At 60.5% G+C, this 57296-nt stretch carries 52 protein-coding genes and 1 other RNA gene (1 of these 53 running past the window's edge); 25 read left to right on the top strand and 28 right to left on the bottom strand.

All coding sequences use genetic code 11. The features are described from left to right. Together FDY93_RS10705 and rpiA are read right to left on the bottom strand one after the other, a co-directional pair. Positions 1–508, bottom strand: the 5' portion of a protein-coding gene (locus FDY93_RS10705) for a transglycosylase SLT domain-containing protein (RefSeq protein ID WP_138235727.1). Its footprint begins 119 nt before the window's first position; only the first 508 of its 627 coding nucleotides appear in the window; the start codon lies at positions 506–508; the stop codon falls past the left edge of the window. An 18-nt stretch (positions 509–526) separates the two neighbouring features. Beyond that, a complete protein-coding gene (gene rpiA, locus FDY93_RS10700) occupies positions 527–1204 on the bottom strand; it encodes a ribose-5-phosphate isomerase RpiA (RefSeq protein WP_138235726.1) in 678 nt (225 codons plus the stop codon). A 162-nt stretch (positions 1205–1366) separates the two neighbouring features. On the opposite strand from rpiA, the gene ilvA reads away from it, so the two are divergent. Both ilvA and FDY93_RS19465 read left to right on the top strand, forming a co-directional pair. Further along, positions 1367–2932, top strand: coding sequence for a threonine ammonia-lyase, biosynthetic (gene ilvA, locus FDY93_RS10695; RefSeq protein WP_138235725.1), 1566 nt, complete (start codon positions 1367–1369; stop codon positions 2930–2932). A gap of 363 nt (positions 2933–3295) precedes the next feature. Further along, a complete protein-coding gene (locus tag FDY93_RS19465) occupies positions 3296–3436 on the top strand; it encodes a hypothetical protein (RefSeq protein WP_166214653.1) in 141 nt (46 codons plus the stop codon). A gap of 95 nt (positions 3437–3531) precedes the next feature. On the opposite strand, the gene FDY93_RS10690 is transcribed toward FDY93_RS19465, so the two are convergent. The 4 genes from FDY93_RS10690 to FDY93_RS10675 all read right to left on the bottom strand — a co-directional run bounded on the left by FDY93_RS10690 (position 3532) and on the right by FDY93_RS10675 (position 5043). Continuing rightward, positions 3532–4122, bottom strand: coding sequence for a 5-formyltetrahydrofolate cyclo-ligase (locus tag FDY93_RS10690; protein WP_138235724.1), 591 nt, complete (start codon positions 4120–4122; stop codon positions 3532–3534). A gap of 68 nt (positions 4123–4190) precedes the next feature. Next, a non-coding RNA gene (gene ssrS / locus FDY93_RS10685) (6S RNA) lies at positions 4191–4370 on the bottom strand. A gap of 155 nt (positions 4371–4525) precedes the next feature. After that, positions 4526–4840, bottom strand: coding sequence for a cell division protein ZapA (locus FDY93_RS10680; protein ID WP_138235723.1), 315 nt, complete (start codon positions 4838–4840; stop codon positions 4526–4528). Continuing rightward, complete coding sequence (locus FDY93_RS10675) at positions 4837–5043, bottom strand: TIGR02449 family protein (protein WP_138235722.1); 207 nt, start codon at positions 5041–5043, stop codon at positions 4837–4839. The genes FDY93_RS10680 and FDY93_RS10675 overlap by 4 nt, the downstream gene beginning before the upstream one ends. 283 nt (positions 5044–5326) lie before the next feature. Here FDY93_RS10675 and FDY93_RS10670 point away from each other — a divergent pair, with 283 nt between their 5' ends. The 8 genes from FDY93_RS10670 (at position 5327) to FDY93_RS10635 (ending at position 13451) form a co-directional block, all read left to right on the top strand. Continuing rightward, entirely contained in the window at positions 5327–5899 is a 573-nt protein-coding gene (locus FDY93_RS10670) for a UPF0149 family protein (RefSeq protein ID WP_138235721.1), read from the top strand. Between the two features lie 13 nt (positions 5900–5912). Further along, positions 5913–7247, top strand: coding sequence for a Xaa-Pro aminopeptidase (pepP, locus tag FDY93_RS10665; RefSeq protein WP_138235720.1), 1335 nt, complete (start codon positions 5913–5915; stop codon positions 7245–7247). Between the two features lie 26 nt (positions 7248–7273). Continuing rightward, the gene (locus FDY93_RS10660; protein ID WP_138235719.1) at positions 7274–8515 is read left to right on the top strand and encodes an FAD-dependent monooxygenase; all 1242 of its coding nucleotides are present in this window, start codon (positions 7274–7276) and stop codon (positions 8513–8515) included. 98 nt (positions 8516–8613) lie between these two features. Beyond that, positions 8614–9849, top strand: coding sequence for a UbiH/UbiF/VisC/COQ6 family ubiquinone biosynthesis hydroxylase (locus tag FDY93_RS10655; RefSeq protein WP_240914048.1), 1236 nt, complete (start codon positions 8614–8616; stop codon positions 9847–9849). 130 nt (positions 9850–9979) lie between these two features. After that, a complete protein-coding gene (locus FDY93_RS10650) occupies positions 9980–11026 on the top strand; it encodes a rhomboid family intramembrane serine protease (protein WP_138235718.1) in 1047 nt (348 codons plus the stop codon). A gap of 6 nt (positions 11027–11032) precedes the next feature. Next, positions 11033–12253 carry a hemolysin family protein gene (locus FDY93_RS10645; RefSeq protein WP_138235717.1) on the top strand — a complete coding sequence of 407 codons (1221 nt, stop codon included), beginning with the start codon at positions 11033–11035 and terminating at the stop codon, positions 12251–12253. Between the two features lie 173 nt (positions 12254–12426). Beyond that, positions 12427–12714 carry a hypothetical protein gene (locus FDY93_RS10640; RefSeq protein WP_138235716.1) on the top strand — a complete coding sequence of 96 codons (288 nt, stop codon included), beginning with the start codon at positions 12427–12429 and terminating at the stop codon, positions 12712–12714. Positions 12715–12884: 170 nt separating this feature from the next. Next, positions 12885–13451 carry a CBS domain-containing protein gene (locus FDY93_RS10635; RefSeq protein WP_138235715.1) on the top strand — a complete coding sequence of 189 codons (567 nt, stop codon included), beginning with the start codon at positions 12885–12887 and terminating at the stop codon, positions 13449–13451. 204 nt (positions 13452–13655) lie between these two features. On the opposite strand, the gene FDY93_RS10630 is transcribed toward FDY93_RS10635, so the two are convergent. Both FDY93_RS10630 and FDY93_RS10625 read right to left on the bottom strand, forming a co-directional pair. Continuing rightward, positions 13656–14366 (bottom strand): 2OG-Fe(II) oxygenase, encoded by a 711-nt coding sequence (locus FDY93_RS10630; protein WP_246068545.1) that lies wholly within the window; start codon positions 14364–14366, stop codon positions 13656–13658. Between the two features lie 97 nt (positions 14367–14463). Then, positions 14464–16245 (bottom strand): SLC13 family permease, encoded by a 1782-nt coding sequence (locus FDY93_RS10625; RefSeq protein WP_138235714.1) that lies wholly within the window; start codon positions 16243–16245, stop codon positions 14464–14466. Between the two features lie 282 nt (positions 16246–16527). On the opposite strand from FDY93_RS10625, the gene gcvT reads away from it, so the two are divergent. Beyond that, positions 16528–17616, top strand: a complete 1089-nt coding sequence (gcvT, locus tag FDY93_RS10620; RefSeq protein WP_138235713.1) for a glycine cleavage system aminomethyltransferase GcvT — start codon at positions 16528–16530, stop codon at positions 17614–17616. A gap of 91 nt (positions 17617–17707) precedes the next feature. Then, on the top strand, positions 17708–18097 hold the full coding sequence (gene gcvH / locus FDY93_RS10615) for a glycine cleavage system protein GcvH (RefSeq protein ID WP_138235712.1): 390 nt from the start codon (positions 17708–17710) through the stop codon (positions 18095–18097). Positions 18098–18204: 107 nt separating this feature from the next. Here the strand turns inward: gcvH and ptsP are convergent, their stop codons facing one another. Further along, the gene (gene ptsP / locus FDY93_RS10610) at positions 18205–20484 is read right to left on the bottom strand and encodes a phosphoenolpyruvate--protein phosphotransferase (protein WP_138235711.1); all 2280 of its coding nucleotides are present in this window, start codon (positions 20482–20484) and stop codon (positions 18205–18207) included. A 102-nt stretch (positions 20485–20586) separates the two neighbouring features. Further along, positions 20587–21237: an RNA pyrophosphohydrolase gene (gene rppH, locus FDY93_RS10605; protein WP_138235710.1), complete on the bottom strand. Its 651-nt coding sequence runs from the start codon at positions 21235–21237 to the stop codon at positions 20587–20589. A gap of 254 nt (positions 21238–21491) precedes the next feature. On the opposite strand from rppH, the gene FDY93_RS10600 reads away from it, so the two are divergent. Beyond that, entirely contained in the window at positions 21492–22184 is a 693-nt protein-coding gene (locus FDY93_RS10600) for a histidinol-phosphatase (RefSeq protein ID WP_138235709.1), read from the top strand. Between the two features lie 77 nt (positions 22185–22261). Then, positions 22262–23476, top strand: a complete 1215-nt coding sequence (locus FDY93_RS10595) for an imelysin family protein (protein WP_240914050.1) — start codon at positions 22262–22264, stop codon at positions 23474–23476. Between the two features lie 73 nt (positions 23477–23549). Here the strand turns inward: FDY93_RS10595 and mepK are convergent, their stop codons facing one another. The 5 genes from mepK to FDY93_RS10570 all read right to left on the bottom strand — a co-directional run bounded on the left by mepK (position 23550) and on the right by FDY93_RS10570 (position 30684). Beyond that, entirely contained in the window at positions 23550–24083 is a 534-nt protein-coding gene (gene mepK, locus FDY93_RS10590) for a peptidoglycan L,D-endopeptidase MepK (protein ID WP_138235707.1), read from the bottom strand. 470 nt (positions 24084–24553) lie between these two features. Further along, entirely contained in the window at positions 24554–26035 is a 1482-nt protein-coding gene (locus FDY93_RS10585; protein WP_246068544.1) for a L,D-transpeptidase family protein, read from the bottom strand. Positions 26036–26049: 14 nt separating this feature from the next. Next, positions 26050–27372, bottom strand: a complete 1323-nt coding sequence (locus FDY93_RS10580) for a L,D-transpeptidase family protein (protein WP_138235706.1) — start codon at positions 27370–27372, stop codon at positions 26050–26052. A 227-nt stretch (positions 27373–27599) separates the two neighbouring features. Continuing rightward, complete coding sequence (locus FDY93_RS10575) at positions 27600–29564, bottom strand: L,D-transpeptidase family protein (RefSeq protein WP_138235705.1); 1965 nt, start codon at positions 29562–29564, stop codon at positions 27600–27602. A gap of 271 nt (positions 29565–29835) precedes the next feature. Then, positions 29836–30684 (bottom strand): NRDE family protein, encoded by an 849-nt coding sequence (locus FDY93_RS10570; protein WP_246068543.1) that lies wholly within the window; start codon positions 30682–30684, stop codon positions 29836–29838. A 55-nt stretch (positions 30685–30739) separates the two neighbouring features. Here FDY93_RS10570 and lgt point away from each other — a divergent pair, with 55 nt between their 5' ends. The 10 genes from lgt (at position 30740) to FDY93_RS10520 (ending at position 39404) form a co-directional block, all read left to right on the top strand. After that, a complete protein-coding gene (gene lgt / locus FDY93_RS10565) occupies positions 30740–31594 on the top strand; it encodes a prolipoprotein diacylglyceryl transferase (RefSeq protein WP_138235704.1) in 855 nt (284 codons plus the stop codon). Positions 31595–31619: 25 nt separating this feature from the next. Then, on the top strand, positions 31620–32453 hold the full coding sequence (locus tag FDY93_RS10560) for a thymidylate synthase (protein WP_138235703.1): 834 nt from the start codon (positions 31620–31622) through the stop codon (positions 32451–32453). Then, positions 32453–32986 carry a dihydrofolate reductase gene (locus FDY93_RS10555; RefSeq protein ID WP_138235702.1) on the top strand — a complete coding sequence of 178 codons (534 nt, stop codon included), beginning with the start codon at positions 32453–32455 and terminating at the stop codon, positions 32984–32986. Before FDY93_RS10560 ends, FDY93_RS10555 begins: the two co-directional genes overlap by 1 nt. A 257-nt stretch (positions 32987–33243) precedes the next feature. Then, the gene (locus tag FDY93_RS10550) at positions 33244–34026 is read left to right on the top strand and encodes a DUF3450 domain-containing protein (protein WP_138235701.1); all 783 of its coding nucleotides are present in this window, start codon (positions 33244–33246) and stop codon (positions 34024–34026) included. Further along, positions 34023–35393, top strand: a complete 1371-nt coding sequence (locus tag FDY93_RS10545; protein WP_138235700.1) for a MotA/TolQ/ExbB proton channel family protein — start codon at positions 34023–34025, stop codon at positions 35391–35393. The genes FDY93_RS10550 and FDY93_RS10545 overlap by 4 nt, the downstream gene beginning before the upstream one ends. 14 nt (positions 35394–35407) lie before the next feature. Further along, positions 35408–35935: a MotA/TolQ/ExbB proton channel family protein gene (locus tag FDY93_RS10540; protein WP_138235699.1), complete on the top strand. Its 528-nt coding sequence runs from the start codon at positions 35408–35410 to the stop codon at positions 35933–35935. Between the two features lie 156 nt (positions 35936–36091). After that, positions 36092–36493: an ExbD/TolR family protein gene (locus FDY93_RS10535; RefSeq protein WP_138235698.1), complete on the top strand. Its 402-nt coding sequence runs from the start codon at positions 36092–36094 to the stop codon at positions 36491–36493. Between the two features lie 5 nt (positions 36494–36498). Next, positions 36499–37122 (top strand): energy transducer TonB, encoded by a 624-nt coding sequence (locus FDY93_RS10530; protein WP_138235697.1) that lies wholly within the window; start codon positions 36499–36501, stop codon positions 37120–37122. A 12-nt stretch (positions 37123–37134) separates the two neighbouring features. Next, entirely contained in the window at positions 37135–38469 is a 1335-nt protein-coding gene (locus FDY93_RS10525; RefSeq protein WP_138235696.1) for a tetratricopeptide repeat protein, read from the top strand. Between the two features lie 245 nt (positions 38470–38714). Then, positions 38715–39404: an energy transducer TonB gene (locus FDY93_RS10520; RefSeq protein WP_138235695.1), complete on the top strand. Its 690-nt coding sequence runs from the start codon at positions 38715–38717 to the stop codon at positions 39402–39404. A gap of 50 nt (positions 39405–39454) precedes the next feature. On the opposite strand, the gene ilvD is transcribed toward FDY93_RS10520, so the two are convergent. The 10 genes from ilvD to FDY93_RS10470 form a co-directional block, all read right to left on the bottom strand. Further along, positions 39455–41290 carry a dihydroxy-acid dehydratase gene (gene ilvD, locus FDY93_RS10515; RefSeq protein WP_138235694.1) on the bottom strand — a complete coding sequence of 612 codons (1836 nt, stop codon included), beginning with the start codon at positions 41288–41290 and terminating at the stop codon, positions 39455–39457. Positions 41291–41451: 161 nt separating this feature from the next. After that, entirely contained in the window at positions 41452–42765 is a 1314-nt protein-coding gene (gene argA, locus FDY93_RS10510; RefSeq protein ID WP_138235693.1) for an amino-acid N-acetyltransferase, read from the bottom strand. A 186-nt stretch (positions 42766–42951) separates the two neighbouring features. Further along, the gene (gene argE / locus FDY93_RS10505) at positions 42952–44106 is read right to left on the bottom strand and encodes an acetylornithine deacetylase (protein ID WP_138235692.1); all 1155 of its coding nucleotides are present in this window, start codon (positions 44104–44106) and stop codon (positions 42952–42954) included. 121 nt (positions 44107–44227) lie between these two features. Continuing rightward, positions 44228–44674, bottom strand: a complete 447-nt coding sequence (locus FDY93_RS10500) for an ion channel (protein ID WP_138235691.1) — start codon at positions 44672–44674, stop codon at positions 44228–44230. Further along, positions 44674–45753 (bottom strand): calcium/proton exchanger, encoded by a 1080-nt coding sequence (cax, locus tag FDY93_RS10495; protein WP_138235690.1) that lies wholly within the window; start codon positions 45751–45753, stop codon positions 44674–44676. The genes FDY93_RS10500 and cax overlap by 1 nt, the downstream gene beginning before the upstream one ends. 43 nt (positions 45754–45796) lie before the next feature. Then, positions 45797–46819 carry a DUF2955 domain-containing protein gene (locus FDY93_RS10490; RefSeq protein ID WP_138235689.1) on the bottom strand — a complete coding sequence of 341 codons (1023 nt, stop codon included), beginning with the start codon at positions 46817–46819 and terminating at the stop codon, positions 45797–45799. Between the two features lie 60 nt (positions 46820–46879). Beyond that, positions 46880–48166, bottom strand: a complete 1287-nt coding sequence (locus FDY93_RS10485; protein WP_138235688.1) for an MFS transporter — start codon at positions 48164–48166, stop codon at positions 46880–46882. 13 nt (positions 48167–48179) lie between these two features. Next, complete coding sequence (locus FDY93_RS10480; RefSeq protein WP_138235687.1) at positions 48180–49466, bottom strand: MFS transporter; 1287 nt, start codon at positions 49464–49466, stop codon at positions 48180–48182. A 35-nt stretch (positions 49467–49501) separates the two neighbouring features. Beyond that, complete coding sequence (gene guaD / locus FDY93_RS10475) at positions 49502–50839, bottom strand: guanine deaminase (protein ID WP_138235686.1); 1338 nt, start codon at positions 50837–50839, stop codon at positions 49502–49504. 58 nt (positions 50840–50897) lie between these two features. Beyond that, positions 50898–51785 (bottom strand): outer membrane protein OmpK, encoded by an 888-nt coding sequence (locus tag FDY93_RS10470; protein WP_138235685.1) that lies wholly within the window; start codon positions 51783–51785, stop codon positions 50898–50900. A gap of 151 nt (positions 51786–51936) precedes the next feature. Between FDY93_RS10470 and FDY93_RS10465 the strand changes: the two genes are divergently transcribed. Next, positions 51937–52428, top strand: coding sequence for a hypothetical protein (locus tag FDY93_RS10465; protein WP_246068542.1), 492 nt, complete (start codon positions 51937–51939; stop codon positions 52426–52428). On the opposite strand, the gene FDY93_RS10460 is transcribed toward FDY93_RS10465, so the two are convergent. The 3 genes from FDY93_RS10460 to FDY93_RS10450 all read right to left on the bottom strand — a co-directional run bounded on the left by FDY93_RS10460 (position 52378) and on the right by FDY93_RS10450 (position 57082). Next, the gene (locus tag FDY93_RS10460) at positions 52378–52998 is read right to left on the bottom strand and encodes an RBBP9/YdeN family alpha/beta hydrolase (RefSeq protein WP_138235684.1); all 621 of its coding nucleotides are present in this window, start codon (positions 52996–52998) and stop codon (positions 52378–52380) included. The two genes, FDY93_RS10465 and FDY93_RS10460, sit on opposite strands and share 51 nt — an antisense overlap. After that, positions 52995–54641: a long-chain fatty acid--CoA ligase gene (locus tag FDY93_RS10455; protein ID WP_138235683.1), complete on the bottom strand. Its 1647-nt coding sequence runs from the start codon at positions 54639–54641 to the stop codon at positions 52995–52997. Before FDY93_RS10455 ends, FDY93_RS10460 begins: the two co-directional genes overlap by 4 nt. Before the next feature lie 92 nt (positions 54642–54733). Next, positions 54734–57082, bottom strand: coding sequence for a TonB-dependent receptor (locus FDY93_RS10450; protein WP_138235682.1), 2349 nt, complete (start codon positions 57080–57082; stop codon positions 54734–54736). Between the last annotated feature and the right edge of the window lie 214 nt (positions 57083–57296).

The raw sequence follows: 57296 nt of genomic DNA, 5'->3' as shown, positions 1-57296 counted from the left end.
TGTTGCGGTAGGTGCGGCGGTTAAAACCGCCCTGACCCTCGTGATAGGCGAGATACAGGTGGTAGGTGTCGTTGGGCTTGATTTTGCACTGGCGTTGACTGGTGTTGTGGTACCAGCCAACAAAATCGATGGCATCGGCGAAATCGTCGCGGTCAGCGCCATAGCTGCCGGTGGCGCGCTGGTAGCCTCTCCAGGTGGTGCCGAGTGCCTGGGAGTAGCCGTAGGCATCGGACGGACGCGGGCCGGGAATGATCCACAGGATCTTGGTGCGCGGTGGCTTGGCATCGTGCACAAAGCGGGATTCCTGGTGCAGCGTGGCCATCATGGTGGCGATGGGGGTATTCCACTTGCGCGAGGATTTGGCGGCATCGTGATACCAGTCGTCCTTTTCGCGAAAAATTTCGCACAGGTCGTCGGTATTACTGGGCGGTGTGGTGGCGCAGCCCGCCGCCAGAAGCACTGGCAGGGCGAGAAGCGCCAAGGTTAATTTTTTATATTTATCAATCATCAGATCACAGGCAGGTCATTAAATTTTTGATTTGATGGTCTTCACGCCGTCGGCGGTGCCGAGCAGCAGGATATCCGCCGGGCGCGCGGCAAACAGGCCGTTGGTGACGACGCCGGTGATGTTGTTGATGGCCTCTTCCAGCGCCAGCGGTTTGGCGATCTGCATATTGTGCACGTCGAGGATGACATTGCCATTGTCGGTGGTCACTCCTTCGCGGTACACCGGGTCACCGCCCAGCTTGACGATTTCGCGGGCCACGTAAGAGCGCGCCATGGGAACTACCTCCACCGGCAGCGGGAAGTTGCCCAGTACTTCCACCCACTTGCTTTCATCGGCAATGCAGACAAACTCATCAGAGCAGGCCGCGACGATTTTTTCCCGCGTGAGTGCCGCGCCGCCGCCCTTGATCAGTTGCAGCAGCGGGTTGGTTTCATCGGCGCCGTCCACGTAAACGCGCACGCTGTCGACGGCATTGAGGTCGTAGACCGGGATGCCGTGGGACTTGAGCCGCTCGGCGGAGGCCTCGGAGCTGGCCACGGCGCCATCAAACAGGCCCTTCTTCTCCGCCAGGAAGTCGATGAAGTAGTTGGCGGTGGACCCGGTGCCAACACCGACAATGGTGTCCGCGTCCAGCATGGGGGTGATGTATTCCACCGCGGCGCGCGCGACGGCCTGCTTGAGTTGATCCTGATTCATGGGCTTCCTGGGTCCTTATTTACGGGGTTAGCGCAATATTTGTCATTAAAATACCCGCTTGCGAATATTTTTTCGCGCAAAAATGGCTTAAAAGTGGCTTTGCTGCTGTATAGCGATTAGACTGGCGGGCTCGTTAACATTCATCGGCTGCCGATTTCTGCCATGCCCAAGTCCTATATAAAGCGCATTCTAGACGCGCGTATTTACGATGTCGCCATAGAAACCCCGCTGGAGCCCATGCGCCAGCTGTCCTACCGCTTTGGCAACCGCATTCTGCTGAAGCGCGAAGACCTGCAGCCGGTGTTTTCCTTCAAGATTCGCGGTGCCTACAACAAGCTGCTCAAGCTTGCGCCGGAGCAGCGCGCCAGGGGGGTGATCTGCGCCTCCGCCGGCAACCACGCGCAAGGCCTGGCACTGGGAGCCCAGCAGCTGGGTGTGCGCGCCACCATTGTGATGCCTTCCACCACACCGGCGATCAAGGTAAACGCGGTGCGCATGCGCGGCGCGGAGGTTGTCCTGCATGGCGACACCTTCGATGAGGCGGCGGCGCGCGCGCGGGAACTGGTGGAAGAACGCGGGCTGGTATTTATTCACCCCTATGACGATCCGGATGTCATCGCGGGGCAGGGCACGGTGGCCATGGAGCTGCTGCGGCAGCACCCGGGCAACCTGGATGCGGTATTCATTCCCGTGGGTGGCGGCGGCCTCGCCGCGGGCATGGCCGCCTACATCAAGTATGTGCGTCCGGAGATCAAGGTTTTCGCGGTAGAGCCGGAAGACGCGGCCTGTCTCAAGCTGGCGATGGACGAGGGCAATCGCGATGGGCGGCTGCCCCAGGTGGGGCTGTTCGCCGACGGTGTGGCGGTGGCGCAGATTGGCGAGGAAACCTACCGCGTGCTGCGCGAGACCATCGACGGTGTTCTCACCGTGACCACCGATGAGATCTGCGCGGCGATCAAAGACATCTTTGAAGACACCCGCTCCATTGCCGAGCCCGCCGGTGCGGTGGGGCTCGCGGGGCTGAAGAAATACGCGGAGCAGCAGGGGGAGCAGAACCTGACCCTCGCCACCGTGTGCAGCGGCGCCAATACCAACTTCGACCGCCTGCGCTACATCAGTGAGCGCACCGAGATTGGCGAGAAGCGCGAGGCGGTGCTGGCCGTGACCATTCCGGAGCAACCCGGCAGTTACCTGCAATTCTGCCGCGACCTGGGCGACCGCTCCATCACCGAGTTTAACTATCGTTTTGCTGGCGGCGCCGGGCGTTTTGCTGGCGGCGCCGGGCGATCCGGCAACAGCGGGGAAGCGCATATCTTCGTCGGTATGCAGGTCGCGACGGATACGGACCGCGCGCAGCTGGTAGCGCAGTTGCAGGACAAGGGCTATCAGGTCGCGGATCTCACCGACAACGAGATGGCCAAGCTGCATATCCGCCATCTGGTCGGCGGGCGCGCACCGGGGATAAACGACGAGGTGGTGTACCGCTTCGAGTTTCCCGAGCGCCCGGGAGCGCTGCGCAAGTTCCTTGAGCAGCTGGCGGGGCGCTGGAACATCACCCTGTTCCACTACCGCAACCACGGCGCGGCCTATGGGCGGGTACTGGTGGGCTTGGCGGTGGCGGAGGACGAGCGTCCGGCACTGAAAGCGCTCCTCGACCAGCTGCAGTATCCCTTCTGGGAAGAGACCGATAACCCGGCCTATCGCCTGTTCCTGTCCCAGTGTGAGTGAATTCTGATGCTGTCGGCAGATTCAACGGTGAGCGGTTCACCTGTTTTTGCGGTGAGTAGTTCACACTCCCGGATCTGTCGAACTTGTATTTTTGAAAACGTGACATTTCTCTCAAAAAAAAGTGCTTGACGGGTTACTATTTGGCCACCGATCGAGTATCTTTTGAGCACTGTTCAGCCCTTGAGCATCAGGTGAAAGCGGCGGGCTGCCGCGGGTATTTTTTACCGCCTGCGGTGGAACTTCCCTCCTGTCTCAGGTCTAACAGCGCACCGGCGGCGTAGATCGCCGGGCAAAAAGAACTCGGTTTAGAAGTTCGATAACGATTCAAAAAACAAGAATTCGATACCTTACAGGATGGTCCCCATGAAACCCGATGCATTGACACTCGCGGTAGTTGTCTTTGTTGCGGGCGTGTTGCTGAGCAGCAGCGGTTTGACCGAGGTGTTCTCTTCCGATCAGGAAGAAGCGCCTTCAGCCCTGCAGCAGGGCGTGGTCACTCGCTGATCGCTTCCGGCCGCACGCCACAAAAAAGCCGAACCCCAGACTCTGTGGTTCGGCTTTTTTGTGCCTGTAGGAAATGTGGGGGGAGGTGGCTGCGGTCAGCCGCAGCGGTACAGGCGCTCGTCGGTGGCCACCAGCACCAGCGGGATGTCCCAGCTTTCCAACGGCAGCTGCGCCACGCACTGCAGCTGATGTGCGATACCCACGAGCACCGGACCCTCGCCGGGATTTCTTCGCTTGAAGGCGAAGCTGCGGTCGTAGTAGCCGCCCCCCATGCCGAGGCGTGCACCTTTCGGGTCGAAGGCCACCAGCGGCAGCAGTACCAGATCCAGCTGCGCCGGCGTGCGCTGCTCGCTGCGACCGGCAATCGGCTCGGGAATACCGTAGCGGTTGCGAAAGCGCAGGCGGGCACCCGGCGGCCAGTGCCGGAAGGTCATGGTGTTGCGGGAGGCACGCGGCAGCACGGGAAGATAAAAGCGCTTGTGTGGGAAGCGCTGCAGCAGCGGGCGCGGATCGATTTCACCGTCCATCGGCCAGTAAATGCCAATGTGCTGCGCGCGCTTCAGCTCCGGGCTCAACGCCAGGCGCGCGCACAGTCGCTGGCTGGCCAGGCGCTGCTGGTAGAGGCCAAGCGCACGGCGCGCGGCGCGGATCTGCTGGCGCAACTGTTGCTTGGAGGGCGCGGGCATAGGTGTCTGGCAATCTGGGTGCGGATATCCGGTTGCCTGGCGGAGCCAGTACCGGGGAAGGAAGAATCAGGAGCCCCGAAATGCGGCTGAAGACGTAGCCTTGAACCGTAAGGCTCAAGGTGGGGGCTCCCGGAATGCATTAGGCTTTCCGCTACAAGGCGGACTTGCGCACCAACATCCGCTGGAAGCCTCCAGGGTAGAATTATCGGCTCGAGGACATAGTCAACTGGCCAACACTTCAGGGCGAGTGGGAAGTATACCTCTTCGAGCCGGTATTGGCTAAACGCACTTTCGCGCCAAATTGTGCTTTTTCGCGATAGTCAAGTTTGCCTGCAGCCGGGAAACGCTAAAGGTTTCCCGCAGCGAGGAGGACGTGTAAAAAATTGGGGAAAACGGTTGTGGATCAGGCTTTGTCGATTTTCGCCAGCGCGGCCTGAACTTTTTCGTGCAGGCGGTCGAGCATTTGCTCCTCCACCGGCTGACGCGCCAGCTCGGCCTTGGCCTGGATTAATTCGTGAGCGATATTCAGTGCCGCCATTACCGCAATGCGCTCGGCACCGATCACGGAACCACTGAGACGAATTTTTGCCATGCGCTCGTTGAGCAGCTTTGCGGATGCCTGCAGCCCGGCCTGTTCTTCTTCCGAGCAGGCAACGCGATACTCTTTGTCGAGGATCGTTACGGCTACGGCGGAAGAATTGTATTTTTTGCTGCTCATGAGGTTTCTTGGCTCAGGCCTTTGAGCCGGCTGATCATGGTCTCAACCCGGCTGCGGGCCACTTCATTGTTTTTGATCAACCGTTGGCGTTCGCGCTGCCACTCGCTTTCCTGCTCGCGCAGCATGCGATTGTCCGCCGCCAACTGCTGGCACTGTTGTATCAGGGAGTCCAGCTGGTGTTCCAACGCCTGTAGTTTGTCCATAATTCCTGCGTATTCGATGCGCCGCCTGCTCCTGTGACCTGCGCAAGCTGGGGGATTCCGCTACTATATTGCCGGCGTATTTGGGGGTCAATTCTCCCGTACGGCCAAAAAATCAGTTCGCACATTCGTTTTCCACCTCCGTATTGTCCGGCAGTGCCGGCGCCATTTCCCGGGTACCGTTCAAATTTCGGGCGGAAAAATGGCGTAACTAATGTGTGTGTTCATTGAACAGCCATAAGCGTATGGCGTTCGAGTCTGCCCGCTACTGCGTCAGGAGTCGTTTATGTCCGCACCCCAATTATCCTTCGACGATCTCGCCAATCAGATATTGGCGGCCGGGGGCGGCATTGGCCCGAGCGAACTGCACGGTTTCATCTGCGGGTTGCTTGCGGCCGGGGCGCGCCCGGACAAGTCCCGATGGCACAGAGAACTGGCGGAGTTTCTCGACCTGGATGCGATCCCCGCGGATCTTGCGCGCAACGCCCTGGCGCTGGCGGAGCAAAGCGAGCGGGATCTCGGCGACCGGAATTTTTCCTTCCAGCCACTGCTGAGTGGCAGTGAGGAACTGGCCGAGCGCGGACAGACCCTGTGTCTCTGGTGCGAGGGGTTCCTGCACGGCTTTGGCATCGGCAAATATACCGGCGAGTTGCTGCCCACCAGCAGCGAAGCGCTGCGGGATCTGGCGGAAATCGCCCAGTTGGATGCGGCTTCCATGGAAAACGGTGCGGAGCAGGAGCGCGAGCTGTTCGAAGTCCAGGAGTATGTGCGCATGGCGGCACTGAATATATTTATCGAGTGCAGCCCATCTCCCGCGAACGGGAGCGACGGCTCCGTCTCCGGCCCCACCCTGCACTGACTGGCTGCCGCCGATGAGTATCAGCAAGGCCGAATACGCCCGCCGCCGGCAGCGCCTGGTCGAAGGGCTGCCGCCGAACAGTCTTGCCATTGTTCCCGCGGGGCGCGAGCAGCTGCGCTCGCGCGACACCTATTTCCCCTTCCGCCAGGACAGCGACTTTCTCTATCTCACCGGTTTCGGTGAACCGGAATCCCTGCTGGTGCTGGTGCCTGGGCGCGGTGCCGGTGAAACGCTGTTGTTCTGTCGCGAGCGCGATGTGGAAAAGGAAATGTGGGACGGTCCACGCCTCGGTCCTGAGCGTGCCGCCGAGGCCTGTGGTCTGTGCGACGCATTTCCCATCGGCGATCTCGACGATATCCTGCCGGGGCTGATGGACGGGCGGGATTTCATTTACTACACCATGGGGCGCTACCCGCAGCTGGACCGGCGCCTGCAAGGTTATCTGAAAGCGATTGAGCAGGCTCCCGGGAGCTGTCTGCCGCCGGAAATGGTCAGTCTTGATCCTCTGCTGCACGATCTGCGCCTGTTCAAGAGCGCCGCAGAAATCCGCCTGATGGCCCGCGCCGCCGAGATCAGTGCCGCGGGCCACCGCCGCGCTATGCAACGCTGTCGCCCGGGGATGTACGAATACCAGTTGGAGGCGGAGCTGCTGCACACTTTTGCGACTCTGGGGGCCCGCGAGCCCGCCTACCCGAGTATTGTCGGCGGCGGGCGCAATGCATTGGTGATGCACTACATCGCCAACAGCGCACCACTCAAAAATGGCGATCTGGTATTGATCGACGCCGGCTGTGAATACCGCGGTTACGCGTCGGATATCACTCGCACCTTCCCGGTCAACGGGCGCTTCAGCGGTCCGCAGAAGGCGGTGTATGAAGTCGTACTCGCCGGCCAGCAGGCGGCCATCGATAGCATCGCGCCCGGCAGCGACTGGGACCGCCCCCATCTCGCCAGCGTCGAGGTGATCGTACGCGGTCTGAAAGACCTGGGGCTGCTGAACGGCGACGTTGATGGTCTGATCGAGTCCGGCGCCTATCGCCGTTTCTATATGCATCGCGTGGGCCACTGGCTGGGAATGGATGTGCACGATGTGGGCGATTACAAGGTGCACGGCCAGTGGCGCCAGTTGGAGGTCGGTATGGTGATGACGGTGGAGCCGGGGATTTATATCGGTACGGAGGACGGCGCGGTGCCGGAGAAATTCCGCGGTATCGGCATTCGCATCGAAGATGATGTGGCACTCCTGAAAGACGGCGCGCAGGTACTCTCCGCGGGCGCGCCGAAAACGGTGGCGGATATTGAATACCTGATGCGCGAAGGCGACCTGATCCAGGAGGCGCTGCTGTGACCGATCCGCGAACCCAGACAAGTTCAATGCCTATAACACATACCGATGTCGCGATTGTCGGCGGCGGCATGGCGGGCGCCTGTCTCGCGCTGCTGTTTGCGCACCACTGCCCGCAACTGCGTGTCACCCTCCTGGAGCGACAGCCGCTGCCAGACAGCAGTGCGGCACTGAACCTGCCGAGTTTTGATACCCGCGCTACCGCCATCGCTGCCGGCAGCCTGCGAATTTTTGACGAACTGGGGTTGTGGCCGCAGTTGCGCGAATTCGCGGCGCCGATCACGCGAGTCCAGGTATCCGACCGCGGCCACAGTCTCGGTGCCAGCCTGGATGCGGGGCGGGAAACGGGGGCGAGCTTCGGCGGAATGCTCGGCGCGGTGATCGAAAACGCCGCCCTCGGGCCGCTGCTCTATCGCGCACTGGGAAACACGTCGACAGAAATTTTGGCGCCAGCGGATGTCTCTTCGGCAACCATGACCGCCGCAGGTGCCACACTCACGCTGGCGAACCGCGGTGAGCAGTTGCATACCCGGTTGCTGGTGGTGGCGGACGGTGTCGGCTCCCCCCTGTGCCGCCAGTTGGGGATTGCCAGCGACGAAGTGGACTATCAGCAGGAGGCCCTGGTCACCACCGTCGGCCTGCAGCAAGACCACGCCGGTGTGGCTTTCGAGCGCTTCACCGACAGCGGCCCCATGGCGCTGCTGCCCCTGCCGCGGCGCGACGGTATACACCGCGCGGCGCTGGTGTGGACCTGCGAGCGGGCCGACCGCGCGCGTCTCGAGGCGCTGCCGGAAGCGGAATTCATCCAGCACCTGCAGCGCGCCTTTGGCTGGCGTGCGGGCCGATTCCTGCGCGCGGGGCGGATACAGGGCTACCCGCTTAAACTGTCGCTGGCGCGCGAGCAGGTGCGCCGCGGACTCGCGCTGGTGGGCAACTGCGCCCACTTCCTGCACCCGGTGGCGGGACAGGGCTTCAACCTGACCCTGAGGGATTGCGAGGCGCTGGCCCGCACGATTGCGCGAACGATGGCGCCGCAAGCCCCGGAATCCGGGCAAGCCGACCCCGGCGAGCTAGACTTACTTGAGGCTTATTGGCGCGAACGTCAACATGACCAGCGGCTCACCATCGGCTTCAGCGACCGGATTCCGCCGCTGTTCGCCTCCCGCAGCCTGCTGACGGCTGGCCTGCGACAGGCGGGACTGCTTGGTCTCGCGCTTGTTCCGACGCTGCGAACGGCATTTGCCCGTCAGGCGGCTGGGCTTGCGCCATAAGCACACTATAACGGTGCAGATCGCAGTTGCGGATTGGGGATGATTCGAGTCCGGCACGCGACCTTCTACAAAAAAACCATCCCGGAGAAATTCTGCCTATGAACAGACAGCGAATGGACGTGACCATCGTCGGTGGCGGTATGGTGGGTATGGCGCAGGCGGCACTGCTGGCCGTGCGCCACCCGCAGCTGCGGATTTCGCTGCTGGAGTCCTCCACGATGGAGCCGCAGGTCAGCGCGGACGCATACGACGCGCGCGTAGTGGCTCTCACTGAGGCGTCGCGGGCACTGTTGGAAGAAGTCGGCGCCTGGCAGTTGATTGCCGGCCAGCGCGAGTGCCCCTATACGCAGATGCGGGTGTGGGACGCGGAAGGCACCGGCTCGGTGTACTTCGACTGCCGCGACGTCAAACTGCCGAACCTCGGGCATATTGTCGAGAACAATGTGATCCTCGCCGCCCTGCGCACACGCATCGGCGAGCTCAGCAATGTGGACATGGTGACGGGCTTCAAATTGGAGAGCTGGTGGCGCGACTGCGGCCTGTGGCATCTGCAATCCCGCAGCCCGGATCGGGATGCGGTGGAGGGGCTCGACACCCAATCGCCGGTGTTCACCACCCGCCTGCTCATCGGTGCCGACGGCGCCCGCTCGCGGGTGCGCGACCTGCTGCGCATCCGCACCCGGGACGTGGAATACCGGCAGACCGCGCTGGTGTGCGTGGCAAAGTGCGAACAGTCACACCAGTTCACCGCCTGGCAGCGCTTTCTGGATACTGGCCCGCTGGCGTTTCTGCCGCTGTCCGGTCTCGGCGACGACCGCCACTGCGCGGTGGTGTGGTCTGCGGATGACAGTCTCGCGCGCGAGCTCGTCATGCTCGACGACAAGGCGTTTGCACTGAATCTGGAGAAAGCGTTTGAAAGCCGCCTGGGCGCCATCGAATCCGTCAGCGAGCGTTTTTCCTTCGCGCTACGCGCGCGCCACGCGGAATCCTACTTTGGCCCCGGCGCGGCGCTGATCGGCGACGCCGCCCACAGTATTCACCCGCTTGCGGGGCAGGGCGTCAATCTGGGGTTGATGGACGCACTGGTGCTGGCGGAGGAGATCGGCCGCGCGCTCAAGCGCGACATCTCTCCCGCCCACGCGTCGGTGTTGTCGCGCTACCAGCGCCGCCGCCGCGGCGAAAATGCGGCCACGCTCAAGGCCATGAGCACGTTCAAGTCCCTGTTCGGTGCCGGCGACCTGCACTGGCGCTGGCTGCGCAATACCGGCCTTAGCGTGGTGGACGCGAGCCCGCTGCTGAAAAAACGCATTATCATGCGCGCCATGTCGGTGTGATGGCGCAGCCGGAGATAGACAAAACGCGGCCCCCGCCGCGTTTTTCATATCTGGTCGATTAGTTTGGTACAGTCCCCCGTCCGATATTTTTCCGATACCCGATTTTGCATTCTGTTGAAAGGACCCGGATTTGAGTAACTGGATTACCGTGTGCGAATTTCCGCTGCAGCAGGATCTGTCTGCACTGGCGGCGTTCATCCAGCGCCACCAATTGCCTTTGCGTATCAGCGAGGAGAACAATCGCCAGTGCGTGGCGAGTCTGGCGCCACAGCTGGTGCAGCCGATGCAGCAGTTGCTGGAGCGCTGGCAGGCGGGGCAGGTGGACCTGTCGCAGTTGACTGTGCATGTATACGACGAAAATCCGGCAGCGTCGGCCCAGGAAACGGCGACTTCCGCAGCGGAAAGCCGCGTCGGGGAACATCAACCACAAGGCCGCGATACCGCCGACGATGTCGCGGATTCTGCCGATGCCGGCCGGGGCCCCGTCGCCGCATTTACCGTGATTCCCCAGTGGCCGCTGCGGCAGACGCCGGTCTGCCTGGTGCTTATCGCCCTGTGTTTTATTGGCTGGCTGCTGCTGCGCCAGGGCTGGATTGAGGCTCTGGTCATTTTCCCGCAGCGCGACGGCGGTTTCGATATGTCCGGTTCATCACTGGCGTGGCATCTTTCCCGGGGGGAATTCTGGCGCTTGTGGACACCGGCCATCATTCATTTTTCGCTGCCGCACGCGCTGTTCAACAGTCTCGGGATATGGATTGTCGGCCGTTCTCTCGAGGCCCGTGCCGGCAGCGGGTGGTTTGCGCTGCTGGTGCTGCTCAGTGCGCCGGTGTCGAATCTCGCACAGTACCTGTGGTCGCCGCAGACGTTGTTCGGCGGTATGTCCGGCGTGGTGTACGCACTGGTTGGCGCCGCCCTGGTAATACAGCGCTGGCAGCCCCAATGGCGCGATGTGCCGGCCTCTCTCATTTGGCTGGCGGTGGTATGGCTGCTGGTGTGTATGTTGGGAGTGGTGGACTATTTCATCGCCGGCGGCATCGCCAATGCTGCGCATATCGGCGGTTTTGCCGCGGGGTTGATACTCGGCCTGTTGTTCTGCGTTGCTGGTGGTGGGCGGCGCTATTTTTCCGGAAACGTCGCCGAGGCGGTGGGCTCCGGACCTACACACAAGACATTCTGATTCATCATGTTGCTACTGATTACTTATGTGCTCGTCGCATTGGGGTTTTCCTTTCTCTGCTCTATCGCCGAGTCGGTCATCCTGAGCGTGACCCGACCCTACATCACTCTGCTGGAGCGGGAGGGGCACAAATCCGGGCGCCTGCTGCGCCGGTTGAAAGATGATATCAATGCGCCGCTTGCCGCCATTCTCACCCTCAACACCGTGGCCCATACCGTGGGTGCCGCCGGTGCCGGCGCCCAGGCCGCGACGGTATTTGGCAATGAGTATCTGGGCATTGCCTCGGCGATCCTGACGCTGTTGATCCTGGTGTTTTCCGAGATCATTCCCAAAACTCTCGGTGCTATGTACTGGCGGAAGCTGGCCCCGGCTACCGGTTATTGCCTGCGTTATATGGTGCTGGTGCTGAAACCCTTTGTTTGGTTGTCGGAATGGCTCACCCGGGGGTTGTCGTCGGGGCACACACTGACCGGTTTCAGCCGCGAGGAATTTGCCGTGATGGCGGAATTGGGCGAGGCGGAGGGACAGCTCGATCGCCAGGAGTCCAGTATTCTGCGCAACCTGTTTTTCACCCTGCGGGATCATACGGTGCGCGAAGTGATGACGCCGCGCACTGTGGTGTTTTCCCTGTCTCAGGACATCACGGTTGCTGATGCCTATGAGGCGGTGGAAAACAGCCGCTTTTCCCGAATCCCCGTCTACGAACACGACGACCCGGATCTGGTGGTGGGGTTTGTACTGAAGCAAGACCTGTTGCAGGCCTTTTGCCGCGGCGAACGGGATGGTCAATTGCGCGAGTTGCGCCGGGACCTGCTGATGCTGCCGGAGACGGCCGCGATCTACCAGGCATTCCACAAGATGCTCGCGCGACGGGTACAAATCGCCGCCGTGGTGGACGAATACGGTGGCCTAGAGGGGCTGTTGGCTCTCGAAGACATACTCGAGACCTTGCTGGGGGAAGAAATTGTGGACGAGGCGGATAAAACCCCCGACCGCCAGGAACTGGCCAAACGCCTGTGGCGTCTGCGCGCCAAGCGCCATGGACTGCGGGTCGACGAAGCGGCCCAGCGCGAGCAGGAAGGCCCCGAGCCGCAGGAAAAACTGCAGGAAGAAATGCGCCGGCATGTACAGCAGGCCGACAAACTGTACGGGGAACAGAATTCCTCACAGCAGGGAGCAGACGCATCCCCATCAAAAAAGTCTGCGAACAAAGCGGAAAAAAGTTAGAACCTTGGTGCTGATATCGGGTCTCAGTTGCCGTGGCAGTTGTGCGCTGCCCACGGCGTTCATCTTGCGCTGAAGTGAAAAAAACAACGGTTCACCGCAAGCCCCTTGAAAAAACACGTCTGCGGGCGGATAACAAACAACCTGTCACAACGAATTTTTAGTGAGCATGTAACGTGCGCTTTGGAATCCTGCTGATACTGCTGCAATCCATGCTGCTCTGCGCCGAAGGTCGCGCGGAGTCGCAGTCTGTGCAGCTGGATTCCGCCGACAAGGTCGTGCGTGTTTTGCTGCACAGTGGCAACCAGCAACAGCAGGAGGAGACCGACTCCGCCGCGCTGGCTCCGCCACAACCCCGTGTCTTCCCGGGCGCGCTGGCCGCGCCCATTGCCAGTCTCGTCGCTTTTCCGTCTTCCTCGGCTCGCGCCGCCCACACCATCCGCGGTCCACCCGCCCGCCAATAATTTTCTTTCTTACACATGTTATCGAACGGCGTCGGCAGCGTATTTGTTCGCTGAAGGCTCTCCGCTTTGCCGCCGGCGCCGACAGACTCATTGGGTCGCATACGCGTGGGGTTTCCGCTTTCTCCCCTCAGCGGCAGTTTGCGCCCGAAAAACCGAAGAGAATTGTTGTCATGAAAAAACTGGATCTGATTCCGCTGGAAGATGCGGACAAAGTGGTTTTCCCGGAAGAATTTCACGAGCTCACGCTGGACTCCCCGGCGCTCAAGTTCGTTACCGATTTCAAGAAACATCACCCGGCGGTGCTGACCGCTTCCATGTCTGCTCTGGACGCCGCGCAAGTACTGCGCACCGGGCATCTTTCCTGGGTGCTGGTGATGGATCACCGCGGGGATTTTATCGGCCTGCTCACCGCCGATGATGTTTCCTACCAGCGCGTCATGCAGTGTGTGGCGGCGGGGCACAATCGCGGCGATTTGACCGTGGGCGACCTGATGCGCCGTCGCAATCGCCTGCAGCAGCTGAGCTACCAGCAGCTGCGCAGCGCGTCGATCCGCGATGTGCTGGAAACCATGCGCCGCAGTGGTTTACACCACTGTCTGGTGGTGGACGTGGACAATCACCATGTGCGTGGCGTAATCAGCTCGGAAGATGTGGCCGCGCGCTTGCAGTTGGAGTACCCCATTGACCGGCCGGAGAATTTCGCCGAACTGCTGCGCGCGGTGGCGGCGGTTCATTAAATGAAGTGAATTTTGGTTTCGAAAAAGAAAACGTTGTAGAAAGTTAGGTGGCGGTACTGATGCCGGGTGCAACCTTGTGAGACACGCCGTGTACCCATCCCTGGGGGCTCTGCACCGCCATCCATGGCGGTGAAGGTCTCACAAGGTTGCACCCGGCATCAGTACCTTCGCGGGAACATCCGTGTTCTTATCTTCCTCGAGCAATCATCGCGCCGGATCGATGGTCTCGCCGAGGCTGTTGTTCACCCGGAACCACCCGGTAACGCTGTAGCGGGGCCGGTTGCTGGTCAGTACCTCGTGGGGGAATTCTTCCGAGAGGAAGATCACCATCTGCCCGAACCTCGGTGCCACCTTCTCGATCACCGTATCGCTCTCCGGGGCATAGATCTGCAACTCGCCGCCATCCTGCGGCTGCCAGTTCGGCGTCAGGTACAGCACCGTGCTGACGATGCGATTGGTGCCGCCCTTGAAGGCATCCATATGCTTTTTGTAGTAGCTGCCGCGGTCGTAGCGCGCGTAGTGGCACTCGTAATCAAACAGACCGAGGAACAGCCGGCGGTTCAGGCCCAGACGCAATGTCTCCGCCCAGTTCAGGTAGGCCGCTACCGCCGGGTTGGACTTATCCAGCCAGAAAATTTCATCGGTGCGCACAAACTGATTGAGCTGGTGCTCCTGATCGCGGCCGATACCGGCGCTTTGAAAGCGCGCGCGGTCGATGGAGCGGAAATGCCGCAGCAGCGAACCGAGTAGCGCCGGGGGAAGAGGCGCGGGCAGAACGATATACCCGGTTTCACGCAAGGCGCTGGCGATGCGATCCAGTGGATCTTCGTCATCAGGTCCGCGGCGCCAGGTTTCGTCCACTGGTGACAGGGCTGCGTCGGCAATGGCAGAAGGTACAGAGGGTACGGCGTTCAAACGGGTATTCCGGGGTGCGCCAGGGCGGCGGGTTGAATCGGTCGCTATTTATACAGCCGGTTCCCCCGCCGCGCCAGCAAAAATACCCGGGCTCGGATTATTTCGCCGCGGTCAGATCCCAGCCGGTGAGCAGGATGGTGATGGTCACCACGCCTACCAGCAGGTTCATGGGCAGGCCCACTTTGAGATAGTCCGAGAACTGGTAGCCGCCGGGGCCGTACACCATCAGGTTGGTCTGGTAACCCAGCGGTGTGGCGAAGCTTGCGGACGCACCCATCATGATCGCGAACATAAAGGGCTCCGGATTCAGTCCGGCACTGCCGGTCATCTGCAGCACAATGGGCACCATGATGATGGCGGCAGCGTTGTTGGTGACCATTTCTGTCAATGTGGAAACACACAGGTACACCAGAATCAGCATCAGCCACGGATAGCCGTGGGACAGGGAAATGACCGTTTCCGCGATCGCGCCGGCGACACCGGTTTTCTGCAGTGCGACACCCAGCGCAAAAGAGGCGGCAATGGTAATCAGTACTGGCAGGTCGAGGCTTTTCTGCGCCTGGTTCACCGAGCAGCAGCGGGCAATCAGCATGGCGCCGGCGCCGAGCAGCGAGGCGTTCAGCATGCTGATCACACCCGTACCGGCGGCGAGCACGATGGCAATGAGAATCAGCCAGGCGGTGAGGCCTTTCTCGTGACGCGGGCTCTCAGCTTCCAGATCGTTGATCAGCAGGAAGTCCTTGCTGTAGCGCTGGCGCAACACGAAACCCGGGCGGGCTTCCAGCAGCAGTGAGTCGCCCGCCTTCAACTTTATGCTGCCGAGGTTGCCGGGCACACGCCGGCCTTCCCGCGCCACCGCCAGGACCGCGGCGCCGTAGCGCTTGCGGAACTGGGCGTCGCGGATACTGCTGCCGATAACATCGCAATGGGGCGAGACGACCACTTCCACCAGGCGGCGCTCTTCCGTGGATGCTTTGAGCGTGGCCTCGCCATCGTCGTGATCCGAGGGCACGATACCGCGCATGCGCAGCAGATCGGAAATGGCCTCGGTATCGCCGGCGAAGACCAGGCGATCGCCACCGCGCAGCTTTTCGTCCGAGCGGACCGGTGCAATCGCGCGATCACCGCGCTCGATTTCCACCAGGTAGACCCGGCGCAGGCCCCGCAGGCCCGCGTCTTCCACTGTCTGGCCGACCAGGGGGCCGCTGCTGTCCACCGCTACTTCCAGGGTGAACTCCCGCAGATTGCCGAAGGGCTTTTTCTCGCGTCGGTCCGGCAGCCAGCGGGGGAAAAAAACCAGCATGAACGCCACGCCGATCAGCGCCGCCGGCAAACCCACCGCGGCGATGGAGAACAGCGAGAACCCCTCATTGCCGGTGATGGCCTGGTACTGGCCGTTGACCACGAGATTGGTGCTGGTGCCGATCAGGGTAAGGGTGCCGCCGAGAATCGCGCCGTAGCTGAGCGGGATCATCAGTTTGGAGGGGGCAATGTCGATGCGCTTGGCCCAGGCGTTCAGCGCCGGGATCATGGTGGCTACCACCGGGGTGTTGTTGAGATAGCCGGACAGCGCCACCACCGGCGCAAACACGCGCAGCATGGCGCCGCGGATGGTTTTGGGCCGCCCCAGCAGATGTCTGACCAGCATGTCGATGCCGCCGGACGCGTGAATGCCGGTGGCGACCACAAACATCGCGGCAACGGTAATCAGCCCGCTGTTGCCGAAACCGGAAAGGGCCTCCTCCGGAGTGAGAATGCCGCTGACGCTCAGCAGGGTGAGCGCGGCCATCATCACCAGATAGGCCTGGATACGGGTGAAAATCAGCGTGGCCAGCACGGCGAAGACGAGAAACAGGGAAAACCAGCCAGACCAGTCCATAGCAGCGTGTATTTGTTCGAAACGATTGACGGCTAAAGCTACTGCAATCGCCTTAGTACCAAAAGTTCTTTTTTCGCATATTTATATAGCGTGACGCCTGCTGAGGGGCAGGCTGCGCTGCGAGCCGGGGACTGTGGGTAATATTTTTCACTGCGGCTGCTAGTCTTTGCAGAGGTTTGGCGTCTGGCTTCCGTGGTTGTGCGGCCGGTAGAATACGCCGCTTTGCCGGTGGGCCGGACCCAGGCCGCCACTTTGATTTCACCACACGGGATTCAGCACAGAATGGGAAATAAAACCGCGCTTTACGATACCCACGTCGCCATGGGCGGCAAAATGGTGGATTTCGGCGGCTGGGACATGCCGCTGCACTACGGTTCACAACTGGAAGAGCACCACAAGGTGCGCAAAGATGCGGGCATGTTCGACGTTTCCCACATGACCGTGGTCGATGTGGATGGCGCCGGTGCGCGCGACTACTTGCGCACCCTGGTGGCGAACGATGTCGCCAAGCTCGACGGCAATCCGGGCAAGGCGTTGTATACCGGCATGCTAAATGAAAACGGCGGCGTGGTGGACGACCTGATTGTGTACCTGCGCGATCCCGGATACCGGGTGGTGGTGAACTGTGCCACCCGCGAGAAAGACCTTGCGTGGATGAACGCGCAGGCGAGTAATTTTGACGTCACCCTCACCGAGCGCCCGCATCTCGCAATGGTTGCTATTCAGGGGCCGCAGGCCATCGACAAGGTCAAGCAGGTGCTCGGCATCGATTGGACCGCTGCCATCGACGGGCTGAAAGTCTTCAGCAGTGTCGCCCGCGGCGACTGGTTTGTGGCGCGCACCGGCTACACCGGTGAAGACGGCCTTGAAATCATGCTCAACAACGAAGATGCCCCCGGTTTCTGGCAGGCACTGGCGGATGTGGGTGTGGCTCCCTGCGGCCTCGGCGCGCGCGACACCCTGCGTCTGGAAGCGGGCATGAATCTGTACGGTCACGAGATGGACGACGACACCTCGCCGCTGGAGGCGAATATGGCGTGGACCATTGCCTGGGAGCCGGCGGAGCGCAAGTTCATCGGTCGCGAAGCGCTGGAGCAGGAAAAAGCGGCGGGTGTCGCCAACAAGCTGGTCGGTCTGGTGCTGGAAGACCGCGGTGTTCTGCGCGCCGGACAGCAGGTAGTGGTAGACGGCGCTGAAAGCCGCGGTATCATCACCAGCGGCACATTCTCCCCCACCCTGGGTTACTCCATTGCCATGGCCCGGGTGCCGGTGAGTGTTGGCGACACGGCGCAGGTGGAAATCCGCAACAAACTGGTTCCGGTGCGGGTGGTGAAGCCGAGCTTTGTACGCAACGGCAAATCGCTGGTGTGAGTCTGGTGAGCGGCGCGGCCGCTCGTCGCAATGAATACCGAATACACTGTTTAGCAGCTTAATTTTTAAGCCAATTTTGAGGGAAGAGCCCATGAGCGAGATTCGCAGCGAACTGAAATACGCCTCCAGCCACGAGTGGGCGCGTCTGGAAGAAGATGGCACCGTCACCGTCGGTATCAGCGACCACGCCCAGGATGCGCTGGGCGATGTGGTGTACGTGGAAACTCCGGAAGTGGGTCAGGTCCTGTCTGCCGGTGAAGAGGCCGGTGTGGTGGAATCCGTAAAAGCCGCCAGCGATATCTACTCACCGATTTCCGGTGAAGTGATTGCGGTGAACGAGGAACTGGCCGATGCGCCGGAAACCGTGAATTCCAGCCCCTACGACGACGGCTGGTTCTTCCGCATCAAGCCGAGCGATGAAAGCGAGCTGGACAAGCTGCTGGACGCTGACGCGTATAAAGCGGAGAGCGAAGAGGACTGATTTTCCTCTGAGCAGATGCAAAAACGCCGGGCACTGCCCGGCGTTTTTGTTGGTGTGAACTATGCGGAGTTTGAATTCAGTGGCGGACAAGCCCAGTGGTTTGAACGCTATGATCCGGAACTGACCTCTGTCTGTTGCGGTTGCACAAGCCCGCCGATCCCCAGATCCTGCAGATAGCCCCGCAATTTCTCCTCGATCTGCTCCGGCGACTCCATCAGCAGCACCTGCTGCAGCAACCGGTCCAGTTCCGATTTGTTCACTTCCCGCAATGCAGCTTTTACCCGCGGCAGGTTGGTGGCGTTCATGGAGAGCACGTCGTAGCCCATCGCCACCAGCAGCAGGGCTCCGCCCGGGTCGCCCGCGAGTTCGCCGCAGATGCCCACCTTGGTACTGGTCTCGTGACCCGCGGTCACCACCTGCAGCAGCGCTTGTAGCACCGCCGGGTGGAAACTGTGATAAATACTGGCAACACGGCTGTTATTGCGGTCCACCGCCAGCAGATACTGGGTCAGGTCGTTGCTGCCCACCGACATGAAGTCCACGCGCTTAGCCAGTTCCCGCGCCTGGTACACCGCCGACGGCACTTCCACCATGATGCCGAGCGGTGGCCGCTGGATCTGGTAACCCTCGTCCAGCAGTTCGTCGTAGGCGCGGTCCACCAGCTTGCGTGCGGCTTCCAGTTCGCCCACACCGCTGATCATCGGCAACATGATGCGCAGGTTGTCGAGGCCGACGCTGGCTTTCATCATCGCGCGCACCTGCCCCAGAAAAATTTCCGGGTGATCCAGCGTTACACGGATACCGCGCCAACCGAGGAACGGATTGGTTTCCTCGATGGGGAAGTAAGCCAGCGCCTTGTCGCCGCCGATATCCAGGGTGCGCATGGTGACCGGGCGCGGAGCGAAGGCCTGCAACTGTTCGCGGTAGATCTCGCGCTGCTCCTCTTCGGAGGGGAAGCGGTCGCGCAACAGGAAGGGGACTTCGGTGCGGTAGAGGCCAACGCCTTCGGCGCCGCGTTCGAGCGAACGCACCACATCCGCCATCAGTCCGGTGTTCACCCACAGGCGCACGCGGTGGCCGTCGGCGGTCTCGCCGGGGAGCTTGGCCAGGTGGTCCAGATTGCGCGCGAGTTCGCGCTCCTCCTCGACAATGGCGTCGTAGCGGCGCTTCAGCTCCGGCCCCGGGTGTAGGTACAGCTCGCCGCGGTAGCCGTCCAACACCAGGTCCACCCCATCCACCTGCTCCCAGGGCAACTCCTGGGCGCCCATTACCGCGGGCACGCCCATGGCGCGGGCGATAATCGCCACGTGACTGTTGGCGGAACCCTTGACCGAGATCAGCCCGGCGAGCTTTTCCCGCGGCACTTCGGCCAGCACCGAAGCGGTTAATTCCTCGCCGATCAGGATGGTGTTTTCCGGGTAGTCGCGCTGGCTCTGTTGTTGCTGGCGCAGGTGCATCAGCACCCGCGCGCCGAGATCGCGCACATCGGCAGCGCGGTCGCGGAAGTAGGAGTCAGACATGGCCTCGAAGCGGCGCACATGCTCCAGCATCACTTCCGCCCAGGCGCGGCTGGCGGTGAGTTGCTGGCGGATGCGCTCGCACACTTCGACGGCGATGGAGCTGTCGTCGAGCATGCTGATGTAGGCATCGAACAGCGCGCGCTCTTCCTTGTTCAAGTCGTTTTTGAGGCGCTCGCCCACATCTCGGATTTCGCTGCGCGCCGCGCCCAGGGCCTGGTGGAACAATGCCAGTTCGGCATCGATATCCATGGTGCAGGCGTAGGGTACGGTGGCCAGGTTTGCCTGCGGGGCGATGATGTGAGCGCGGCCGATGGCGACGCCAGGGGAGGCGGCGAGGCCGCTGAATTTGGTTTCGTTGCGCTGCTGGCCCATGGTGGCCAGGGCACCGGTGGCCTCGGCGTGGGCGATAACCCCGGCGAGTTGGGCGGAGAGGGTGACGAGAAAGGCCTCTTCGCCTTCGTCGAAGCGGCGCCGCTCCGCCTGCTGTACCACAAGTACGCCGAGCACCACGCGGTGGTGAATGATGGGGGTGCCGAGAAAGGAGGAAAAGCGCTCTTCGCCGGTGGCGGGGAAATACTGGTAGGCGGGGTGGGCTTCGGCCTGTTCGAGGTTGATCGGCTCCTCGCGGGTGGCGACGTTACCGACAAGGCCTTCGCCAGGGGCCAGGTGCACCTGGCCCACCGCGTCCTGGTTGAGGCCCTCGGTAGCCATCAGCACATAGTTGCCGGATTGCTTGTCGCGCAGGTACACCGAGCACACTTTGGTGTGCATGACCTCCCGCACCCGCCGGACAATGATGTCCAGCACCGACGGCAGGTCCCGTGCGGTGTTGACTTCCTGAACGATACTGCGCAGTGATCCAAGCAAAGTGGCTTTCCTCGCCGTCGTTATCCGACTCCGCGCCGTGTGCGGAGCCCCGCTGGGCCGATGCCCGCCTGTGATACCCGGCGCCGGCCGGGTGTCACGAGGTTACTGGGTGCGATTCAGCCAGCGTCTTTCCAATTGTATTTGCGTGGGCGCCAGCTCGGTGAGCGCGCGCCGGTAGACCTCCCGCTTGAAGGTCACCACCTTGGTCAACGGGTGCCAGTAACTCACCCATCGCCAGTGATCAAATTCCGGTTTGTAACCATTATTGAAACTGATGTTGCTTTCATCGGCGGCCAGCTGCAGCAGAAACCACTTCTGCTTCTGGCCGATGCACAGTGGCTCTGAGCGCTTGCGCACCAGCCGCTGCGGAAGCCGGTAGCGCAACCAGCCGCGGGTACTGCCGAGCAACGTGACCTGGCTGCGGGTCAGCCCGATTTCCTCGTACAGTTCGCGATACAGCGCCTGTTCCGCTGTCTCACCGGGATTGATGCCCCCCTGGGGGAATTGCCATGCGTCTTTGCCGCCGACCCTGCGCGCCCAGAGAGCCTGTCCGCGCTCGTTCAGAACAATGATGCCGACATTGGGACGAAAGCCCTCGCTGTCGATATTGTTGCTGCTGTCTGAATTGGTACCAGCGGTCTCCGCGCCCGGCCTGCGGGCTGGTTTGCCGCCGGAATTGTCCTGTTGCGCGGAGGCTCTGGCGGGTCTGCGGCGGTTCTTTCGCCCGGCGGATGTCTGCTTGCCGTCGCCCAAAATGCCGTCCTCAAATTTTCGTGGTGCGGATTGCCAAGGCTTTGGTTGCCCCGCACACCATAATGTTCTGCATTGTTCCACAGGGACTGAATTACGGCAATTCAGTGACGCCAGTCGGTGTAAGCCCGGCGGCGTCGGGGTAAAATCTCCCGCCTTGGGCACTTTTCCGCGCCAGCCGGTCACACCGCGCGGAAATGGCAAGATCGGGCGTCAGAAATGCCCTGTGTGCCCTATAGTCAACTAAGGAGATTTTTGTGCAGCTGGCGATTTTTGATCTGGACAACACCCTGATCGGTGGCGATAGCGACCACGCCTGGGGGGAGTTCCTGGTGGCCCGCGACTGCGTGGACGGCGAGCGTTTCCGCAGTGAGAACGACCGCTTCTTCCGCGACTACCAGAGCGGTGATCTGGATATTTTCGCCTATCTGACATTTGCTCTGGAGCCGCTGGCGCAGTTGTCTCGCGGTCAGCTGCAGAGCCTGCAGCGGGAATTCATGCAGGAGGTGATCAGCGAGATCTGGCTTCCCCACGCCGAGACCCTGATCCAGCGCCACCGCGACGCCGGTCACCACATCATGGTCATTACCGCCACCAACCGTTTCGTGGTGGAACCCATCGTCGCGCGGCTCGGCGTCGACACCCTGCTCGCCACGGAGCCCGAGGAAGTGGACGGCCGCTTCACCGGCCAGGTGGCGGGGCATCCCTGTTTCCAGGAGGGCAAGGTGGTGCGCTTGCAGCAGTGGCTGGAGCAGAACCCGCAGTACGCCCGCGGTGAAAAATGGTTTTACAGCGACTCCATCAATGACCTGCCACTGTTGTCTCAGGTGGAACACCCGGTAGCGGTGGACCCGGACGCGCGGCTGCGCGATGAAGCCTTGAGTCGCGGCTGGCAGGTGATCAGCCTGCGCGGCGATATCGACGCTTTCGTCAGCGCATTGGATCTTTGAGCGGGCGGTCGCTTACAGGGCAATTGCCGGACGCTTTGAAGCACAGTCATTCAATGTTCAGGAATTCGGGACAACACGTGAAAAGCGCAGTACACAAGCATCATTTTTTCCACGCTGTCTTATTTCCCCGCACCGCACTGGCACTGGCCGTGTGTGGGTTGTTGTTCGCCGCGGGTTGCGAGCGCCAGAAGGTCGAAACCGGCGCGGAGCAGAGTGCGCCGGCAGCGCCCGCCGCGGTGATTGATCAAGCCGCGGCCGAGGGTTTTTCCACCGAGTACTGGAGCGCCGGGCAGGCGCAGGTGATCGACGCCGAGGCGGCGGCCCAGGCGCTCACGCGCGCGGTGACCCAGCTGTTGGCGTCGCCGACGGAGGATCACCTGGAGGCGGCGAAGCTGGCGTGGCTTGACGCCCACCGCGAGTTGGCCGCGGCACTGCCGTTTATCAAGGTGGCTTTTTCCCCGGCGGACCTGCAGCACGAGGGCAGCGAATTGCTGCTGGCCCTGAATAGTTGGCCCGTGCAGGCCGGGTATCTGGATACCGTGCCGGGCTATTCCAACAGTGGGATCGTCAATGACACGGCGATCGAGCTGACGCTGGCCAACCTGCGCAAGCAGCACCGCCTCACTGCACACGAGGAGGCCAGTACCGGGTTCCACGCGTTGGAGGTCATGCTCTGGGGGCCCACCAGTGAGCGCAGTGCGGAGCAGTTTGTGGCTGCCAGCGGCGGTGAACAGCCGGAGGCCCAGGCCGCCAACCGCCGCCGCGAGCTCACTCGTCTTATCGCCGAGGGAATCAGCGAGGACCTCGCCGCGCTCGCCGCCCGCTGGCCGCTGACGGCCAACGACCTGTCGCAGCGCTACCTGGCGCAGGTGCCGGTGGCGCGGGTGCAGTGGATTCGCTCGGCGCATCTGGACATGCTGCGCAATGAGGTGTTGCCGCGAATTCCGGAAAGCTCCGAAAGCGATGTAGAAAGCCCGCTCGCCGCGGATTCCAAACAGGCGCTGCTGGCGATGCTGCGCAACCTGCAGGCCTGTTGGCTGCCGGAGAGTGGCAGTGGTCTCGCGGAATTGCTGCTGGACCAGCGCCAGACCGCCGCCCTGGCACAGACCTTTGGCGAGCTTGAAGAGCGGCTGCTGAAAATGGAGGACCCGATCGAACTTGCCGCTCCTGCGGAATTGCAGCGCAGCCGTCAGCAGATAGACGTTCTGATTGGGCTGATCTCCGGTGATACCCGGGTACCGGCACGGGAAGAGGACATCACTCCGGTTAGCCTGCAGGCGCCAGCGGAGTAACGCGGCACCCCACGCCGGCATAAAAAAACCCAGGGGGAACCTGGGTTTTTTCGTTTCTAGCGGTTGTCGCTGATTACCAGCGGCGAACCGGGCCAGTGTCTACGTGCACAAAGTTGCTCTTCGGGTAGTAGCCGACACCACCTGCCTTGAGGTCCAGTGCCGCCTGGCGCAGCTTGGCCAGCGAGACACCCGGCATGCGGATGTCGAGCGCCATACCGCGAGTGTGGTAGCTGCGGCGCGCCACGCCGCGGCCCGCTGCGCGCAGCTTGGCGTTGGTCTTCGGCGAACGGTAGCCGGAGATGATTTCGATCTCACCGTTGAAGTTCAACTTTTCTTTCAGTTTGTACACAATGTCGAACAGCTTCGGGTCCATGCGCGTCACTTCGTTTGCGCGGTGGTCCCGCAGCAGCCGGTTGAACTGCTTGAGGCCGCTGCTGTCGTAGTCGCCCCCCGCCCAGTAGGCGGCATTCAGGCGTTCACCTGTATGCAGATTGCGCATTTTGAGGTTGCGCGACGTGCCAACTTTTGCCAGCGCGGGGCCGGCCGAAACCGCCGCCGCGGTAGCTGCAGAAACTGCCAAAAACCTGCGTCTGGAAAGTTCTTTCATACCCTGTTACCGCCTTTGGTCTGTAGTGAGTGTGTCTTTCAATCCTCTGGATCGTGAGTTGCTTCCTGTGCCAACTCGGTATGACAGCACTGTACAAAAAATAATCTTTGGTTACAAACCAGGCAGAGCTAATGACGTATTGATCGAAAAACAGCCTTGATATTTTTTTCTAGCACGCTAACGGCCGTGAATTTTTTTTGCCTGTTCTGGTGGGAAATCACCCGGAAACCTGGTGACAACGTTGTCATAATTGAAACTTTATTTTTTTGCGACCGAAGATTCAGCTTTTCTGGAGGGTGGGATATCTGCCTGGGGAACGGCTTCGGAGCCTTGGATTCCCTGGCTTTGGTGGCGCTAGCTAAGTGCTGCAGGTAGCGCAGCCGGTTTGCATGCCGGGGTGGACAATGTACTCAAATCGGTGAGATCCGGATGCTGCCGCTGGCGTTCCACTACGGAAACCGGCGCGATGGTCACTGGTCCCGATGGTAGATGTCGGGTCGGAACTGCACGCGCCCCAGCGCATCCACCCAGGCGGTCAGGTAGGTGATAAACAGTCTCGGCGGATTTTCTACCTTGATAGTGAGGGATTCATCCCCGGTGGCGGCCTGGGCGACCTGGGTGCGGTCCCAACCCTGTGCGGTCAGCAGCGCGTAGGCCAGTTCCTCCGGTTGCTGCAGGCGGATGCAGCCGTGGCTGAAGGCGCGGTGACGGTGCTCGAACAGGCTCTGCGCCTGGGTATCGTGCAGGAAAATCGCCTGTTTGTTGGGAATCACAAACTTTACCCGCCCGAGGGTGTTACCGGGACCCGAGATCTGGCGCAGGGTGGCCTTGCCGCTGGCGGCGCTTTCGATACTCTCCTCGCTGATCGGGGTGGTGGTATTGGTGCCGTATTTCACCACCCGGTAGCCCCGTTTGTGCATGGCCTCGGGGTTGTTGCGCGCTTTGGGTAAAAGGTCCGTGAGCAGGATGCTGCGGGGTACGGTCCAGGTGGGGTTGAATACCACCGATACCACCCGGGTGGTCATCTCCGGGGTGCGCTTGCTGCTTTTTCCCACCACGGTTTTCATGCTCAGCACCACCTTGCGGCGGTCGACCAGTTGCAGCTGGTAGTCGGGCACATTTACCAGAATGTAGCGGTTACCGGGGGCGGCCGGCAGCTGGTCCCAGCGCTCGGCGTTCAACTCCAGCAGGCGCGCCAGCTCCTGTGGCGGCTTTGCCAGCTCTTTCAGTGTGGATCTGTCCACCCGGCCGGTGACTTCCATACCGTGCCGGCGCTGGTAGGACTCAACCGCCAGCTGCAGGCCGGCGTCGAAACGCTGGCGGTCGACACCACCTGCGGTCAGAGGGCCGGGTTGTCCGGTGTAGTCGCCATATTGCTGCAGCAGTCTGCGCAACTGTGCGACTCGCGGGCCGCGATCGCCGGGTTTCAGCGGTGCGCCGGGGGTTATGGCCTGCCAGTGGCTGGTCAGTGCGCGGTAGCGCGCGGCCTGTGCGCGCAGGGCATTGCCCGCAGTGGCAAAGTCAATGGCGCTGTCTTTGTCCGGGTGCCGGTCCAGAGGCTGGCCGTTGTTCGTCGCGGCGGGTGTGCGCTCGCCGGACGGGGCGGTTTCCCCGGGGGGCGTGTCCCGGCGGTCGCTGTCATTTTCACGCTCTTCGGATTCCTGGCCGCTGCTGGAGGATTCCGTGCGGTCGACGTCAATTTCCGCATTTACCGCAATATCCGGGTCGTTCACGATCTCACTGGCATGGGCCGCGAGGCCCGCCTCTCTGCCGGCTCCGGTGGGGCCGGTTTCTGGGGCCGCGCTGGTGGTGGCCTCGGTCGGCAGTGTCTCGCCCCGGGCTATCTCCGCCATGGGCAGCAGCGCGCAGCAACCGAGCGCGACCATCAGGGAGAAATGGCGGGCACGGATGTGCAGAGGGATGGGCTCTGTGGTGCAGTTTTTATGGCGCATGGGACCCCCGTTTCTCACTCATCGGCGGCGCGTGGATCTTCGCCGTCAGCGCGTACAGCGGCACTGTCTTCTTCCGCGGCCTCATCTTCCACTCGGTCGCGACCATAGATGTCCGGGCGGAAATTCAGCATTCCCTCTTGATCCACCCACGCGGTCCAGTAGGCGATATGCACGGGGATGGGCTGCTCGAGGGTAACCGCGCGGGTGCGGGTGCCACTGGTATAGCGGGTCAGGCGTTCGCCGTTCCACTTGTCCGGCTTGGCGGTATGGCTGGCGAGAATGATCTGTGCCAATTCCTGGGGTTTTTCCAGACGCACGCAGCCGTGGCTGAAAGCGCGCTGGCTGCGCCCGAACAGTTCCTTTTTCTGGGTGTCGTGCAGGAAGATGGCCTGCTGGTTGGGGATGACGAACTTGAAGCGCCCGAGTGCATTGCCCTCGCCCCCGCGCTGTTGCAGCGCCACGCTGCCGAGGCGCAGGGCGCGCAGGTTGCCGCCGCTGAAGGGCACCGATTTGCCGCGGTTGTTGACCAGCCGGTAGCCGCCGGCACTGAGATTGGCGGTGCCCTTCGGCAACAGCTCGCGCACGGCGATATTGCGCGGCACGGTCCAGGTGGGGTTGAACACCACCTGGGTCATGCGGGTGCTGAGTTGTGGCGTCGGGTGCTTGGCTTTGCCCACCACCACACGCATGCGGTACTGCTCCCGCTCGCCATCCACCAGGCGCAGCGTGTACTCGGGGATGTTCACCAGAATGTAGCGGGAGCCGAGATCTTTGGGCATTTTCTGCCAGCGCTGCAGATTCGCGGCAAGTGTGGCGAGTCGATGCGCCGGCGGTGTGTTCAGGTGCTCGCGGGTCGCGCGGTCGACGATGCCATCGGCGCGCAGTCCGTGGCGGCGCTGGAAGCGTTCCACTGCCTGGCGCACGCTGTGATCGTAGAGCTCTGCGGGGGCGTTGTCCCTTTGACTACCAGGCGTGTGCGCGGCATCCGCCATGTCTCCGTTCAGAGGGAGGTCGCCGTACTGCATCAGCAGCCCGCGCAGTACTTTGACGCGGGCGTCGCGCACACCGGGGGCGAGGGTCTGCCCGTCGGGCAGTGGTTGCCACTGGTCCCCTTGGCTGAGGGCGCGATAGCGGGCCAACTCTTCCCGCATCAGTGCATACTGCCGTCCATAGGGCGTAAAGGGGCTGTAAGCATTGTCGGGAGTGTCAGCGCTGCTGGCGGTCGGCGGCGATGTGGTGGCCTCTGCGCCGGATGACTGGTTGGCCAGTGTTTCCGCGGTGAACGTCAGTATCACGGCGGCGCTGAAACCCAGCGGAAGACCCAACTTGTTTCCCATCTCTGACCCCTGAACTACCAATTGCTCGAACCGAAATACACAGAAACCGAGATTCACAGCGCGCGCTGGGCGGAAACTGTGTTCCTAATTGGTAACTTGTGACCGGATTGGCGCCAAATACGATTGGGGTATTCGCAGAGGGGACTTCGGGTACTTTCGGAATAACTGCCGGGTGTTTCCTCTACCCGGCAGTGTGGTGGGCAGTGAGAGAAGTGGGGTTGAGGGGATCAGTTGAACTGGTTGGCGGCGAGCCCGTCCTTGCCGTAGATGTCCGGGCGGAAGTGCATCCGGCCCTGGCCATCGACCCAGGCGGTCCAGTAGGTGATGTAGACCTTCACGTTCTGGCTCATTTTCACCTCGGTGGTCTCGTCGCCGGTGGTCAGTTGCTCAATGCGGTAGCGGCTCCAGTCGCCCGGTTCGTCCCGCAGCAGTATTTCGGCCAGCTGGCGCGGTTTGGCCAGGCGCACACAGCCGTGGCTGTAGTCGCGATCGGTGAGTCCGAACAGGCTCTTGGCGCGGGTGTCGTGCAGATAGATGTCATCCGAGTTCGGGATCTCAAACTTGACCCGGCCGAGGATGTTCTGCTCGCCGCCCTTCTGGCGCATCAGGAAACCGCCGGCCGCCGCAGACTTGAGGTTCTGGGAGGTGAGCGGCAGATAGTCGCCGCTGCCATTCACCACCCGGTAACCCATGTTTTCCATGCCGTGGGGATTGGCGCGGGCCTTGGGCAGTATTTCGTTCACGAGGATACTGCGGGGCACGGTCCAGGTGGGGTTGAACACCACGCGTGCGACGCGGGTGTTGATCTCCGGGGTCTGGTGCACCTTCTTGCCCACCACCACGTTCATCGACAGCTTGATCCGGTCATGTTCCACGTAGTTGAGGGTGTAGCCGGGCACATTCACCTGAATGAAGCGGCTGCCGAGGTCCGCCGGCAGTTTCTCGCGGCGGCGGATATTGGTCTCGATGATGTGGGCGCGCGCGGAGGGCGACATGTTCATGCGCTCCCGGGTCTGCTTGCCCACGATCCCGTCGGGTTTGAGACCGTGGCGGATCTGGAAGCGCACCACCGCCTCGTGCAGCCGCTGGTCGAACTTGTTGCTGCTGAAGTCGGCGCCGTAGCCGTAACTCGGATAGTCGCCATACAGGGCCAGCATGTTGCGCAGGTGCACGACATTGGCGTGTTTGGCACCGAGGGTCATCGCCGGCCCCGCGGGCAGAGGCCGCCACTGGCCGGTTGCGGCCATATCGCGATAGCGCGCCAACTGTTCGCGCAGGGCCTGGGCGTCGCTGCCAAAGGGGGTGTTCTCCTCGATCAGCATGCCCTCGCCGTGGGCGGGAGCGAGACCTGCGCCCTCATCCTGCAGGTTGCGGAATCTCGGCATCACCCGCGGATAGCTCTGCGGATAGGCGCGTGTGGAATAGCGCGGAGCATAGCTGCCGCCGCCGTAACTGGAGCTGTAGCTGGAACCGCGGCTGTAACTGCCGCCCTGGGTGACGTAGCGGGAGCGGTCGATGGTCTGTGCGCTGCGGTTTTCGCGGTTATAGCCGCGGAAATACTGGCGCCCGGTGTCGTTGGCGGCGTAAAGCATTTCCTCCGCGGCATCACTGCGGGCGCTGGCCATCTGGAAGCCGCCGTCGGTGAGGTTCACCGGAGTGATGTCGCGGCCGCGCAGTCGCGGCTGGTTTTTTCGCCCATCCGGTCTGAGCTTGTCCAGCTGGGTATCCTGAGCATAGGAAATGAACGCATCGGTGAGCAGCACATCCAGCACCGCGGCCATCTGCAGGCGCTGCGGCGTATCGCGCAGGGTGCGGTCGAAATAGCCCAGGTGGTAGCGATAGTCCACCATGCTGCTCGGGTTGCCGGAGCTGGATGCCGTGAGCTGCTTGAGCAGGTCGTTGGCGGTATCGCTCAGGTTGTAGTTGTCGAACCACAGCAGCCGGTAGTCGGTGCGACGGTAGATGCGGCGCACTGCCACCGGGTTGAAGATCGGGTCCTGGGCGGGCCATGCATCCGGATTGTCTTCCAGCCAGTTCACCAGATGCGGGCGCACGGCATTTTCCGGCAGCACCGGTACCGTTTGCTGATTGGCATTAAAGGCGTAATAAAGCGCAAAAGCGCACAGTCCGCCGAGAAAGATGGCCGGCAGTGGCGATTTGCGTTTGCGTCGCTCTGGAATGAAATATGACATGGTACCTCAGCGATACTGCAGGGCGCCGGATTACAGTGCGGAAGCCGGGGGCCCGATCGTTCATACCTTCCCAACCTTCGGTGCGCCTCTCCCGAAGCCCCGGCAATGACTGCTCACCGCCGACGGCGCACCTAAGCCGAGCATCCCGCGCGACCTTCCTTTTATTAGGCGGAGTTCGAGTGCGCATTGCGCGTTTCTCAACATCCGCGTGCCTGTGAAAATAAGTATGGCAACAAATACGGAATTTGCTTGGCGCCAACTTCATTTCACCTTAGGGAGATGTAGAGCGTGCAGGGGGGAGGTAAAAGTGTCGCAGCGCACCGCTGACCAGTCCGTCGGCAAAGCCCTGCTCCCACAGTTGCACTCCTCCATCGCTGTCTACGGCTACCAGCGTGCTGGCGCGGGTGCCGTAGCCGTCGGCCATCAACGTGCGGTCGCGGGCAAGTTCCTGCGCGGTGATGCGCACGAAGATGGAAGAGAGCGCGGACTCCATCGCGGCGCTCACGCCGGTTTCCGGCAGTTGTGACCGCGGTGCGCGGTTGGTGTCAGCGAGCAGGGCGAGCGCCGGTGCGGCAAAGTTCTCACTGTCCAGGGTTTCGGGGAGGTTCTGCACCAGCGCCGCCAGTGCGTTGCAGCCGCGCGTGACTTTAGGCCAGGGATCGTCCGGCGCGCCATTGGAGATACCGTGGAGGCCCGGTGTCATGGCAAACGGGCGGTGGCGGTTGCCGGCGCACACCAGCGGCGGCTCCGCCCGCGGGTCGAACAGCAGGGCGTTGAAGCCCCGGTAGCGCGCGCCGGGCAGGGCGTGTGCGTAACTGGTGGGATTGGTATTGCCGGCGAGAAACCCCACCGGGATTTCACCGCGGGACAGCAGATCGGCGGGCTCCGGCGCTCCTGGCTCGCGCATGTTGGTCACCGCCGCCACTCGGCCGCCGGGGGCGATACCCAGCCAGGTACCGCCCGCCTCCAGGTCCCGTCCGGCGACGACGTTGCTATCTTCCCACGGTTGTGCGGGCGCGGTGGGGCGGCGGTAAAACTCATCCCGATTGGCCAGCAACAGCAGTGGATAGCGGGGGTGCTGGCGGTAGGCAATCAACAGCAGGCACATGTCAGCTCGCATTCGTCATTTTGTCAGTGCCATAATAACGCCCACTTTGAACAACCGCGGTTTGAGCATGCTGACTTACCCCGAGATTGATCCCGTTGCCCTGGCCATCGGCCCGCTCAAGATTCACTGGTACGGGCTGATGTACCTGGCGGGGTTTGCCGCCGCCTGGTGGCTGGCCATGCGCCGGGCCGCCAAGCCCTGGTCACCGGTAATCAAGTCCGAAGTCGAGGACCTGATCCTGTTCTGTGCCATCGGCGTCGTGGTGGGCGGTCGTCTCGGTTACATGTTCTTTTACAACTTCAATGAGTTGATCGCCCACCCCCTCAGCCTGATCAAGGTTTGGGAGGGGGGGATGAGCTTCCACGGCGGTCTCATCGGCGTGATGGTGGCGGCCACCATATACGCGCGCAAGATCGGCACCACCTTCCCCACTCTGATCGATTTCGTGGCGCCGCTGGTTCCCATCGGCCTCGGGCTTGGGCGTATCGGCAACTTTATCGGTCAGGAGCTGTGGGGTCGGGAGACCGATGTGCCCTGGGGTATGGTCTTTCCCCGCGACCCCGAACAACTGGTGCGCCACCCGTCCCAGCTGTACCAGGCCTTTCTGGAGGGGCTGGTGCTGTTCGTGGTGCTGTGGATCTTCTCCAGCAAGCCGCGCCCGCGCCTTGCCGTCGGCGGCCTGTTTGTCCTGCTGTACGGCATCTTCCGCTTCCTGGTGGAGTTCGTGCGCCAGCCGGATGTGGGGGTGCCGGTCCTGTTCGGCTGGTTGACCCGCGGTCAGCTGCTGTGCCTGCCGATGATCGCCGCAGGCGTCATCATTCTGGTGTGGAGCTACCGCACCCAACCCTTGCCAGATGGGCGAGGGCAGGGGGATGCGGCAGGCAAAGACGCCGCCAGGCTGAAAAAAAGCGCTGCCAAATAAACCGGATTCAAGAATACGTATATAGATGAAGCAATATCTCGACCTGATGCGCCACGTGCGCGACAACGGCACCCTGAAGAGCGACCGCACCGGCACCGGCACCCGCAGCGTGTTTGGCTACCAGATGCGCTTTGACCTGTCCGAGGGGTTCCCCCTGATCACCACCAAGAAGTGCCACCTGCGCTCCATCATCCATGAGCTGCTGTGGTTCCTGCAGGGGGATACCAACATTGGCTACCTCAAAGACAACGGCGTGCGCATCTGGGACGAGTGGGCCACAGAAGACGGCGAACTCGGCCCGGTCTACGGCTACCAGTGGCGCTCCTGGCCCACCGCGGATGGCCGTCATATCGACCAGATCAAGGAGCTGGTTCATCAGCTCAAGACCCGCCCGGATTCCCGCCGCCTGATCGTCAGTGCCTGGAACCCTGCGGACCTGCCGGATGAGGGTGTTTCGCCGAGCGCCAACGCCGCCGCTGGCAAGATGGCGCTGGCTCCGTGCCACGCTCTGTTCCAGTTCTACGTGGCAGACGGCAAGTTGTCCTGCCAGCTGTACCAGCGCAGCGCGGATATCTTTCTCGGAGTGCCCTTCAATATCGCCTCCTACGCTCTGCTGACTCTAATGCTGGCGCAGGTCTGCGATCTGGAGCCCGGCGATTTTGTGCATACCTTTGGCGATGCCCACCTGTATTCCAACCATGCGGAACAGGTGGAGGAGCAGTTGTCGCGGCAGCCGTTGCCGCTGCCGCAGATGCGCCTGAACCCGGAAGTGAAGGACCTGTTCGAATTCCGCTTCGAGGATTTCGAGCTGCTGGGCTACGAAGCGCATCCACATATTCCCGCGCCGGTGGCGGTGTAATGGCTGCGGTCGATAAACCGCTGGCGATGATTGTCGCCATGGCGCGCAACCGCGCCATCGGCCGCGAGAATACGCTGCCCTGGCGGATCTCCGGCGACCTGCAGTTCTTCAAGCGCACCACCCTCGGCAAGCCGGTGGTCATGGGGCGCAAGACCTTCGAATCCATTGGCCGCCCGCTGCCCGGGCGCGAGAACATCGTTATCACCCGCAATCCCGACTGGCGCGCGCCTGGGGTGGCGGTGGCGGCATCCCTGGAACAGGCGCTGGCACTGGCGCAACAGGCGGCTGTGCGCGATGGCGCAGAAGAGATCATGGTGATTGGCGGCGCGGAGATCTACCGCCAGGCCATGCCGCTGGCACGGCGTTTGTATATCACCGAAGTGGATGCGGAGGTGGAGGGAGACGCCTTCTTTCCGGTGCTGGACAGCGACTGGCAGGAGTCCGGGCGGGACTGTTACCCCGCCTCGGATAAGGATGAATACAACTACTGCATAGTCCAGTACGACAGGTTTAATAAAAAACAGGTTGACTAAAAAATACCCAATCGGGTAGTTTTGGCCAACTGTTGCACAGCGTAATCCGCCGCAAATGTGTGCATGAAACCCGAGGGTGTTACCCGAGTGTTACCCAGCTACACAGCTTCGGCGGTGCAGTCAATCGGCATTTGAATAATCAAATCGGCTGTTTACAATGTGCGGCTCTTAGCTGTCTTCAAGCCTAAAACTACCGCGTTGTGGCAGCTAATTCATCGCGACCATGTTGTGAAATATCGAACCCACTGGGGGGTCTAATGAAAACCAAGCGATTCATGGCTGTGGCGCTGACCACTGCGCTGTCTGCCGGCGCACTGTACGGTAGCGTAGCCACTGCGGATACTCTCGACACCGTACTCAAGGTTGGCGAGCAGAAAACTGCTGCCGCAACTGCATCTCAAAAGCGCATCGACAAGATCGCTCAGGAAACCTCTGACCTGCTTCAGCAGTTCAAAGTGGTAAACAAAGAGATTGACGGTCTGCGCGTATACAACCGTCAGCTCGAAAAGCAGCTGGCCAACCAGCTGGCCGTGATCAAGGATCTGGACGAGTCCATCGACCAGGTAACCGTGATCGAGCGTCAGATCCAGCCGTTGATCCTGCGTATGCTGGACGGCCTGGAGCAGTTCATCGAACTGGACGCCCCCTTCAAACTGGCCGAGCGTAAGGCCAACCTCGAAGGCGTCAAGAATAATATGGACCGTTCCGATATCACTGTAGCGGAAAAATTCCGTCAGGTGCTGGAACTGTACAACTTCGAAGCGGAATACGCGCGTAAGATCGACAGCTACGGCGACACCCTGAACGTGAACGGTCAGGATCGCGAAGTAAACGTGCTGCAGGTTGGCCGTATTGCCCTGGTAGCCCAGACCACCGATTCCAAAATCTCCCTGGCTTACGACAAAGATCAGAAAGCATGGGTTGAGATCGACGCTGGCGAATACCGCCGCGCCATCATGCAGGGTCTGAAAATTGCCAAGAAACAGGCTACTACCGACATCATGACTATGCCGATTCCGGCTCCGGAGGCTGCGCAATGAAAACCTCTATCGCCAAACGCGTCTTTGCCGTAGCAGCGGCTGGCCTGATCAGCGTTTCCGCTGTGGCCCAGGACAAAGCTACCTCCCTGGACCAGCTGCTGAAGATGGTTCAGCAGTCCAAAGTTGCAGAATCTGCCGAGCACAAGAAGCGTGAAGACGACTTCCGTCGCCAGAAAGCCAACCAGGCTTCCCTGCTGAGCCAGGCCGAGAACACCCGCACTTCCGAAGAAGCCCGCTCCGCGGCGCTGGAGAAGAAGTACGAAGAACAGGAACTGCTGGTTCAACAGAAGCGCCAGCAGCTGGACGAGCGCCTCGGCTCTCTGAAAGAACTGTTCGGTCACCTGACCTCCACCGCTGGCGACCTGCGCGCCAATCTGGACACCTCTCTGGTATCCGCCCAGTATCCGGGCCGCGCCGAGTTCCTCGATCAGCTGATCGACAAAATGAACTCCGCCACCAAGCTGCCAACCATCCAGGAAATCGAGCGTCTGTGGTACGAACTGCAGCGTGAGACCGTGGAATCCGGCAAGGTTGTGAAGTTCAGCGGTACTGTGATCAAGCCCGACGGCGAGCAGGCCGAGCAGGAAATCGTACGTGTTGGTAACTTCAACCTGGTTTCCAACGGCAAGTACCTGGAAATGAACGAAAACCAGAAGATGGCGGAACTGATTCGCCAGCCTGACGGTAAATACCTGAGCATGGCGGCTGACCTGCAGGCAGCGACCAGCGGCTTCAGCCCCTTCGGTGTTGACCCCACCGGTCCTACTGGCGGTTCTTACCTGAAAGCCATGATCGCAAGCCCGAGCATCGTCGAGCGTTGGCACCAGGGTGGCATCGTAGGCTACATCATCTCCGCGGTTGGTGTTGTTGCTCTGCTGCTGGCCGTATGGCGTCTGCTGGTACTGTCCGGTGTGAATGCCAAGGTAAATGCACAGCTGCGTTCCTCCACTCCGAACACCAACAACCCGCTGGGTCGTGTTCTGGCTGTGGCGGAAGAGAACAAAGGTGTAGACGGCGAGACCCTGGAACTGAAGATGGAAGAAGCGGTGCTGAAAGAGCGTCCGGCCATCGAATCCGGTCTGAACCTGCTGAAGATCATCGCCATGGTGGCCCCGCTGCTGGGTCTGCTGGGTACCGTTACCGGTATGATCATCACCTTCCAGGCGATCACCATCTTCGGCGCGGGCGATCCCAAGGCAATGGCCGGCGGTATCTCTTCTGCACTGGTGACCACCGTTCTGGGTCTGGTTGTGGCTATCCCGACCGTGCTGCTGCACACCATCGTGAACGGCCGCGCCAAGCGTATCCTGCACATCCTGGACGAGCAGAGTGCCGGTATCGTTGCAGAAAACGCTGAGCGTAAATAAGAGGAGGCGGCAACATGCACGCATTGAATGACGCATGGGCCGCCGTCAACGCCTTTATGGCGTCGGGCGGGCCAGTACTACTCCTGATCGCCGGCCTGACCTTCTTCATGTGGACGCTGATTTTCGAGCGGGTCTTTTACTTCAAAGGTGGTCTGAAGCGCGATGTTCAGACTGCCATGGACGCCTGGGAGGCGCGCCCCGAGCGCAAATCCTGGAACGCCCACCAGATCCGCCACGCACTGGTTTCCCGGGTATCCGAGAAAATCGACTCCAACTTGGACATGATCCAGACCTGTGTCGCCCTTGCGCCGTTGTTCGGTCTGCTGGGCACTGTTTGGGGCATGATCAACGTGTTCGAGGTTCTCGCGATCACCGGTGGTGGTGATGCCAAGCAAATGGCCAGCGGTGTATCCATGGCCACCATCCCGACCATGGCGGGTATGGTGACCGCACTGTCCGGGGTGTTTGCCAACACATACATCACCCGTACCGCACAGCGTGAAACCCAGCTGCTGGAAGACCATCTGACGATGGATCACTGACGGCACCACAGTAAAGGTGCGCGGGCCAGTCTCCCCGGAGACGGGTCCGCGAACCGGAAGGTTTAGCCAATTCAGGGCGCTCTCACTGTCACGTTGTGAGGTGAGGGCGCCACAAGGCCAAATCTCGCTAATAGCATTTCGCTAGAGAGAGTTGCAATGAGCAGAAAACAGACTACGGCGGAAGAAGAAGGGCAAGCGATTGACCTCACGCCCATGCTGGACGTGGTGTTCATCATGCTGATCTTCTTCATCGTCACCGCGACCTTTATCAAGGAACCGGGCGTCGATGTTGTCAAGCCGGAAGCGACTACCGCTGACCTCAAAGCCGCCTCTATTCTGGTAGCGATTAACGACAACGACGAAATCTGGATTGCCAAAGAGCAGGTAGACGATCGCCTGGTGAAAAACACCCTGGAGCGTCTCTACGCGGAAAACCCGACTGGGTGGTTGGTGATTCAGCCCGATAAGAAAGCGAGCATCGAGAAGGTTGCCCTGATCGCGGACGCGGCCAGGAAGATCGGAATCGATAAAGTGTCGGTCGCTACAGAGAAGAGTTAACAGCTATGAACCCGGTAAGACTTGTAGGGGCGGGTGCGCTGGCGGTAGCCACCACTTTTGCCCTGATCTTCACCATGCATGCGCTGATCGAAGCGAACCTTGGTGCTCCGAAAGAAGAGGAGCAGATTAAGGTAGCCGACGTTGTGATGCCGGAGCAGAAGATCGAAACCCAATACGATACCAGCAAACCGGACAAACCAGACGAGCCCGAAACACCGCCACCGGAAATGCCGGAGCCGGAGTTTGACCAGCCGGATGTAGACAATGCCCTGAACATGTCTGCCCCAGCGGCCAATGCCGATCTTAAGGTCGGTGGCATCGGTGGCTTCGCCTCTGAGGGCGATTACCTGCCGATCGTAAAGGTCCAGCCGGAGTACCCGCGTCGCGCACTGCAGCGTGGTATCGAAGGTTGGGTGGTTGTGGAATACACCGTGACCAAAAACGGTTCTGTACGGGACCCGAAGGTAGTGGAAGCCTTTACCCTTGACGGCAACCCCACCACCATCTTCAACAGTGCTGCCGTTAAGTCAGCTCTGAAGTACAAGTACAAGCCGCGTGTTGTTGACGGTGAGCCGATTGAAGTACCTGGTGTAAAAACCAAGATCAGCTTCAACATGGCCAAGAACTGATAGGGGACGCATATGAACATGACGACCGTGACGAAAGGCCTGTCCAGATTCGTCCTGCGCACGTCCGTAGCGCTGCCCCTGCTGCTGGCACCGGCCGTGAGCGTGACCGTACTGGAGGCCGTCGGTGTATCCGGTTCTTTTGCCCAGGCGCAGGCCGCCGAGCAGAAGACCCGTAAGACCCCGGCGATGCGCGAAAGTGCGTTCAAGTATCTGGGCAAGGCGCAGGAAGCTGCGGATGCCCAGAACTGGCAGGCGGCACTGGCCGCGCTGAAAGAAATGGAAGCCGGTAAGGACAAGCTGAACGGCTATGAAGCCGCGCAGATGTACTACTTCTACGGCTACGTTTACTACAGCATGGAGAAGTATCCGCAGGCGATTAGCTACTACAAGAAAGTACTGCAGCAGGGTGAAGAAAACCTGCCGGTAGCGCTGGAAGTAGGAACCCTGTTGACCGTTGCCCAGCTGTACTTCGTGACCGAAGACTACAAATCGGCAATTGACTACCTGAACCGCTGGTTCAAGGTTTCCGATACCGTTAACGCCGACTCTTACGCGCTGCGCGCCCAGGCTTACTACCAGCTGGGTGACAATGCCAAGGCACTGGCCGATATCAATCAGGCCGTGTCTATGTACGAAAAAGAAGGCAAAGTGCCTAAGGAAAACTGGTTCGGCCTGCAGCGTTTCCTCTACTACGAGAAAAACGACTACAAGCAGGTAGCCAATATCCTTGAGAAGCTGGTGAAGCACTACCCGAAAGGCGAGTACTACAAGCAGCTGGCGGGTATGTACGGCGAACTGAAACGTGAAGACGACATGCTTCACATGATGGAAGCCGCCTACATTGCCGGTGCCCTGCAGAAAGAGAAAGAGCTGTTGAATATGGCCTACCTCTTCATGGGCGCGGAAACCCCGTACAAAGGTGCCAAGGTCATCGACAAGGGCATCAAGGAGAAAAAGATCGAGCGCACCTCCAAGAATCTGGAAACCCTGGCTCAGGCTTACCAGATGGCTCAGGAGCTGCAAAAGTCGATCCCCGAGCTGGAAGCGGCCGCAAGTATGTCCGACAAGGGCGAGATCTACTCTCGTCTGGCCAGTATCTACCTGGACCTGGACAAGAACGAAAAAGCCGTAGACATGGGTGCGAAAGCGCTGAAAAAGGGTGATCTCAAGCGCCCGGACCAGCTCTACATCGTGCTGGGTATGGCCAACGCCAACCTGAAAAAGTACGACGACGCCTTGAAGTACTTGAAGAAAGCAAAGGATGACAAACGCTCCGAGAAGTTTGCCTCACAGTGGATTGCTTTCGTAGAAAGTGAAAAGGAGCGGGAAGAACAGCTGGCGATGTAGTTGATACATTCGCTGGAGGTTTAGACCGAACCGGGAAGGGCCGCACTTGTGCGGCCTTTTTTTCGTCTGCAATTCGGCATTGCTGGCGCAAATATAGACAATTATTGAGAATTATTTGCACTTTCGCTCAAATCAACTAAATACTGTAAGTAGCTGATCAGCTTTTTCCACCGCACTGCCACATACCTTTTGCGTATGCAGGCTGTGCGATCTTTCAACACCCTAAAATAAAAAGTGAGGTGTTTATGGAACAGGCTTATCCGCCCAAAAACCTTTCTGCCACCCTATCTGCGATAGCCAATCCACAACTATTCAATCCGCTGTCTTTCACCATGACTTCCGCGCAGCTGCTGCGCAGTGGGGCGTTTGCCCTGGGGGTAACCGGGCTTCTGCTGCTGGGTATGACCCAGCTGATCGCCACGGACTATCGGGCGCCGCCCGATGAACTGCCGCCGAAAGTGTTGGGCATCCACATGCCGAAAATAACGCCGACGGTGCAGAAATCCGATCCGGTGCTGAAGCCGCAAGACGTACCGCCACCGCTGCCGCGAGTGGAGATCAACCACAAGGTAGAGCCACAGGACCTGCCGACAGTCATCAGTCCGCCGGTGGTGGGAAATGAGCGCAGCGGTCCGATTCCGATCACCGCGGACCCACTGCCCATCTACAAGCCGGCACCGCAGTACCCGCGCCGCGCGCTGGCGAGGGGCATTGAAGGCTATGTGGTTGTGGAGTTCACCATCACCAGCAATGGCAGTGTGAAGAATCCGCGGGTCGTCGGTGGCTATGACAGTGCCGGCGCTCCTACGGATGTCTTTAACAATGCGGCATTGAATGCGGTGGAGCGCTTCAAGTACCGCCCGCCGATGTCGGAAGGACAGGCCGTGGAACAGCACGGTGTGCGCAACCGTATCAGTTTCAAGTTGGCTGAATAACAGGAGAGATAAAGAAATAGCGGGCTAAGCCCGCTATTTCTCATTTGAGATCAGTCGATTTCCCGCACCGCACCGCGATCGGCGCTGGTGGCGAGCAGGGCGTAGGCCTTGAGGGCCTTGCTAACCTTGCGCGGGCGTGGTTTGGCCGGTTTCCAGCCGTCGCTGCCTTTGTTGTTCATGGCCTCGCGGCGGCGGTGCAGTTCCGCTTCCGGGATATCCACTTCGATCAGGCGGTTGGGGATGTCGATACGCACCAGGTCGCCATCCTGCACCAGGCCGATATTGCCGCCGCCGGCCGCTTCCGGGGAAACGTGGCCGATGGACAAGCCGGAGGTGCCGCCGGAGAAGCGGCCGTCGGTGATCAGCGCACAGGACTTACCCAGACCCTTGGACTTCAGATAGCTGGTTGGGTAAAGCATTTCCTGCATGCCAGGGCCGCCTTTCGGGCCCTCGTAGCGCACGATCACCGCTTCGCCTTCTTTCACCTTGCCCTCGAGAATGTGCGCGACGGCATCTTCCTGGCTCTCGACAATATGCGCCGGTCCCTCGAAGTGCCACAGCTCTTCCTCCACCCCGGAGGTCTTTACCACGCAGCCATCCGGTGCCAGATTGCCGAACAGCACCGCGAGGCCACCCTCGGAGGAATAGGCGTGCTCGACGGAGCGTATACAGCCATTTTCGCGGTCGCCGTCCAGGTTGTTCCAGCGGCAGTCCTGGCTGAAGGCCTGCTGGGTGGGGATACCGGCGGGACCGGCGCGGAAAAACTTGTGCACTTCCGGATTGTCGGTGCGGCGAATGTCCCACTCTTCCAGCGCTTCGCGGAAGGTGCGGCTGTGCACCGTGGGCAGGCTGGCGTCGAACAGGCCTCCGGCTTCCAGTTCGCCGAGAATCGACATCACGCCGCCGGCGCGGTGTACGTCCTCGATGTGGTACTTCTGGGTATTGGGCGCGACCTTGCACAGTTGCGGGATCTTGCGCGACAGGCGGTCGATATCCGCGAGGGTGAAGTCCACCTCGCCTTCCTGGGCGGCGGCCAGCAGGTGCAGGATCGTATTGGTGGAGCCGCCCATGGCGATATCCAGCGCCATGGCGTTACTGAACGCAGCGCGGCTGGCGATGGAACGCGGCAGCGCGGACAGATCGTCCTCTTCGTAATAGCGCTTGGCCAGGGCGACGATCTCGCGGCCCGCGCGCAGGAACAGCTGCTCGCGGTCGGCGTGGGTGGCGAGCATGGTGCCGTTGCCGGGCAGGGAAAGACCCAGCGCTTCCGTCAGGCAGTTCATGGAGTTGGCGGTGAACATTCCGGAACAGGAGCCGCAGGTGGGGCAGGCGGAGCGTTCGTACTCGGCAACTTTTTCATCGCTGGCGTCGTCGGTAGCGGCGATCACCATCGCGTCCACCAGGTCCAGCTTGTGGTCGGCGAGCTTGGTCTTGCCCGCTTCCATGGGGCCACCGGACACGAAGATCACCGGGATATTCAGGCGCAATGCCGCCATCAGCATTCCGGGAGTGATCTTGTCGCAGTTGGAAATGCACACCAGCGCGTCGGCGCAGTGGGCGTTCGCCATATACTCCACCGAGTCGGCGATGATCTCGCGGCTGGGCAGGCTGTAGAGCATGCCGTCGTGGCCCATGGCGATGCCGTCGTCCACGGCGATGGTGTTGAACTCCTTCGCCACGCCGCCGGCTTTCTCGATCTCCCGCGCCACCAGCTGACCCATGTCTTTCAGGTGCACATGTCCGGGCACGAACTGGGTAAAGGAGTTGGCCACGGCGATGATTGGCTTGTGGAAGTCTTCATCCTTCATGCCGGTGGCGCGCCACAGGGCGCGGGCGCCGGCCATGTTGCGGCCGGCGGTGGATGTGCGGGAACGGTACTGAGGCATAGTGGTTCTTGATCTGTCTGTGCGAAACGCGATTCGGTTACGGGCGCCGCGTGCGCGGCAAGCGCATCAGAGTAGCAAAATGCAAGGAATTTTGCGCGGCTCCCGGCCCGCCGGGGAAATCGCGCAAGGCCTGTCCGAAACAATGGGTTATCTCGGCAAACCTATTGCCGGGCGAGCCGCTTGCGCAAAACGCGGGAATTGCGCTGGATGTTGTACATCGACTTGCGGGTGGCGGGCAGGTCGCTCACCTCCACCTGGGTAAAGCCGTGCTCGATGAACCAGTGTTCGGTCTGGGTGGTGAGCACAAAAATCTCCGGTAGTTCCAGTGCCTTCGCCTGCCGCTCCATGTGCGCGAGCAGCTTGGCACCGCGGCCGCCGCCGCGGAACTCCGGGTGGATCGCCACGCAGGCGATCTCCGCGGCGACCGTGTCACCCTGTTCGTCGAGGATCGGGTACAGTGCGGCACAGGCCACCGGAGTGCCGTCCACTTCCACCAGGGTGAAATGGTCGATCTCCGCCTCAAGTTTTTCCCGCGAGCGGCGCACCAGGATGCCCTGCTTCTCCAGCGGCCGGATCAGGCCGAGGATCCCGCCGACGTCGTTGATGCGCGCGCGCCGCACCACTTCGTAACTGTCGCGGTAGATCATGGTGCCGGTGCCTTCGCGGCTGAACAGTTCCTGTAACAGCGCGCCGTCTTCCGCATAGCTCAGCAGGTGCGCGCGCGGTATGCCAGCATTGCAGGCGAGGAGCGCGCAGTTGAGGGTTTCGCTGTCGATGGCTTCCGCTGCTTCCTCGGCCTGGTTGATGCTGAGGTCGTACACCGCCTCGCCGTCGATTTCGAGGAAAGGCTGGTCGCGAAACAGGATCAGCTTTTCCGCCTTCAGCGCCCTGGCGGCCTCGGCGGCGAGATCGAGGTAATTGAGGCTGAACAGCTCACCGGTGAGCGAGGTGCCGAGTGGCGAGAGCACCACCAGGGAGCTTTCGTCCAGCGCGCGGGTGATGGCCGATACCTCCATGCGCCGCACCTTGCCGGTCCAGCCCATGTCGGTGCCGTCGATGATGCCTACCGGGCGCGCGGTGACGAAGTTGCCGGAGACCACTTTCAGCGCGGAGCGCGCCATGGGGGAATCCGGAAGCCCTTGGGAAAATGCGGCCTCGATTTCAAAGCGCAGCTTGCCGATGGCGGCCTTGATAATTTCCAGGGTCTCGCGGTCGCTGATGCGGGTATTGCCGTAAAAGCGACTCTGGATACCGGTGCTCTCCAGTGCGCGGTTCACCTGCGCGCGCGCACCGTGCACCAGCACCAGGCGCACACCGAGGCTGATCAGCAGGGTGAGGTCGTGCACCAGGTTGCGGAAGTTTTCGTGCTCAAAACCTTCACCGGGAATCGCAACCACCAGGGTTCGCCCGCGCAGGTCATTGATGTAGGGTGCGGCGTTCCGGAACCAGTTGAGAGTTGAGTTTTCGGTTTCCAATGTCTCTTCGCTTCAGCAGGTAAATTCGTTAGCGGTGCAATATACCGCATTTTCTGCAGATTTGTTCGGGGCTTGTACAGATCTTCGGCGGACTCTCGCTGTAGGAGCCTGCCTTGCAGGCGAACGGTTCAGTGCTCCAGACCGTTCGCCTGCAAGGCAGGCTCCTACAGGGCACATCGCCGGCTTTCAGAGGCAGAACCTGCCGATCACTCCCCGCAAAATCTCCACCATCGGATCAATCCGCTCCAGACCCAGATATTCATCCGGCTGGTGCGCCTGGTCGATATCCCCGGGGCCGAGCACGATGGTCTGCATCCCCAGCTTCTGCAGGAATGGCGCCTCGGTGGCAAACGCCACGCTCTCCGCGCTGTGGCCGGTCAGCTTTTCTGCCACCTTCACCAGCTCCGATTGCGCGGGCTCCTCGTAGGCTTCCACATCGCCGATCAGTGGCGCCAGCTCGAACGAGATTCTCTCGCCGTGAATGCAGTTTTGCAGTCGCTGGTGCAACTCCCCGCGCAGTTCCTCCATCGGCATCCCTGGCAGCGGGCGCAAATCGAACTGCAGCTCGGTGTGGCCGCAGATGCGGTTGGGGTTGTCACCGCCGTGGATGCAGCCGAGATTCAGCGTCGGCACCTGCACCGCAAAACCGGGATTGCGGTAGCGCTCCTGCCACTCGCTGCGCAGCTTGAGAATCTCGCCCATGGCGCCGTGCATGGCTTCCAATGCACTGGCCCCATAGGCCGGATTGGACGAGTGGCCCGCCTGTCCGGTAATGCGCAGTGCATGCATCATCATGCCCTTGTGCATGCGGATGGGTTTCAGCCCGGTGGGCTCGCCGATGATCGCGTAGCGCGCCTTGGGCCTGCCCGCTTTTACCAGCGCGCGGGCGCCGGACATGGAGGTCTCCTCGTCGGCGGTGGCGAGAATAATCAGCGGCTGTTGCAGCGGCTTGTCGACAAAGCTTTTTGCCGCCTCGATGGCGATGGGGAAAAAGCCTTTCATATCGGTGCTGCCGAGACCGTAAAAACGGTTGTCGCGCTCGCTCAGTTTGAACGGGTCCGACTGCCAGCGGTTGTCATCATAGGGCACGGTATCCGTGTGGCCGGCGAGCACCAGTCCGCCGTCGCCTTTTCCCAGGGTGGCGATCAGGTTGGCTTTGTGGGGCTGGCCCTCGATGGGCATGATTTCAATATTGAAGCCCAGGGTTTCCAGCCACGCCGCCAGCAGGTCGATGACGCCGCGGTTGCCCATGTCGAGTTTCGGGTTGGTGGCGCTGACGCTGGGGCTGGCGACCAGTTGCTGTAGCTGTTGCTGCAATGAGGGCAGCGTGCGGGCGTTCATGATTCGAATCCTTGCGAAAATGGTGCGGAAATTTGCGGGCGACCACCGCGTGCGGTGCTGTGGAGAAATGTACGGTATCGAAAGCCGTTGTGCCAACTCGATATTGGCGAGATAGTTTTGGCTACTGATTGAGATCCTGCTGGCGCTCGGGTTGCACCTGCTCACGAATGGCGGTGGTGAACGCTCTGGCAAGTGCGGCGGTGGAAACGCCGAGCATCAGCGCGCCATTGATCGCTTCCAGGGGGCCTAGCATACGGTGCTGGTAAGACATCACCACATCGCCGTAGCCGAGTGTGGCGAAGTTCACCGCGGAGTGATAGAGCGCAATTTCAAACGTGTCGAATTCGCCGAGAACTAAAAATACCAGCGCCCAGATCGTCATCTGCGCGAGACTGCCCAGAATCAGAATAACCACGAGGCCAATGATGACTTTCTCCGCCCGCAGGAACGTTGAATGAATCTCGCCTTCACGGCGTACGTAGTAGCGCAGGGCGGCCACCAGTGCCACGCTTTGCAACACGAGACACAGTGCCGTAATGGCGGTTCCCAGCAGCAGATCGAACAGCATCAACTCGCCATCTGGTCTGGAATTACAAAGTAAGTCAGTGCCAGGATCAGGTAGACGGTGAGCAGCTGCACGCCCTTCAGCCAGTCAGAGCGGCCGTCGCCGGCAATCTGGCCGGTGATCAGCACTGCCAGCAGCATGCTCAGTACCAGCCCGCCGGTAAACGCGAGATCCATGGGCCTGGGGCCGACGACCAGACTCAACAGCACCAGCAGCGGTGCGACGAACAGCGCCACCTGCACCGCGGAGCCGATGGCGATGGACAGGGACAGATCCATACGATTTTTCATCGCCACGGTAATGGCGGATGCGTGCTCCGCCGCATTGCCGAGAATCGCAACGATAAATACGCCGACAAATATGTTGCTGAGCCCGAGCTCTTCCGCCGCCGGTTCCACTGCGCCAACGAGAATCTCGCTCATCCAGGCGATGAAGACCGTGGCTGCGGCCAGCACCGCCAGTGCCTTGCCTACCGACCAGGGTGCGGGGTGATCGGCGCCCTCGACAAACTCCACCGAACCGGCAAACAGCGCCCGGTGCGTCACCAGCGAATAAATCAGAAACAGTCCGTACACCAGCAACAGCAGTACCGAGATGGAAATACTCACAAATCCCAGCCCACGCGGCACCTGCTCGGCAATGGAAAAGGCATAGGCCGCAGGCAGGATCAGCGCGATGGTGGCAAGTGTCAGCATGGTGGCCTGGGAGCGCGCCCCTTCGGCGCTGAATTTCTGTTCGCGGTGGCGCAGGCCGCCAGCGAGCATTGCAGCGCCGAGCACCAATAAAATGTTGCCGATGATGGAACCGGCAATCGACGCTTTCACCACGTCATGTAGTCCCGCCTTTAATGCCACCAGCGCAATGATCAGTTCCGCGGCATTGCCGAAGGTCGCATTCAACAGGCCGCCCACACCTTCGCCGGCGTGCTCCGCCAGGTGCTCGGTGGCGCGCCCCAGCCAGCCCGCCAGAGGTAAAATGGCCAGCGCTGAAGCCACAAATACCAGCAGGTGTTGCCTCGGCGCGAGATGTTCCAGCGCGATGGAGATGGGAATAAACACCAACAGTAGATTCAGGAATTTCACCGTCGTATCCGCTTTCTGATAGGCACTACTGCAAGGATAGCCATCAACGAAGCAGCACCCGCTGGCGCCACCCTTCCAGTAGATACATGGCCAGCAACGCGTACCCCGCTACAAGCAGAAACAGCGCCATGCGTACCACGAACGCCCGGTACACATCGTTGCCGAGGGCGCTGTCCTGAACCGCCGCACCGAGCAGGATCAACATGTTGATCAGGGTGTTGTTCCAGAAGCCGGGGGAAAAGCGGTTGCGGAACACCTGATAACAGCCGGCAGCGAGCAACAGGCTCACCAGCAGTATCCAGGCGGCAAAAAACCACAGCTCCACCGCCAACCCCAGGCACCACCACACCAGCAGTGCGCAAATACCGCCGAGAAATGTCGACCCCACCAGCTCCAGCCCGGCGCTGCGCATTTTCAGCGCCGTGGCTTCCCGCCCGAGCAATATGCTCTTCACCAGAAACGGCAGGTTGGTGGTGGGATTGGTCAGCGTGAAAACGAACGCCGGCAGCACGATCAGGGTGGCGCGCAGGGACAGCCAGTTGCCCTCGGCAGGCGGGATGGCGGGTGTTGGCGGTTTCGGGCGTGCGGATCCCACGGTGTGTGTATCTTCCGGAAACAGCGGATACACCAGCCACAGGCACAAAATCGCCACCGCCATGCCGAACACCAGTGCTTCCCGCAACGCCGAGGCGAGTGCAGAACTGGCCACATCCGCCGCGGGGATGGCGGTAAAACCCAGCGCCAGCAGCGTGGCCGGCAGTGCCTTGCCGGGCTTCAGTGCCAGGCGGTTGCTGAAGAAAACCCCGAGGGCAATGATCAATAGCGCGGTAAACGGGGCCTGCTGCAGCAGCGGCCCGATAAGGATGCCAACACCGAGCGCCGCCCCAATAAACAGCACCAGCCCCAGTGCGGCGCGCGCTCCGGGCGGTGGCGCCGGCACGGCGGCTAACAGCACTGCAAACACCGGCGCCACGAATGGAATGCCAATGTCGAATCCATAACACAATGCCAGCGAAAGCGCGGTAGTAAACGCAAGGCGATAGCAGCGTCGAGCGGCAAGGGGCATGGGGTGTGAAATTGTATTCAGACTGTGCCGTGCATACATATTGAGGAGCGCGTTTTAGTGCTAATCAGTTCCAGATGTCTTTCTGCTGCCGGGGTAAGTCTCGCGCATGAAAATCGCGATCAGGAACGCGATCAGAATAGCCAGCAACAGTGGCCGCGACGCGAACTGTGCAAGTTCTGCAGAGGCCGGTTCCAACCCCTCCCCTTGACCGAGGCCAATACGCATACCGGGGCGGCTGATCATGATGCCACCGACAATAAACATGATGCCGTTGACGATGGCTGCGGAGGTGCCGATGTTTTCCGGCTCGACCACATCGGATGCGGCGCTGAACGCGAGCATGTGCGCAGAGTTACCAAAGCCGAAAGCAAAACACAGAAACATGTCGACCACCGCTCCCATCGGCGGTGCGAACAGGATCAGCGTCAGCGCAACCAACTGGATGGCGATACCCACAGTGGTTGGCAGCTTGCGCCGGCGCAAGCGGTCCGAAATCCACGGCGTGACAAAACAACCGGCAGCGAGACCGAGCCACAACAAGGATGCGGTGAAATTCGCCGTCGCCGGATCAAGCCCGCGCACCATCATCAGTTTTGGCCCCCACACAACACCGAGTGCCAGCATCACGCCAAAACATAGTGCACCAAATGCCGCCGCTATCCACACCATGGGTACGGCACCCACTTTGGCCATGGCGCTGGCGACGCTGTGCAGAAATGGTCGAATGCCCCGCTCGCCGACCACCTCCACCGGGGTCGGATCCCGCAAACGGAACAGTGCGATGATAAAAAGCATCACACCAAACCCGGCAACCGATGTAAACAACTCTCGCCAAGGCCAGGTTTCCAGCGCCCGGGACAGCAGGTTTTGATTAAACGCGGAAAATAAAGAGGCAAAAAACTGCACGAAGCCGAACATCAGGCTGAATTTGGCCCAGCCGAACCAGGTACCGCCGATATACCCCGCACCCACAAAGCCGGTACAGGCGCCCAGCGCAATGAACACCTGCGAAAGAAGCAACATACTGAAATTCTGGGCGCCGGCGAAAAGGAAGACACCAATGGTAACCAGCACGATGGCAGGCAACAGGACCTTGCGCGCGCCCAGTCGGTCCAATAGCGGCCCGGCGAGGAACTGACAGATCGCGAACACCCAGGTGTAGAGCGCGGCGATAAAACCCACCTGTGCAATTGTCAGGCCTACGTCCTCCTGTACCCGTGAGTTGACGATGGAATAGCCGGTCTGGAAGCTGAAGTAGTACACCACAAAGGTGACCCCGATCAGCCATGCGCCCCATGCGCGCCATCCGCCAAGCTTGGGCGTATCAGAGGTACCACTGTTCGCCATTCGTTTATTCCACTCAGCCGTGCCCGTCGCGTGGATAGGTCTCCCGCATAAACAGCGCGATCAGCAGCGCCAGCGCGCCGGCAATGATCAGTGGCAGGCTGGCATATTGCGCCAGAGACAAGGACTCCGGCTCCAACCCCTTGTCCAGGCCGAGACCAATGCGGAATCCTGGACGGCTGATCAGAATGCCCCCGAGGATAAACATGATTCCGTTGACGATGGCCGCGGAGGTACCGATCTGATGTGGTTGTACAACATCGGCAGCGGTACTGAACGCCAGCATGTGTGTGGCGTTGGCAAAGCCGAGAATGAAACACAGCGTCAGGGCAAGGCCGCCGCCAAGGCCAGGGATAAACAGCAGCCCGAGCAGGGCGGCGAGTTGGACCGCGCAGCCCACCACCATGGTCCGTTTACGGCGTTTGATCACATCGGACCAGTGGGGTACCACGGCGCTGCCTGCCGCAAGTCCCAGCCACAGCAGTGAGGAACCGAAGGCTGCACTGGACTCGCTGAGCCCGTGCACCATCAGTATTTTTGGCATCCACACGACACCCAGGGCCAGCAACATGCCGAAAGAAAATGCACCGACCAGTGCGGCCACCCATACGTGTCCGATCTTGGCTACATTCGCCAAACTTTTCAGCACGGAAACAAAGAAATTTTCCGAGGTGGTGTCGGCCGCGTGCACCACCGGGGTGGGGTTGCGGATATAAATCAGGCCGAGCACAAACAGCACCACCCCGAATACCGCAGTGGCATTGAACAGAGTGCGCCAGGTAGTGGCATCCAGAGCCATGCTGATCAGGTTGACGGAAAATGCAGAAGTGAGCGCAGCCATCACCTGCACCAGGCCAAACATGAAACTGAATTTCGCCATGCCGAACCACTGGCCACCGATATAGCCGGCTCCAACAAAACCGACACAGGAACCGATGGCGACGACAATCTGCGAGAGCAACAGCATGCTGTAACTCTGCGCATTGGCAAACAGGAAAATCCCCAGTGCCACCAGGGCGATGGCAATGGGTAGAACCTTGCGGGAGCCCAATCGGTCCAGCAGCGCGCCACCAAAAAACTGGGAAATGGCGAAGGCCCAGGTATACACCGCGGCAATACCTCCGACCTGTTTGATGGTCAGCCCTACATCTTCCTGAACACTGGGATTCACAATGGAATACCCGGTCTGGAAGCTGAACAGATACACCACAAACAGAACCGCAAGGGTCCATACCCACCAGGCCATGGGGCCACCCAATTTATGGGTACCGGCGGGCGTATTTTTGTCAGGGGCGTCAGACATTGCTGACCTCCTTCATTCAATGAACCAATTTTGGGTTAACGGGCTTTTGACTGCTCATACTGCAGCTTCCCGGCGACGTAGGTAGCCTGTACCGCGCGATCGTCACCGAGGGTCATCTGTACGAATAACGCCTCATGGATGTCCTCCACAAACTGCATACGGTAATCAATGATCGGTGTGGATTTCATGTCCAGCACCACCAGGTCTGCCTCCATTCCCGGCGCGATACTTCCTACCTTGTCATCGATATACATGGCGCGTGCAGTGCCGCGAGTGGCGAAGTAAAACGCGTGGGCGGCAGTGAGTGCTTTACCGTTCAGCTGTGCGGCTTTGTAGGCTTCATTGAGCGTGGACAGGATAGAAAATGAAGTGCCCGCGCCGAGATCGGTGCCGATACCCACGCGTACCGGACGCTTGGGATCTTTTGCCCGATATACATCGAAATAGCCGCTGCCCAGAAAGAAATTGGACGTGGGGCAGTGGGCGATGGCGGATCCTGTTTGGTGCATGCAGCACAGCTCGTCTTCCGTCAGGTGGATGCCGTGTCCAAACACGGCTCGGGGGCGGCACAATTTGCTGTGGTCGTAGACGTCCAGATATCCTTTCCGTTCCGGAAACAGTTGCTTGACCCCGGCCACTTCATCCAGGTTTTCCGACACGTGCGTCTGCATATAGCAGTCCGGAAACTCGTCCCACAGGGCACCGGCAGAGTCCAGTTGATCGGGGGTGCTCGTCGGTGCAAAGCGCGGGGTGATGGCGTACATCAATCGACCGCGGTTGTGCCATTTGCTGATTAGCGCTTTGGAGTCGTCATAGCCGCTCTGCGTCGTGTCCAGCAGATAATCCGGCGCGTTGCGGTTCATCAACACCTTGCCGGCGGCCATGCGCATACCGAGTCGCTCGGCTTCTTCAAACAGCGCATCCACTGACTGCGGAAAAACCGTGCAGTAAACGCAGCTGGTGGTGATGCCATTCTTCAGGCACTCGTCGAGAAAAACCTTGGCTACGGAGGCGGCAAAGGCCTTGTCGGCGAATTTACGCTCTGTCGGAAACGTGTATTTCTTGAGCCAGTCGATCAGTTGCTCGCCGAAAGCGGCAATCATCGGAGTCTGCGGAAAGTGCACATGACTGTCGAGAAAGCCGGCGGTGATCAGGGCATCGGGCCCGTAATTGCGTACTTCCAGTCCCGCCGGCAACTGTGGCTGAATTTTATCTGCCGGACCGAAATGGGTAACCACACCATCACCAATCGCCACGATGGCGTCGGATTCGTAGAGCATGGTGTCTTCGACACTGGAAGCGAAGGGGTCGCCGGTAAAGGTCAGTACCGGACCGCGGATTGCACTGTCCGGTACGGGGTTGGAATCTGCCATTACAGCCTCCTGTCGCTTCCAGGTGTTAGATATCAGCGCGTCTGCGACGTCGCCTATTTCAGAGGTGGTACTTGAACAGCAGGCTGACGGCCTGCTGATTGGTGTCAAAGGCGGAAGAATTGGGAATCTGGTATTTGTTCCACCAGAAATCGAATTCAAAACCGACAAAAAATTTCTTTGGTTTGTCCCATTTCGCACCGACGTCCATGGTCACCTGTGGATTGAGGTGGTAACTCCACTCTTCCTCACCGAGACCAAGCACCCAGTCGAAGTAACCATCGATCAGAAATTTATGACCACCGATATCCAGTGGATAGCTGGCGTTCATGGAGATCTGTGCATCGTTGATGCCGTTTTCCGTTCCCTCGGTCAGTTCGGCGCGGCCGTAGATATTCAGCTGAACATAGTTAAATTTCTGCAGGCGACCGAGTAGTCCGGCCTTGTGGATATCGAGGTCAAACCCGATCCCGATCAACGCGGCTTCCGCCAGATCCGGGTCTTCACCACGCTCGTACTGGGTGGCTAAAAGCACATCTTCGATCACAAACAGGCTGCGTTCGAACAGGGTGCAGGAAATTTCCTTATTGAAGAGTTTGCCGAAGCTCAAGCGCGGGCCGAATTCACCGTAAAAAGTGGCGGAATCTGAACCTTCCGGTTGGCCGTGGTAATCGGTGGCGTCGATAAACATGAAGAGGTCGCCGATCCTGGATTCATGAGCGTGCTCCAGGGTTAAGGTGGACTGTTCATCCGGATCCACTTCGAATCCGCGACCATAAGGCAGTAGTGAAAGACTGGTGTCGGTCCATAGGAAGAATCCGGGGTCTTCGCCCTCGGGCTGTTTCGCCTCCTGTGCCCAGGCCGGAAGAGAAAGGAGCAAACCCAGGCCAAGGGGACCAACTACACTGGTGATTTTTGAACAGGCGGACACCCGTCTCCTTATAAACATTGGCACAATCCAATAACAGTCATAGAGCAACTACTCTTTTAGTAAAGCAGCAATTGTGTTGCTCGTGGCATACAGGCACCGCCATGACCGGGTTATGCGTTTTTCTAAGTCGTGGATTTCGCGTTATTTCCAAGATTGAGGATAGTGATTCGTGACGTCGCCAATGTCTTTCCTGCGCGCCGAACTGGCGGAAACTCCCACCAACGCGCAGCGACTGTTTCTGCTGTATTACAACGGCATTCTGGTTGACCTGGTGGTGCTGAATCTGTTTGCGGAGTTTTCAGAGAACGTCGAAGTCAAATCCTTCAGTATTTCCCTGTTGGCGGCGCTCTTGCTACAGCTGTTGCTGAAACTCACCATTGCGGTGGAGCACAAGGTCGCCGCGTTCTTCAAAAAATACTCTGGTGGCTTTGCCAGAGTCCTGCGTTACTTCTGTGCCTGGTTGGTGCTGTTCGGCTCCAAGTTCGTGATTCTTGAAGCCATCATTCTGGTGTTTGACGAGGATCTGCGCTTTCACGGCATGTGGCACGGTGTGATCACGTTGATCGTGGTGGTGGTGGTGATGCTGTTGCTGGAAGAAGCCGTGGTGCGCCTATACCGGCGCCTCAGCTTCCGCGACCGGACCGCCGGCAACACTGAGTGAGTGCTGGCCGTTTTGCAGCATGGCGATCAATTCCACCGCGCGCGGCCACTCGCCAAATCCCGAGGCGGGGTTCAGGTGGCCGACCTCGCCGAGGTTGACCAGCTCACCGCCCCAGTCTTCGGCAAACTGTGACACGCGCGAAAAATCCCCCAGCGGGTCATTGGTGCTGGCAGCGACAATACTGGGGAATGGCAGCTTCTGGCGCGGAATCGGCAGCCAGCCGTGTTCCTCGAGCACAGCGGTGCGGGGATAATTGTCCGGGAAAGGTGACTCCACGTCCGCCGGCGCGGCCAGCAGCGCGCCCTGGATCGGCCGGGAGTATTTCTGTGCCCAGTGTGTCACCATCATTACTCCCGCACTGTGTGCCACCAGAATCACCGGTCCATCAATGGTCTCCAGCGCGCGTTGCAGAGCTTCGACCCGCGCCGCGCAGCTGAGCCTGTCGATGTCCAGCGGCGGCACTGTGTGCACCTTGTCGAGACGCTGCGCGAGCAGCGTCTGCCAGTGGTCTGCCATGTGGTCGCGCAGGCCGGGGACGATGAGCACCGTCGCTTCGTTCTGATGCGTCATATTGAGCCCTCGGTTGAAGACGTGAAACTGAAGTCGGCGAACTGCTGCCGCAGCGCGCGCTTCTGTATTTTTCCGGTAGCGGTGTGAGGCAGGGAATCCACCACTTCCATGGCGCCGGGTTGCCACCATTTGGGTACCTTGCCGGTGAGAAAATCGCGCATCTCGTTCAGAGTGAGTTCCGATCCGGGTTTTTTCAGCACCACCACCAGCAGCGGGCGCTCTTGCCATTTGTCACAGGGGACCCCGATCACGGCCGCTTCCGCCACCTTGGGATGACCCACCGCGACGTTTTCCAGATCGATGGAACTGATCCACTCGCCCCCCGACTTGATCACGTCTTTGGCGCGGTCGCAGATGCGCATATAGCCCTGGCTGTCGATGGTGCTGATATCGCCGGTGCGGAAGTAGCCTTCGCTGTCGAAGTCGCTGCGACTTCCCTCGGGGTTGCGGAAATAACCGCTGGTGATCCAGGGCCCGCGTACCCAGAGTTCGCCCATGGCCTCGCCGTCGTGGGGGAGTCGCATACCGTCGTCATCGACAATCTTCAGTTCGACGCCGAACACCGGCATACCCTGCTTGATCTTCTGCGCGGTGCGCGCTTCGCGCGAATCCTGCTGCATCGCAGGCTTCAGTCGACATACGGTGCCCAGCGGCGACATTTCGGTCATGCCCCATGCATGCACGAAGTTCACGTCCTGTTGCGTCTCGAAGTACTCAATCATGGATGACGGCGCCGCAGAGCCGCCCACAATCATGCGCTTGAGCGACGGAAGCTTCCGGTTATTCTCCTGCAAATGTTTCTGTAGTCCGAGCCACACGGTGGGTACGCCCGCAGTCACGCTGACTGCCTCCCGTTCCATCAGCGAGTACAGGCTTTCGCCGTCAAGGGCGGCGCCGGGCAATACGAGCTTGGCGCCGGACAGTAGCGCCGCGTAGGGTATGCCCCAGGCGTTGACATGGAACAGCGGCACCACCGGCAATACCGCATCTTGCATGCCGATTTCCAGCGCATTGGGTGTGGTGACGGTCAGTGCATGTAATACGGTGGAGCGGTGACTGTAGAGCACCCCTTTGGGATTTCCGGTAGTGCCGGAGGTGTAGCAGAGTGCGCAGGCACTGTTCTCATCGAACTCCGGCCATGCAAAGGTTTCGGCTTCGCAGGCGATGAAGTCCTCATAACTGGTGGATGCTATGCCGTCTACGGTAGTCGCGCCATCGTCCAATACAATTACCGCGCGCACGGTATTGGAGCGCGCCGTAATGGGGGTAATCAGTTCCACAAACATCGGATCGGCAAATAGCAGCGTGTCTTCTGCATGCTCCACGATGTATTCGATCTGCTCTGGAAACAGGCGCGGGTTGATGGTGTGGCACACAGCGCCAATACCGGAGATTGCGTAGTACAGTTCGAGATGACGGTGGTCATTCCACGCCATGGTGGCGATACGATCACCGGGTTTAACGCCCGCGTTTGTCAGCGCGTTGGCCAGCTGGCAGACGCGCGCCGCGAAATCGGTGAACGTGTAGCGAAATTGCGGCTGGTCGGCGGTGACGGATACGATTTCCTGATCATGGTGGTAGGTGGTGGCGTGGCGAAAAATACTGGAGATCAGCAGTGGCCATTGCATCATGTTGCCGTGCATGGAAATTACCTCTGATATTGCTTTTTGAGTTCTTGGACCTCGGCCCCAAAATAAAAAATGCGGATGCCGCAATGGCATCCGCAAAACCCGATTTAGAAATTCATGCGGAAGGTGATGCCCGCAGTGCGGGGAGTTCCGGTAAATGTCTGGTAGGAACCCTCGGCACTGCCAACCGCCACATCCACATTGGAGGAAACGTTGGCTGGCAGTTTCTGGGTGTAATAGGTTTCATCCGCGAGATTCTGCACCCAGGCGGAAATATCGTAGCTGGCATCGCGCCACCCCAGACGGAAATTGCCCACTGCGTACGCACTCTGCTCGTGGCGCGGGTCAAGTTCGGAGCTGTAGTTTGCTGCACCGGTATAGCGATAGTCGACACGCGCATAGAGATCGCCGGTGAACATTGGCTGCTCCCATTGCAAGCCGATGTTGCCGGTTAGCTTGGGGGCAAAAGGCAAGTTGTTGCCACTAAGATCGCATTGCCCGAGTGCATTGTCCGGAGTGCGGCCGTGATAGCATTGGCCACCGGTGTATTGGTCGTAAACGGCATCGATATAGGCCAGGCTTAAAAGGCCGGTCAGCCTTTCGCTCAGCAACCATTCCGAATCGATCTCGATACCGTCGACCACCACTCTCTCGGCGTTATTCACGGTAAAGCCGAGGCTGACAAAGCTTGCGTTCTGGAAGTCGTCGTACTCGGTGTGGAACACCGCCGTATTCAGGCGCGCGCGGCGACCCCAGAATTCGGTTTTCAAACCGGCTTCCAGATTGGTGATGTCTTCCTGGCCAAAAGGGCGGGATTCCTGTGGCGCGACGCCGTACTGCAGGCTGAAGCCACCGGCTTTGAACCCCTGAGAATACAGGCCGTAAAGCATGGTGTTTTCCGACAGGAAGTAACTCAGGTTGACGTTGCCTGTGACTGCAGACCAGCTGTCGGAATCCTCGAAGTCGAGTCCCGCGGGCGTCAGGCTGCACACCAGGTTCTTGCCGACACAGGCGCCTGCCGCCGTCTGGTTACTCTGCACGATGGAGCCGGTTTTTTCTTCCCAGGAATAGCGCAGCCCCACATCGAGTTTGAGATCTTCGGTAAGGTGGGTTCCGACCTGAGAGAAGAGTCCGAAGCTGCTGCTGTCCTGCAGGGCGAGGAAATCGCCGCGATCACCTTCGACGCCAAACAGCGGCAGCGGTACGCCCAATGCCGCGTTCGCGACAACGCCACCGTACTCCTCGATATCTTCTTCCAGTACAAACTCGGCGCGGTTTCTGTCGCCGCGCGTCAGTTCGTTGACATAGTAGAAGGCTCCCACCATCCAGTCCCAATTACCATCCGTATCTGAAGACAGGCGCAGTTCCTGGGAGAATGAATTGCCCTCCTGCAAATCATTGAATTCCACCAAGTGCAGTGGCATTTCCTCGGCGCCGCCAAAGCGCAGATCCGCGCTGTAATCTTCGAAGCCGCTGATAGACGTCAGAGTGTACCCATCGCCCTGATATTCCAGCGTCAGTACACTGTCCACGGAGGTCTGGTCGAAATCGGAGTGATCGTCACTTTCGACAATACGATCAGAGGGATCGTTGTTGCTAATCGTGTGTCCCGCCTGCGCGATAATGGCCTGCTGGATCGGACTGAAATACACATCGGCGATCATTGGGCGCATGTTGCGTTGCGCGGCACCCACGATCAGGCGCGCGGACAGTTTTTCACTGAAGTCATACAACAACTGACCGCGCAGCGCGCGGCCGTCGAGATCGTCGCCGTCTCCGGCAACAATATTGTCGATCAGCGGATCGCGCTGGGTGTCCGTCAGGCTGATACGACCGCTCAGGTTGTCGGTGAGCGGTGAGTTCACATCGCCGCGAAACTGCCGGTAACCATCGGTGCCGAGGTTCACCTCCGCCATCGCCTCGAACTGATCGTGCGGTGCGGCAGTGGTAACACTGACCACACCAGCGCCCGCATTCTTACCATACAGGGTGCTCTGGGGACCTTTGAGTACTTCCACTGACTGCACACCGACCAGGTCGCCGAGGCCGAGGCCGGAGCGCGAACGGAAAGCGCCATCGATGATCAGTGCGGTATCCGGTTCAAAGGTGGGAATATTGCCTTCGTTGCCGATGCGGCGGGTGCGGAAACTGGCGTTGATCGGTGAAATATTAGTGGTCACGATCAGCGACGGCACCTGTGCGGCAATGTCGCTGACGTCGCGGAAACCGGTATTGGCCAGGTCATCGCCGGTAATCGCGCTCACCGAAACAGGTACATCCTGCATGCTCTCGGTGCGCTTCTGTGCGGTGACCTGGACCTCCTCAAGTACGGGTGCATCGGACTGTGCGAAGACCACCGTCGGTGCGGCGATGGCGACAATGCCGAATGAATGAAGGATGGCGCGGGCGATGGGGCGCAGCCCCAGGTTTGAATGTTTTTTCTCGCAGCTCTTCATTATTATTTTCCTCTGATGCCGATCATTCAGGACCGACAAATTGTGGTGCTGATACCAGCTCGTAACAGCCTGGCCTGTTTTTTCTCTCTCCGTGTAAAGTACCGCTTCTGCAGTATCCTCTCGCTTACGGAATAACCACTTTATGTGAGGGGGAGGGCGTGCACTTAGCTTCGGGCGACAGCTGCTTCTCAATTCGCGACATCAAGATATGATC

Origin of the sequence: Microbulbifer harenosus (assembly GCF_005771435.1) — a bacterium.
Classification (GTDB): Bacteria; Pseudomonadota; Gammaproteobacteria; order Pseudomonadales; family Cellvibrionaceae; genus Microbulbifer; species Microbulbifer harenosus.
The sequence above is the reverse complement of the archived record's forward strand: the minus strand, read 5'-3'. Positions and strand labels throughout refer to the sequence as shown.

Excerpts from the sequence above, each read along its gene's own strand:
- rpiA (WP_138235726.1), bottom strand. The coding sequence starts at position 1,204 with ATGAATCAGGATCAACTCAAGCAGGCCGTCGCGCGCGCCGCGGTGGAA.
- ilvA (WP_138235725.1), top strand. The coding sequence starts at position 1,367 with ATGCCCAAGTCCTATATAAAGCGCATTCTAGACGCGCGTATTTACGAT.
- FDY93_RS19465 (WP_166214653.1), top strand. The coding sequence starts at position 3,296 with ATGAAACCCGATGCATTGACACTCGCGGTAGTTGTCTTTGTTGCGGGC.
- FDY93_RS10690 (WP_138235724.1), bottom strand. The coding sequence starts at position 4,122 with ATGCCCGCGCCCTCCAAGCAACAGTTGCGCCAGCAGATCCGCGCCGCG.
- FDY93_RS10680 (WP_138235723.1), bottom strand. The coding sequence starts at position 4,840 with ATGAGCAGCAAAAAATACAATTCTTCCGCCGTAGCCGTAACGATCCTC.
- FDY93_RS10675 (WP_138235722.1), bottom strand. The coding sequence starts at position 5,043 with ATGGACAAACTACAGGCGTTGGAACACCAGCTGGACTCCCTGATACAA.
- FDY93_RS10670 (WP_138235721.1), top strand. The coding sequence starts at position 5,327 with ATGTCCGCACCCCAATTATCCTTCGACGATCTCGCCAATCAGATATTG.
- pepP (WP_138235720.1), top strand. The coding sequence starts at position 5,913 with ATGAGTATCAGCAAGGCCGAATACGCCCGCCGCCGGCAGCGCCTGGTC.
- FDY93_RS10660 (WP_138235719.1), top strand. The coding sequence starts at position 7,274 with ATGCCTATAACACATACCGATGTCGCGATTGTCGGCGGCGGCATGGCG.
- FDY93_RS10655 (WP_240914048.1), top strand. The coding sequence starts at position 8,614 with ATGAACAGACAGCGAATGGACGTGACCATCGTCGGTGGCGGTATGGTG.
- FDY93_RS10645 (WP_138235717.1), top strand. The coding sequence starts at position 11,033 with ATGTTGCTACTGATTACTTATGTGCTCGTCGCATTGGGGTTTTCCTTT.
- FDY93_RS10635 (WP_138235715.1), top strand. The coding sequence starts at position 12,885 with ATGAAAAAACTGGATCTGATTCCGCTGGAAGATGCGGACAAAGTGGTT.
- FDY93_RS10625 (WP_138235714.1), bottom strand. The coding sequence starts at position 16,245 with ATGGACTGGTCTGGCTGGTTTTCCCTGTTTCTCGTCTTCGCCGTGCTG.
- gcvT (WP_138235713.1), top strand. The coding sequence starts at position 16,528 with ATGGGAAATAAAACCGCGCTTTACGATACCCACGTCGCCATGGGCGGC.
- gcvH (WP_138235712.1), top strand. The coding sequence starts at position 17,708 with ATGAGCGAGATTCGCAGCGAACTGAAATACGCCTCCAGCCACGAGTGG.
- mepK (WP_138235707.1), bottom strand. The coding sequence starts at position 24,083 with ATGAAAGAACTTTCCAGACGCAGGTTTTTGGCAGTTTCTGCAGCTACC.
- FDY93_RS10585 (WP_246068544.1), bottom strand. The coding sequence starts at position 26,035 with ATGCGCCATAAAAACTGCACCACAGAGCCCATCCCTCTGCACATCCGT.
- FDY93_RS10580 (WP_138235706.1), bottom strand. The coding sequence starts at position 27,372 with ATGGGAAACAAGTTGGGTCTTCCGCTGGGTTTCAGCGCCGCCGTGATA.
- FDY93_RS10575 (WP_138235705.1), bottom strand. The coding sequence starts at position 29,564 with ATGTCATATTTCATTCCAGAGCGACGCAAACGCAAATCGCCACTGCCG.
- FDY93_RS10570 (WP_246068543.1), bottom strand. The coding sequence starts at position 30,684 with ATGCGAGCTGACATGTGCCTGCTGTTGATTGCCTACCGCCAGCACCCC.
- lgt (WP_138235704.1), top strand. The coding sequence starts at position 30,740 with ATGCTGACTTACCCCGAGATTGATCCCGTTGCCCTGGCCATCGGCCCG.
- FDY93_RS10560 (WP_138235703.1), top strand. The coding sequence starts at position 31,620 with ATGAAGCAATATCTCGACCTGATGCGCCACGTGCGCGACAACGGCACC.
- FDY93_RS10555 (WP_138235702.1), top strand. The coding sequence starts at position 32,453 with ATGGCTGCGGTCGATAAACCGCTGGCGATGATTGTCGCCATGGCGCGC.
- FDY93_RS10550 (WP_138235701.1), top strand. The coding sequence starts at position 33,244 with ATGAAAACCAAGCGATTCATGGCTGTGGCGCTGACCACTGCGCTGTCT.
- FDY93_RS10545 (WP_138235700.1), top strand. The coding sequence starts at position 34,023 with ATGAAAACCTCTATCGCCAAACGCGTCTTTGCCGTAGCAGCGGCTGGC.
- FDY93_RS10540 (WP_138235699.1), top strand. The coding sequence starts at position 35,408 with ATGCACGCATTGAATGACGCATGGGCCGCCGTCAACGCCTTTATGGCG.
- FDY93_RS10535 (WP_138235698.1), top strand. The coding sequence starts at position 36,092 with ATGAGCAGAAAACAGACTACGGCGGAAGAAGAAGGGCAAGCGATTGAC.
- FDY93_RS10530 (WP_138235697.1), top strand. The coding sequence starts at position 36,499 with ATGAACCCGGTAAGACTTGTAGGGGCGGGTGCGCTGGCGGTAGCCACC.
- FDY93_RS10525 (WP_138235696.1), top strand. The coding sequence starts at position 37,135 with ATGAACATGACGACCGTGACGAAAGGCCTGTCCAGATTCGTCCTGCGC.
- FDY93_RS10520 (WP_138235695.1), top strand. The coding sequence starts at position 38,715 with ATGGAACAGGCTTATCCGCCCAAAAACCTTTCTGCCACCCTATCTGCG.
- ilvD (WP_138235694.1), bottom strand. The coding sequence starts at position 41,290 with ATGCCTCAGTACCGTTCCCGCACATCCACCGCCGGCCGCAACATGGCC.
- argE (WP_138235692.1), bottom strand. The coding sequence starts at position 44,106 with ATGAACGCCCGCACGCTGCCCTCATTGCAGCAACAGCTACAGCAACTG.
- FDY93_RS10500 (WP_138235691.1), bottom strand. The coding sequence starts at position 44,674 with ATGCTGTTCGATCTGCTGCTGGGAACCGCCATTACGGCACTGTGTCTC.
- FDY93_RS10490 (WP_138235689.1), bottom strand. The coding sequence starts at position 46,819 with ATGCCCCTTGCCGCTCGACGCTGCTATCGCCTTGCGTTTACTACCGCG.
- FDY93_RS10485 (WP_138235688.1), bottom strand. The coding sequence starts at position 48,166 with ATGGCGAACAGTGGTACCTCTGATACGCCCAAGCTTGGCGGATGGCGC.
- FDY93_RS10480 (WP_138235687.1), bottom strand. The coding sequence starts at position 49,466 with ATGTCTGACGCCCCTGACAAAAATACGCCCGCCGGTACCCATAAATTG.
- guaD (WP_138235686.1), bottom strand. The coding sequence starts at position 50,839 with ATGGCAGATTCCAACCCCGTACCGGACAGTGCAATCCGCGGTCCGGTA.
- FDY93_RS10470 (WP_138235685.1), bottom strand. The coding sequence starts at position 51,785 with ATGTTTATAAGGAGACGGGTGTCCGCCTGTTCAAAAATCACCAGTGTA.
- FDY93_RS10460 (WP_138235684.1), bottom strand. The coding sequence starts at position 52,998 with ATGACGCATCAGAACGAAGCGACGGTGCTCATCGTCCCCGGCCTGCGC.
- FDY93_RS10455 (WP_138235683.1), bottom strand. The coding sequence starts at position 54,641 with ATGCACGGCAACATGATGCAATGGCCACTGCTGATCTCCAGTATTTTT.
- FDY93_RS10450 (WP_138235682.1), bottom strand. The coding sequence starts at position 57,082 with ATGAAGAGCTGCGAGAAAAAACATTCAAACCTGGGGCTGCGCCCCATC.